Source organism: Marinobacter flavimaris, assembly GCF_002933295.1.
GTDB lineage: Bacteria > Pseudomonadota > Gammaproteobacteria > Pseudomonadales > Oleiphilaceae > Marinobacter > Marinobacter flavimaris.
Map to the genome: position 1 here is coordinate 1 of NZ_PSSW01000011.1, position 54,082 is coordinate 54,082.

General features: G+C 56.6%; 65 protein-coding genes (1 of these 65 cut by a window edge). 58 read left to right on the forward strand and 7 right to left on the reverse strand.

The features are described 5' to 3' along the window. The 29 genes from MDHKLMBL_RS17170 to rplQ form a co-directional block, all read left to right on the forward strand. Window positions 1-122: EF-Tu C-terminal domain-related protein (locus MDHKLMBL_RS17170; RefSeq protein WP_458367906.1), on the forward strand; the 122-nt coding region annotated here is incomplete at its 5' end. A 186-nt stretch (window positions 123-308) separates the two neighbouring features. Beyond that, on the forward strand, window positions 309-620 hold the full coding sequence (rpsJ, locus tag MDHKLMBL_RS17175) for a 30S ribosomal protein S10 (RefSeq protein WP_004580743.1): 312 nt from the start codon (window positions 309-311) through the stop codon (window positions 618-620). Window positions 621-696: 76 nt separating this feature from the next. Then, window positions 697-1,335, forward strand: a complete 639-nt coding sequence (gene rplC / locus MDHKLMBL_RS17180; protein WP_008174858.1) for a 50S ribosomal protein L3 — start codon at window positions 697-699, stop codon at window positions 1,333-1,335. A gap of 11 nt (window positions 1,336-1,346) precedes the next feature. Continuing rightward, a complete protein-coding gene (gene rplD / locus MDHKLMBL_RS17185) occupies window positions 1,347-1,952 on the forward strand; it encodes a 50S ribosomal protein L4 (protein WP_008174860.1) in 606 nt (201 codons plus the stop codon). Continuing rightward, window positions 1,949-2,242 (forward strand): 50S ribosomal protein L23, encoded by a 294-nt coding sequence (gene rplW, locus MDHKLMBL_RS17190; RefSeq protein WP_008174862.1) that lies wholly within the window; start codon window positions 1,949-1,951, stop codon window positions 2,240-2,242. Before rplD ends, rplW begins: the two co-directional genes overlap by 4 nt. A 17-nt stretch (window positions 2,243-2,259) precedes the next feature. Beyond that, a complete protein-coding gene (gene rplB / locus MDHKLMBL_RS17195; RefSeq protein WP_008174864.1) occupies window positions 2,260-3,087 on the forward strand; it encodes a 50S ribosomal protein L2 in 828 nt (275 codons plus the stop codon). 23 nt (window positions 3,088-3,110) lie between these two features. Next, entirely contained in the window at window positions 3,111-3,386 is a 276-nt protein-coding gene (gene rpsS / locus MDHKLMBL_RS17200; RefSeq protein ID WP_007154011.1) for a 30S ribosomal protein S19, read from the forward strand. A 16-nt stretch (window positions 3,387-3,402) separates the two neighbouring features. Further along, the gene (rplV, locus tag MDHKLMBL_RS17205; protein ID WP_008174870.1) at window positions 3,403-3,735 is read left to right on the forward strand and encodes a 50S ribosomal protein L22; all 333 of its coding nucleotides are present in this window, start codon (window positions 3,403-3,405) and stop codon (window positions 3,733-3,735) included. Between the two features lie 11 nt (window positions 3,736-3,746). Continuing rightward, entirely contained in the window at window positions 3,747-4,430 is a 684-nt protein-coding gene (gene rpsC, locus MDHKLMBL_RS17210; RefSeq protein WP_008174872.1) for a 30S ribosomal protein S3, read from the forward strand. Between the two features lie 12 nt (window positions 4,431-4,442). After that, on the forward strand, window positions 4,443-4,856 hold the full coding sequence (rplP, locus tag MDHKLMBL_RS17215; RefSeq protein WP_008174875.1) for a 50S ribosomal protein L16: 414 nt from the start codon (window positions 4,443-4,445) through the stop codon (window positions 4,854-4,856). After that, window positions 4,856-5,047: a 50S ribosomal protein L29 gene (rpmC, locus tag MDHKLMBL_RS17220; RefSeq protein WP_008174877.1), complete on the forward strand. Its 192-nt coding sequence runs from the start codon at window positions 4,856-4,858 to the stop codon at window positions 5,045-5,047. Before rplP ends, rpmC begins: the two co-directional genes overlap by 1 nt. Window position 5,048: 1 nt before the next feature. Beyond that, window positions 5,049-5,315 carry a 30S ribosomal protein S17 gene (rpsQ, locus tag MDHKLMBL_RS17225; protein WP_008174879.1) on the forward strand — a complete coding sequence of 89 codons (267 nt, stop codon included), beginning with the start codon at window positions 5,049-5,051 and terminating at the stop codon, window positions 5,313-5,315. A gap of 18 nt (window positions 5,316-5,333) precedes the next feature. Beyond that, window positions 5,334-5,702, forward strand: coding sequence for a 50S ribosomal protein L14 (rplN, locus tag MDHKLMBL_RS17230; RefSeq protein ID WP_007154005.1), 369 nt, complete (start codon window positions 5,334-5,336; stop codon window positions 5,700-5,702). Window positions 5,703-5,719: 17 nt separating this feature from the next. Further along, window positions 5,720-6,040 (forward strand): 50S ribosomal protein L24, encoded by a 321-nt coding sequence (gene rplX, locus MDHKLMBL_RS17235; RefSeq protein WP_008174881.1) that lies wholly within the window; start codon window positions 5,720-5,722, stop codon window positions 6,038-6,040. Window positions 6,041-6,055: 15 nt separating this feature from the next. Continuing rightward, a complete protein-coding gene (gene rplE, locus MDHKLMBL_RS17240; RefSeq protein ID WP_008174883.1) occupies window positions 6,056-6,595 on the forward strand; it encodes a 50S ribosomal protein L5 in 540 nt (179 codons plus the stop codon). Between the two features lie 12 nt (window positions 6,596-6,607). After that, complete coding sequence (gene rpsN, locus MDHKLMBL_RS17245) at window positions 6,608-6,913, forward strand: 30S ribosomal protein S14 (protein WP_008174884.1); 306 nt, start codon at window positions 6,608-6,610, stop codon at window positions 6,911-6,913. A gap of 88 nt (window positions 6,914-7,001) precedes the next feature. Then, window positions 7,002-7,394, forward strand: coding sequence for a 30S ribosomal protein S8 (gene rpsH / locus MDHKLMBL_RS17250; RefSeq protein ID WP_008174886.1), 393 nt, complete (start codon window positions 7,002-7,004; stop codon window positions 7,392-7,394). A gap of 9 nt (window positions 7,395-7,403) precedes the next feature. Beyond that, window positions 7,404-7,937 (forward strand): 50S ribosomal protein L6, encoded by a 534-nt coding sequence (gene rplF / locus MDHKLMBL_RS17255; RefSeq protein ID WP_008174888.1) that lies wholly within the window; start codon window positions 7,404-7,406, stop codon window positions 7,935-7,937. Window positions 7,938-7,946: 9 nt separating this feature from the next. Further along, window positions 7,947-8,294 (forward strand): 50S ribosomal protein L18, encoded by a 348-nt coding sequence (gene rplR / locus MDHKLMBL_RS17260; protein WP_041644927.1) that lies wholly within the window; start codon window positions 7,947-7,949, stop codon window positions 8,292-8,294. A gap of 12 nt (window positions 8,295-8,306) precedes the next feature. Beyond that, on the forward strand, window positions 8,307-8,807 hold the full coding sequence (gene rpsE, locus MDHKLMBL_RS17265; protein ID WP_008174892.1) for a 30S ribosomal protein S5: 501 nt from the start codon (window positions 8,307-8,309) through the stop codon (window positions 8,805-8,807). 4 nt (window positions 8,808-8,811) lie between these two features. Then, window positions 8,812-9,000 carry a 50S ribosomal protein L30 gene (rpmD, locus tag MDHKLMBL_RS17270; RefSeq protein ID WP_012139786.1) on the forward strand — a complete coding sequence of 63 codons (189 nt, stop codon included), beginning with the start codon at window positions 8,812-8,814 and terminating at the stop codon, window positions 8,998-9,000. 1 nt (window position 9,001) lies between these two features. Further along, window positions 9,002-9,436 (forward strand): 50S ribosomal protein L15, encoded by a 435-nt coding sequence (gene rplO, locus MDHKLMBL_RS17275; protein ID WP_014575962.1) that lies wholly within the window; start codon window positions 9,002-9,004, stop codon window positions 9,434-9,436. 17 nt (window positions 9,437-9,453) lie between these two features. After that, window positions 9,454-10,776 (forward strand): preprotein translocase subunit SecY, encoded by a 1,323-nt coding sequence (gene secY, locus MDHKLMBL_RS17280; protein ID WP_008174899.1) that lies wholly within the window; start codon window positions 9,454-9,456, stop codon window positions 10,774-10,776. Window positions 10,777-10,806: 30 nt separating this feature from the next. Continuing rightward, complete coding sequence (gene rpmJ, locus MDHKLMBL_RS17285) at window positions 10,807-10,920, forward strand: 50S ribosomal protein L36 (protein ID WP_008174902.1); 114 nt, start codon at window positions 10,807-10,809, stop codon at window positions 10,918-10,920. 140 nt (window positions 10,921-11,060) lie between these two features. Further along, a complete protein-coding gene (rpsM, locus tag MDHKLMBL_RS17290; RefSeq protein ID WP_014575963.1) occupies window positions 11,061-11,417 on the forward strand; it encodes a 30S ribosomal protein S13 in 357 nt (118 codons plus the stop codon). 13 nt (window positions 11,418-11,430) lie between these two features. Beyond that, entirely contained in the window at window positions 11,431-11,820 is a 390-nt protein-coding gene (rpsK, locus tag MDHKLMBL_RS17295; protein WP_007153992.1) for a 30S ribosomal protein S11, read from the forward strand. 18 nt (window positions 11,821-11,838) lie between these two features. Next, window positions 11,839-12,459, forward strand: a complete 621-nt coding sequence (gene rpsD / locus MDHKLMBL_RS17300) for a 30S ribosomal protein S4 (protein WP_053114301.1) — start codon at window positions 11,839-11,841, stop codon at window positions 12,457-12,459. A 35-nt stretch (window positions 12,460-12,494) separates the two neighbouring features. Then, window positions 12,495-13,499 carry a DNA-directed RNA polymerase subunit alpha gene (locus MDHKLMBL_RS17305; RefSeq protein ID WP_008174911.1) on the forward strand — a complete coding sequence of 335 codons (1,005 nt, stop codon included), beginning with the start codon at window positions 12,495-12,497 and terminating at the stop codon, window positions 13,497-13,499. A 33-nt stretch (window positions 13,500-13,532) separates the two neighbouring features. Continuing rightward, window positions 13,533-13,931 carry a 50S ribosomal protein L17 gene (gene rplQ, locus MDHKLMBL_RS17310; RefSeq protein WP_008174913.1) on the forward strand — a complete coding sequence of 133 codons (399 nt, stop codon included), beginning with the start codon at window positions 13,533-13,535 and terminating at the stop codon, window positions 13,929-13,931. Window positions 13,932-14,152: 221 nt separating this feature from the next. Here the strand turns inward: rplQ and uvrA are convergent, their stop codons facing one another. After that, window positions 14,153-16,975: an excinuclease ABC subunit UvrA gene (gene uvrA / locus MDHKLMBL_RS17315; protein WP_104271594.1), complete on the reverse strand. Its 2,823-nt coding sequence runs from the start codon at window positions 16,973-16,975 to the stop codon at window positions 14,153-14,155. 185 nt (window positions 16,976-17,160) lie between these two features. On the opposite strand from uvrA, the gene MDHKLMBL_RS17320 reads away from it, so the two are divergent. From MDHKLMBL_RS17320 to MDHKLMBL_RS17410, 19 genes are all read left to right on the forward strand, one after another. Next, window positions 17,161-18,531, forward strand: coding sequence for an MFS transporter (locus MDHKLMBL_RS17320; protein ID WP_104271596.1), 1,371 nt, complete (start codon window positions 17,161-17,163; stop codon window positions 18,529-18,531). Window positions 18,532-18,588: 57 nt separating this feature from the next. Continuing rightward, window positions 18,589-19,113, forward strand: coding sequence for a single-stranded DNA-binding protein (gene ssb, locus MDHKLMBL_RS17325; RefSeq protein ID WP_104271598.1), 525 nt, complete (start codon window positions 18,589-18,591; stop codon window positions 19,111-19,113). 234 nt (window positions 19,114-19,347) lie between these two features. After that, window positions 19,348-20,268, forward strand: a complete 921-nt coding sequence (locus MDHKLMBL_RS17330) for a type IV pilus biogenesis protein PilM (protein WP_241956264.1) — start codon at window positions 19,348-19,350, stop codon at window positions 20,266-20,268. Then, the gene (locus MDHKLMBL_RS17335) at window positions 20,265-20,870 is read left to right on the forward strand and encodes a PilN domain-containing protein (RefSeq protein WP_167450408.1); all 606 of its coding nucleotides are present in this window, start codon (window positions 20,265-20,267) and stop codon (window positions 20,868-20,870) included. Before MDHKLMBL_RS17330 ends, MDHKLMBL_RS17335 begins: the two co-directional genes overlap by 4 nt. Beyond that, entirely contained in the window at window positions 20,870-21,559 is a 690-nt protein-coding gene (locus tag MDHKLMBL_RS17340; protein WP_104271600.1) for a type II secretion system protein GspM, read from the forward strand. Before MDHKLMBL_RS17335 ends, MDHKLMBL_RS17340 begins: the two co-directional genes overlap by 1 nt. Before the next feature lies 1 nt (window position 21,560). Next, on the forward strand, window positions 21,561-21,908 hold the full coding sequence (locus tag MDHKLMBL_RS17345) for a hypothetical protein (RefSeq protein WP_104271602.1): 348 nt from the start codon (window positions 21,561-21,563) through the stop codon (window positions 21,906-21,908). 17 nt (window positions 21,909-21,925) lie between these two features. Then, window positions 21,926-23,638, forward strand: a complete 1,713-nt coding sequence (mshL, locus tag MDHKLMBL_RS17350) for a pilus (MSHA type) biogenesis protein MshL (RefSeq protein ID WP_104271788.1) — start codon at window positions 21,926-21,928, stop codon at window positions 23,636-23,638. A gap of 1 nt (window position 23,639) precedes the next feature. Continuing rightward, complete coding sequence (locus tag MDHKLMBL_RS17355) at window positions 23,640-24,479, forward strand: ExeA family protein (protein ID WP_104271604.1); 840 nt, start codon at window positions 23,640-23,642, stop codon at window positions 24,477-24,479. After that, complete coding sequence (locus MDHKLMBL_RS17360) at window positions 24,476-25,618, forward strand: tetratricopeptide repeat protein (RefSeq protein ID WP_104271606.1); 1,143 nt, start codon at window positions 24,476-24,478, stop codon at window positions 25,616-25,618. The genes MDHKLMBL_RS17355 and MDHKLMBL_RS17360 overlap by 4 nt, the downstream gene beginning before the upstream one ends. Beyond that, a complete protein-coding gene (locus MDHKLMBL_RS17365) occupies window positions 25,618-27,387 on the forward strand; it encodes a GspE/PulE family protein (protein ID WP_104271608.1) in 1,770 nt (589 codons plus the stop codon). The genes MDHKLMBL_RS17360 and MDHKLMBL_RS17365 overlap by 1 nt, the downstream gene beginning before the upstream one ends. Beyond that, on the forward strand, window positions 27,387-28,616 hold the full coding sequence (locus MDHKLMBL_RS17370) for a type II secretion system F family protein (protein ID WP_014575978.1): 1,230 nt from the start codon (window positions 27,387-27,389) through the stop codon (window positions 28,614-28,616). The genes MDHKLMBL_RS17365 and MDHKLMBL_RS17370 overlap by 1 nt, the downstream gene beginning before the upstream one ends. After that, entirely contained in the window at window positions 28,617-29,198 is a 582-nt protein-coding gene (locus tag MDHKLMBL_RS17375) for a hypothetical protein (RefSeq protein ID WP_104271610.1), read from the forward strand. A 36-nt stretch (window positions 29,199-29,234) separates the two neighbouring features. Beyond that, window positions 29,235-29,744, forward strand: coding sequence for a prepilin-type N-terminal cleavage/methylation domain-containing protein (locus MDHKLMBL_RS17380; protein ID WP_104271612.1), 510 nt, complete (start codon window positions 29,235-29,237; stop codon window positions 29,742-29,744). 41 nt (window positions 29,745-29,785) lie between these two features. Continuing rightward, a complete protein-coding gene (locus tag MDHKLMBL_RS21295) occupies window positions 29,786-30,286 on the forward strand; it encodes a type II secretion system protein (RefSeq protein WP_274540924.1) in 501 nt (166 codons plus the stop codon). An 86-nt stretch (window positions 30,287-30,372) separates the two neighbouring features. After that, entirely contained in the window at window positions 30,373-30,831 is a 459-nt protein-coding gene (locus MDHKLMBL_RS17390; RefSeq protein WP_104271614.1) for a type II secretion system protein, read from the forward strand. Further along, complete coding sequence (locus tag MDHKLMBL_RS17395; protein WP_104271616.1) at window positions 30,828-31,319, forward strand: type IV pilus modification PilV family protein; 492 nt, start codon at window positions 30,828-30,830, stop codon at window positions 31,317-31,319. The genes MDHKLMBL_RS17390 and MDHKLMBL_RS17395 overlap by 4 nt, the downstream gene beginning before the upstream one ends. Further along, a complete protein-coding gene (locus tag MDHKLMBL_RS17400) occupies window positions 31,319-32,104 on the forward strand; it encodes a type II secretion system protein (RefSeq protein WP_104271618.1) in 786 nt (261 codons plus the stop codon). The genes MDHKLMBL_RS17395 and MDHKLMBL_RS17400 overlap by 1 nt, the downstream gene beginning before the upstream one ends. Before the next feature lie 82 nt (window positions 32,105-32,186). Continuing rightward, a complete protein-coding gene (locus MDHKLMBL_RS17405) occupies window positions 32,187-32,507 on the forward strand; it encodes a hypothetical protein (RefSeq protein ID WP_241956265.1) in 321 nt (106 codons plus the stop codon). Window positions 32,508-32,821: 314 nt separating this feature from the next. Then, complete coding sequence (locus MDHKLMBL_RS17410; protein ID WP_158254291.1) at window positions 32,822-36,166, forward strand: LamG-like jellyroll fold domain-containing protein; 3,345 nt, start codon at window positions 32,822-32,824, stop codon at window positions 36,164-36,166. A gap of 61 nt (window positions 36,167-36,227) precedes the next feature. Here MDHKLMBL_RS17410 and ntrC read toward each other — a convergent pair whose 3' ends face one another. From ntrC to glnA, 4 genes are all read right to left on the reverse strand, one after another. Then, window positions 36,228-37,655, reverse strand: a complete 1,428-nt coding sequence (gene ntrC, locus MDHKLMBL_RS17415) for a nitrogen regulation protein NR(I) (RefSeq protein WP_014575986.1) — start codon at window positions 37,653-37,655, stop codon at window positions 36,228-36,230. Next, window positions 37,652-38,746, reverse strand: coding sequence for a nitrogen regulation protein NR(II) (gene glnL, locus MDHKLMBL_RS17420; protein WP_104271793.1), 1,095 nt, complete (start codon window positions 38,744-38,746; stop codon window positions 37,652-37,654). Before glnL ends, ntrC begins: the two co-directional genes overlap by 4 nt. A gap of 253 nt (window positions 38,747-38,999) precedes the next feature. Then, window positions 39,000-39,524: a DUF4124 domain-containing protein gene (locus MDHKLMBL_RS17425; protein WP_088558143.1), complete on the reverse strand. Its 525-nt coding sequence runs from the start codon at window positions 39,522-39,524 to the stop codon at window positions 39,000-39,002. Window positions 39,525-39,698: 174 nt separating this feature from the next. Then, window positions 39,699-41,102 carry a glutamate--ammonia ligase gene (gene glnA, locus MDHKLMBL_RS17430; RefSeq protein WP_104271624.1) on the reverse strand — a complete coding sequence of 468 codons (1,404 nt, stop codon included), beginning with the start codon at window positions 41,100-41,102 and terminating at the stop codon, window positions 39,699-39,701. A 560-nt stretch (window positions 41,103-41,662) separates the two neighbouring features. Between glnA and typA the strand changes: the two genes are divergently transcribed. The 6 genes from typA to MDHKLMBL_RS17455 all read left to right on the forward strand — a co-directional run bounded on the left by typA (window position 41,663) and on the right by MDHKLMBL_RS17455 (window position 46,961). After that, window positions 41,663-43,474 (forward strand): translational GTPase TypA, encoded by a 1,812-nt coding sequence (typA, locus tag MDHKLMBL_RS17435; protein WP_008170894.1) that lies wholly within the window; start codon window positions 41,663-41,665, stop codon window positions 43,472-43,474. Between the two features lie 112 nt (window positions 43,475-43,586). Continuing rightward, on the forward strand, window positions 43,587-44,549 hold the full coding sequence (gene pip / locus MDHKLMBL_RS17440) for a prolyl aminopeptidase (RefSeq protein WP_008170892.1): 963 nt from the start codon (window positions 43,587-43,589) through the stop codon (window positions 44,547-44,549). A gap of 92 nt (window positions 44,550-44,641) precedes the next feature. Next, window positions 44,642-45,088: a D-aminoacyl-tRNA deacylase gene (gene dtd / locus MDHKLMBL_RS17445; RefSeq protein WP_039881843.1), complete on the forward strand. Its 447-nt coding sequence runs from the start codon at window positions 44,642-44,644 to the stop codon at window positions 45,086-45,088. A 498-nt stretch (window positions 45,089-45,586) separates the two neighbouring features. Next, window positions 45,587-45,709 carry a hypothetical protein gene (locus MDHKLMBL_RS21300; protein WP_008170889.1) on the forward strand — a complete coding sequence of 41 codons (123 nt, stop codon included), beginning with the start codon at window positions 45,587-45,589 and terminating at the stop codon, window positions 45,707-45,709. Window positions 45,710-45,734: 25 nt separating this feature from the next. Continuing rightward, window positions 45,735-46,004: a hypothetical protein gene (locus MDHKLMBL_RS21205; RefSeq protein WP_008170887.1), complete on the forward strand. Its 270-nt coding sequence runs from the start codon at window positions 45,735-45,737 to the stop codon at window positions 46,002-46,004. Between the two features lie 93 nt (window positions 46,005-46,097). Beyond that, a complete protein-coding gene (locus MDHKLMBL_RS17455) occupies window positions 46,098-46,961 on the forward strand; it encodes a CYTH domain-containing protein (RefSeq protein ID WP_008170885.1) in 864 nt (287 codons plus the stop codon). Here the strand turns inward: MDHKLMBL_RS17455 and MDHKLMBL_RS17460 are convergent. Next, window positions 46,955-48,106: an ion channel gene (locus tag MDHKLMBL_RS17460; RefSeq protein WP_104271626.1), complete on the reverse strand. Its 1,152-nt coding sequence runs from the start codon at window positions 48,104-48,106 to the stop codon at window positions 46,955-46,957. The genes MDHKLMBL_RS17455 and MDHKLMBL_RS17460 overlap by 7 nt on opposite strands. Before the next feature lie 80 nt (window positions 48,107-48,186). On the opposite strand from MDHKLMBL_RS17460, the gene glnE reads away from it, so the two are divergent. The 3 genes from glnE (at window position 48,187) to MDHKLMBL_RS17475 (ending at window position 52,592) form a co-directional block, all read left to right on the forward strand. After that, window positions 48,187-51,093, forward strand: a complete 2,907-nt coding sequence (glnE, locus tag MDHKLMBL_RS17465) for a bifunctional [glutamate--ammonia ligase]-adenylyl-L-tyrosine phosphorylase/[glutamate--ammonia-ligase] adenylyltransferase (protein ID WP_104271628.1) — start codon at window positions 48,187-48,189, stop codon at window positions 51,091-51,093. A gap of 77 nt (window positions 51,094-51,170) precedes the next feature. Then, window positions 51,171-52,097, forward strand: a complete 927-nt coding sequence (locus tag MDHKLMBL_RS17470) for a branched-chain amino acid transaminase (RefSeq protein ID WP_104271630.1) — start codon at window positions 51,171-51,173, stop codon at window positions 52,095-52,097. 87 nt (window positions 52,098-52,184) lie between these two features. Next, window positions 52,185-52,592: a DUF6165 family protein gene (locus MDHKLMBL_RS17475; RefSeq protein WP_104271632.1), complete on the forward strand. Its 408-nt coding sequence runs from the start codon at window positions 52,185-52,187 to the stop codon at window positions 52,590-52,592. Between the two features lie 23 nt (window positions 52,593-52,615). On the opposite strand, the gene MDHKLMBL_RS17480 is transcribed toward MDHKLMBL_RS17475, so the two are convergent. Further along, on the reverse strand, window positions 52,616-53,674 hold the full coding sequence (locus MDHKLMBL_RS17480; protein WP_104271634.1) for a glycosyltransferase family 9 protein: 1,059 nt from the start codon (window positions 53,672-53,674) through the stop codon (window positions 52,616-52,618). Window positions 53,675-53,831: 157 nt separating this feature from the next. On the opposite strand from MDHKLMBL_RS17480, the gene MDHKLMBL_RS17485 reads away from it, so the two are divergent. Next, window positions 53,832-54,082, forward strand: the beginning of a protein-coding gene (locus tag MDHKLMBL_RS17485) for a 3-deoxy-D-manno-octulosonic acid kinase (RefSeq protein WP_104271636.1). 466 nt of this gene lie beyond the right edge of the window; only the first 251 of its 717 coding nucleotides appear in the window; it begins with the start codon at window positions 53,832-53,834; its stop codon lies off the right edge, out of view.

The window sequence follows — 54,082 nt, forward strand, 5'->3', positions numbered from 1 at the left end:
ACAACGTCAAGATGAGTGTTACCCTGATTGCTCCGATCGCCATGGAAGATGGCCTGCGCTTCGCGATTCGTGAAGGCGGCCGTACCGTTGGTGCCGGCGTAGTCTCCAAGATCATCGAGTAATCTGCTCGTTTGATCAGGAAAAAAGGGGCTGATTCTTCAGCCCCTTTTTCTGTTTCAGCCGCAAAGCCAGCCTGACCCGGTCAACCAGTATTGCTGTTGACAGGGTTGGGTATTATGCATACAATGCGGCTCCTTTTTTTGAAGGTCGGCTAACTAGTAGCTGCTACGAGTGGAGTTTGGTGCATCATGCAAAGCCAAAAAATTCGAATCCGGTTGAAGGCGTTTGATTATCGCCTGATCGACCAGTCCACGCAGGAGATCGTCGATACCGCCAAGCGGACCGGCGCTCAGGTGCGTGGCCCTATCCCTCTGCCGACGCGGAAGGAAAAGTACACCGTATTGATCTCTCCGCACGTCAACAAGGACGCGCGCGATCAGTATGAAATTCGTACGCATAAGCGTTTGCTCGACATCGTTGAGCCGACGGAAAAGACAGTAGATGCTCTGATGAAACTGGACCTGGCAGCAGGTGTAGACGTTCAGATCAGCCTCGGCTAATACCGCCCGGTATTAGTCTGTGTAACTGTCATAAGGCCATAGAGGGTGAGAGCCCCGTACACTTAAGAGGTGAAACATGGCAATTGGTGTTGTCGGTCGTAAGGCCGGTATGACCCGTATTTTTACGGAAGATGGGCAGGCGCTGCCCGTAACGGTAATTGAGGTTGAGCCCAACCGCATTACCCAACTGAAAACTCTTGAAAGCGATGGCTACCGCGCCGTTCAGGTGACTGTCGGTACTCGTCGTTCCTCTCGTGTTACCAAGAGCGAAGCGGGCCACTTTGCCAAGGCGGGTGTTGAAGCCGGTCGTGGTATGTGGGAATTCCGTCTTGCCGATGGCGAAGGTGAGGATCTGGCCGCCGGTGGCGAGATTACGGCTTCTGTATTCGAAGACGGTCAGGTGGTAGATGCCATCGGCCAGTCCAAGGGTAAGGGCTTCCAGGGCGGTGTTAAGCGCTGGAACTTCTCCATGCAGGATGCCACTCACGGTAACTCTCTGTCTCACCGTGCTCCGGGTTCCATTGGTCAGAACCAGACTCCGGGCAAGGTATTCAAGGGCAAAAAGATGGCGGGCCAGATGGGTAATGCTCAGGTAACTGTGCAGAACCTGAAAATTGTCCGTGTCGACGCCGAGCGCAACCTGCTGCTGGTAAGTGGTGCCGTTCCCGGCGCAACTGGCGGCGATGTTGTCATCAAGCCTGCAGTTAAAGCCTGAGGAGCGGTGCGATGGAATTGACTATTACAGGTAGCGGCAAGGGAATTTCTGTTTCCGACGCTGCATTCGCCAAAGATTTTAACGAGTCGCTGGTTCACCAGGTAGTGACTGCCTACATGGCAGGCGCCCGCCAGGGTACCAAGGCTCAGAAAACGCGTTCCGAAGTAAGCGGTGGCGGTAAGAAGCCATGGCGCCAGAAGGGCACCGGTCGTGCCCGTGCCGGTACTATCCGTAGTCCGATCTGGCGCTCCGGTGGCGTTACCTTTGCAGCCAAGCCTCGCGGCTTTGAGCAGAAGGTAAACCGCAAAATGTACCGCGCAGCGATGCGCTCCATTTTTTCCGAGCTGGTTCGCCAAGAGCGTCTGGTTGTTGTTGACGACATGAACGTTGACAGCCCGAAGACCAAGGCATTCAACGCCAAGCTGAAGGATATCGGTGTGACCAATGCGCTGATTCTGTCCGACAACGTCGAACAGAACCTGCATCTGGCCTCACGCAACATTCCGCACGTTGACGTGCGTGATATTGCCGGTCTGGATCCGGTTAGCCTGGTTGCCTTCGAGAAGGTCGTTGTGACCGTTCCCGCTCTGAAGAAGATCGAGGAGATGCTGGGATGAATCAGGAACGTATTTACAAGGTCCTGCTTGGGCCGCACGTATCGGAAAAAGCGTCTCTGGCAGCAGAGCGTGGTCAGGTAGTGTTTCGTGTAGCACCTGATGCCACCAAGCCCGAGATCAAAAAAGCCGTTGAGCAGCTGTTCAACGTCACCGTAGAAGGTGTTCAGGTTCTGAACCGTAAGGGTAAGCTCAAGCGCACTATCCGCGGGTTCGGCAAGCGTAATGACATTCGTAAGGCTTACGTAAAGCTGGCAGAAGGTCAGGACATCGATTTTCTGGATGTGGAATAAGGTAAAGGGGTCGTAATATGCCGATCGTCAAAACCAAACCAACATCTGCCGGACGCCGTCACGTTGTAAAGCTTTACAACCCGGATCTGCACACTGGGCGCCCCTACGAGCCGTTGGTAGAAAGAAAGAACAAGACGGGTGGTCGTAACAATGTAGGCCGCATCACAACCCGTCACACGGGTGGTGGCCACAAGAAGCACTACCGTGTCATCGATTTCAAGCGGACCAAAGATGGTATCCCGGCGACTATTGAGCGCCTGGAATATGATCCGAACCGCTCTGCGCACATTGCACTGTTGAAGTATGCCGATGGCGAGCGTCGTTACATCATCGCTCCCAAGGGTATGCAGATCGGTGATCCTGTGCGCTCCGGTATCGACGCGCCAATCAAGGTGGGTAGCACGCTGCCGCTCCGGAATATTCCGGTCGGTTCTGTGATCCACTGCGTCGAACTCAAGCCTGGCAAAGGTGCACAGCTGGCTCGCTCTGCGGGCGCATCCGTACAGCTGGTTGCCCGGGAAGGTGCTTATGCCACCATCCGCCTGCGCTCAGGTGAAATGCGTAAGGTGCTTGTTGACTGTCGCGCAACGTTGGGTGAAGTGTCCAACAGCGAACACAGCCTCAAGCAGCTTGGTAAAGCGGGTGCATCACGTTGGCGCGGCAAACGGCCAACAGTACGTGGTGTTGCTATGAACCCAGTTGACCACCCACATGGTGGTGGTGAAGGGCGTACCTCTGGCGGGCGTCACCCGGTTACTCCGTGGGGTGTTCCGACCAAAGGGCATAAGACTCGTAAGAACAAGCGTACTGACAAAATGATAGTACGTCGTCGTTCGGCCAAGTAAACGACTACATAGAGGTAATTGCTGTGCCACGTTCTTTGAAGAAAGGTCCTTTTATAGACCTGCATCTGTTGAAGAAGGTCGAGGCAGCTCTGGAAGCTAACGACAAGCGGCCGATCAAAACCTGGTCCCGCCGGTCGACAGTCTTTCCGGAGATGGTAGGCCTGACCATTGCAGTCCACAACGGCAAGCAGCACGTGCCGGTTTATGTCACCGAAGATATGGTTGGACATAAGCTGGGTGAGTTCGCGGCAACGCGTACTTATCGTGGTCATGCGGCCGACAAGAAAGCTAAACGCTGATTCTGAGGTAATCAAAATGGAAGTAGCAGCCAAGTATAAGGGCGCTAACCTCTCAGCTCAGAAAGCACGTCTTGTCGCTGACCAAGTACGTGGCAAGGCTGTTGAGGATGCCCTGAACATTCTGACTTTCAGCCCGAAGAAGGCGGCGGTCGTGATCAAGAAAGCTCTTGAGTCCGCCATCGCCAACGCTGAGCATAACGAAGGTCTGGACGTTGACGAACTGCGGGTTTCCACCGTGATGGTGGATGAGGGTCCGACGCTCAAGCGAATCAAAGCTCGAGCCAAGGGGCGCGCTGACCGTATTTTCAAGCGCACCTGCCATATCACCGTCAAGGTCGCCGACAAGTAGGAGATGCTCAGATGGGTCATAAAGTAAATCCAACCGGCATTCGCCTGGGTGTGATCAAAGAGCACAACTCAGTCTGGTATGCCGACAAAAAGGAATACTCCAAGAACCTGCTGAATGATATTCAGGTTCGCGAGTTCCTCGACAAGCGTCTGGTTAAGGCGTCTGTCAGCAAGATTGTGATCGAGCGCCCTGCTCAGAACGCCCGTATCACGATCCATACTGCCCGTCCCGGTATTGTTATCGGTAAGAAGGGTGAAGATGTTGATCGTCTGCGTCGCGAAGTCAGCGACATGATGGGTGTGCCTGTGCACATCAACATCGAAGAAGTCCGCAAGCCGGACCTCGATGCCCGCCTGGTAGCGCAAAACGTTGCCGGCCAGCTGGAGCGTCGTGTGATGTTCCGTCGCGCTATGAAGCGTGCGGTCCAGAACGCCATGCGCCAGGGTGCCAAGGGTATCAAGATCCAGGTTGGCGGTCGTCTCGGGGGTGCTGAAATCGCGCGTTCCGAGTGGTATCGCGAAGGTCGTGTTCCGCTGCACACACTGCGTGCAGATATTGATTACGCAACCTACGAAGCGCATACCACTTACGGCGTAATCGGCGTCAAGGTATGGATCTTCAAAGGTGAGATTCTTGGTGGTATGGAGCAGGTCCGTGCTGACAAGAAAGCCTCTGGGAAGAAAGGTTCTAAGTAAAGGGGCACTCTTATGCTGCAACCAAAACGCACCAAATTCCGCAAGGTAATGAAAGGCCGTAACACCGGTCTTGCTCACCGCGCCAACAAGGTGAGCTTCGGTGAATACGGATTGAAGGCTACGAGCCGTGGGCGTATAACTGCGCGCCAGATTGAGGCAGCGCGTCGTACCATGACTCGTCGCATCAAGCGGGGCGGTAAGATCTGGATTCGGGTATTCCCGGACAAGCCGATCACCGGTAAGCCGCTTGAAGTTCGAATGGGTAAAGGTAAGGGTTCTGTCGAGTATTGGGTGGCTGAAATCCAGCCTGGCCGTATGCTCTACGAGATGGAAGGTGTTTCCGAGGAAATCGCTCGTGACGCATTCACTCTTGCGGCGGCCAAACTGCCGGTACAGACCACCTTTGTAACGAGGACGGTGATGTGATGAAAGCAACAGAGCTGCGTGAAAAGTCAGTCGAGGAGCTGAACAAAGAGCTGATCGACCTCCTGAAGGAGCAGTTCAACCTGCGCATGCGTAAGGCGACAGGTCAGCTGAATCAGTCTCACCTTCTCGGCAAGGTGAAGCGCGACATCGCTCGCGTGAAAACAGTATTGAACGAAAAGGCAGGACAGTGACATGACCGAAGCTACCCAAACTGCCAGAACTCTGAGCGGCAAGGTCGTGAGCAACAAGATGGAGAAGTCCATCGTGGTGCTGGTCGAGCGTCAGGTGAAACACCCGCTGTACGGTAAGTACATGAAGCGTTCAACCAAGATCCACGCTCACGATGAGAGCAATCAGTGCAACATCGGTGACACTGTGACCATTCAGGAAACCCGTCCGGTCTCCAAGACCAAGAGCTGGGCCCTGGTGGAAGTCACTGAACGTGCATCCAAGGTGTAATTCGCCCGGAGAACAACCATGATTCAGACTCAAACAATGCTTGAAGTCGCGGATAACAGCGGTGCGCGTCAGGTGATGTGCATCAAGGTCCTGGGCGGTTCACATCGGCGTTATGCCAGCGTAGGGGATATCATCAAGGTGACCGTCAAGGAAGCCATCCCCCGCGGTAAAGTGAAGAAAGGCCAGGTCCTGAAAGCTGTCGTGGTACGCACCCGCAAGGGTGTTCGCCGTCCCGACGGTTCGCTGATCCGTTTCGACGGAAACGCGGCGGTACTTCTGAACAATCAGGACGCACCGATTGGTACCCGTATCTTCGGACCGGTTACCCGTGAACTGCGTAATGAAAAGTTCATGAAGATTATCTCACTGGCACCCGAAGTACTTTAAAGGACCAGAGGCCGGTTATGAAAAAGATCAAACGAGATGACGAAGTAATCGTCACCACGGGGAAAGATAAAGGCAAACGTGGTAAAGTCCTGAAGGTTCAGGACGATGGCCGCATGGTGGTTTCTGGGATCAATATGATCAAGAAGCACACCAAGCCGAACCCGATGCTGGGCTCCCCAGGTGGCATCGTCGAAAAAGAAGCACCTATCCAGGCTTCCAACGTGGCTATTTTTAATCCGCAGACCGGCAAAGCCGATCGTGTAGGCTTCCAGATCAAGGAAGACGGCGCGAAAGTGCGGATCTTCAAGTCCACGAATGAAGCTGTCGATAACCAGTAAGCGGTGGTGGTTACGATGCTTAACATGAAAGAGCAGTACAGTAAGGAAGTGGTACCCGCCCTGCAGAAAGAGTTCAGCTACAAGAACATCATGCAGGTGCCGCGTATCGAAAAGATCACCCTTAACATGGGTGTCGGCGAAGCGGTTGGTGACAAGAAGCTGATTGAGAATGCTGTGGCGGATCTCGAGCGCCTGGCAGGTCAGAAAGCGGTTGTTACCAAGGCTCGTAAATCCGTCGCGGGTTTCAAAATCCGTGAAGGTTGGCCTATCGGTTGTAAAGTTACCCTGCGCGGCGAGCGTATGTGGGACTTCTTTGATCGTCTGGTTCACATTGCGGTTCCCCGCATTCGTGACTTCCGCGGTCTGAATCCCAAATCGTTCGACGGTCGCGGTAACTACAGCATGGGTGTGCGTGAGCAGATCATTTTCCCCGAGATCGAGTACGACAAAGTCGACAAGATCCGTGGTCTGGATATCACCATTACCACCACTGCCGGTACCGACGATGAAGGTCGCGAACTGTTGAAAGCCTTTGGCTTTCCGTTCAAGAAATAAGGAACGAGTGTAATGGCTAAGGTTTCCATGAAAAACCGTGAGCTCAAGCGCGAAAAGACCGTTGCGAAGTTTGCAGCGAAGCGTGCCGAGCTCAAGGCGATTATCAAGAACCCGAATACCAGCGATGATGACCGTTGGGACGCACAGATGAAGCTTCAGCAGCTTCCTCGCGATGCTTCTCCTTCGCGTCTTCGTAATCGTTGCCAGGTGACTGGTCGTCCCCACGGCGTTCTGCGCAAGTTTGAGCTGTCACGGATCAAACTCCGTGAATACGGCATGCGCGGTGACGTTCCGGGCCTGACCAAGGCAAGCTGGTAAGATAGGCACCCTGACCTCGGTCGGGTGCCTGTTGGTAAGCGGTGCGGCAAGCCGCTGCACAACTAAAAAGATCAGGAGCCTCATACCAATGAGTATGCAAGACACGCTTGCGGATATGTTTACCCGTATCCGTAATGCACAGATGGCATCGAAAGCAGACGTTACGATGCCGTCTTCAAAAATGAAGATCTCCGTAGCCCAAGTCCTCAAGGACGAAGGTTACGTCGACGATTTCTCCGTTTCAGCCGACGCGAAGCCCGAGCTGACGATTACTCTGAAATACTTCGGTGGCAAGCCGGTTATTGAAGAGATCAAGCGGGTCAGCCGTCCGAGTCTGCGCCAGTACAACGGCGCTGGGGAACTGCCGAAAGTATCCGGTGGTCTGGGAGTCGCGATTGTCTCAACGTCCAAGGGCGTTATGACAGACCGCGCCGCACGAGCTGCTGGCGTGGGTGGCGAAGTCATCTGCACCGTATTCTAGGAGATACACATGTCCAGGGTTGCCAATAATCCTGTCGTGCTGCCTTCCGGTGTTGAGGTTAAGCTGAACGGACAGGAAATTAGTGTGAAGGGCTCCAAGGGAGCGCTTCAAATCACCATTCACCAGGCGGTTGAAGTAAAGCAGGAAGAAAATGTTCTGCGCTTTGCGGCCCGCGATGGTGCTACCAAGTCCCGCGCTCTTGCTGGTACTACTCGTGCACTGGTCAACAACATGGTGACCGGTGTTTCCACAGGCTGGGAACGTAAACTCCAGCTGACGGGCGTAGGTTACCGTGCCCAGGCGCAAGGTAAGAAGCTCAATCTGACACTGGGTTTTTCACACCCGGTTGAATATGAGCTGCCCGAGGGGATTACCGCAGAAACTCCGTCCAATACGGAAGTTGTAATTCGCGGTATCGACAAGCAACAGGTTGGCCAGGTCGCTGCGGAAGTCCGCGCGTTCCGTCCGCCCGAGCCTTATAAGGGCAAGGGTGTTCGTTATGCGGATGAGCAGGTCAGACGCAAAGAAGCCAAGAAGAAATAAGGCGGGACTATGAGCGCGAATACTGAAAGATTGCGTCGCGCACGCAAAGTGCGCATGAAGATCCGTGAACTGGGTACCAATCGTCTGTGCGTTCACCGCACACCGCGTCACATGTACGCCCAGGTCACAACTGCAGACGGCAGCAAGGTGCTGGCTTCTGCCTCCACGTTGGATAAGGAACTGCGCCAGGGTGCAACCGGTAACGTGGACGCTGCCAAAAAGGTCGGTCAGCTGATCGCTGAGCGTGCCAAGGCAGCAGGTGTAGAGCAGGTTGCTTTTGACCGCTCCGGTTACCGTTATCACGGCCGTATTCAGGCTCTGGCCGACGCAGCCCGTGAAGCTGGCTTGCAATTCTAAGAGGTGGAGAAGATGAGCGTTAACGAACAGAAGGCGCCTGAGCTCCAGGAAAAGCTGGTTCAGGTCAATCGTGTCGCCAAGGTTGTTAAAGGTGGCCGTATTTTCGCCTTCACCGCACTGACTGTAGTGGGTGATGGTAAAGGTCGCGTTGGTTTCGGTCGTGGCAAGGCGCGTGAAGTGCCGGTTGCCATCCAGAAGGCCATGGAAGCTGCACGCAAGAACATGGTAGAAGTTCCGCTTGACGGTACTACCCTGCAATACCCGGTCAAGGCTCAGCATGGCGGCTCCAAGGTCTACATGCAGCCTGCGTCCGAAGGTACTGGTATCATCGCCGGCGGTGCGATGCGCGCAGTACTGGAAGTGGCGGGTGTTCAGAACGTACTGTCCAAGTGTTACGGGTCTACCAACCCGGTGAACGTGGTACGTTCCACCATCAAGGGTCTCCAGGCAACTCAAGCGCCTGAAGATATTGCAGCCAAGCGCGGTAAGACCGTGGAAGAGATTCTGGGTTGAAGTCATGGCGAACGCAAAAACGATCAAAGTAACTCTGACCCGCAGCCCCATCGGCTGCCAGCCCAAGCACAAGTTGTGTGTGAAGGGCCTGGGTCTTCGTAAAATCGGTCACACCGTGGAAGTGGAAGATACCCCTTCCATCCGCGGCATGATCAACCGGGTTGATTACCTGGTTCGGGTTGAGGAGAACTAAGATGCGTCTGAACGAACTTAGTCCGGAACCCGGTTCACGCCAGGCCCCCAAGCGGGTCGGTCGTGGTATCGGTAGCGGTCTCGGTAAAACCGGCGGTCGTGGTCACAAGGGTCTGAAAGCCCGCTCCGGCGGCAGTGTAGCGCCCGGTTTCGAGGGTGGTCAGCAGCCGTTGGCCCGTCGTCTGCCGAAGTTTGGCTTCACCTCCCGTCAGCAGCGCTACGTTGCTGAAATTCGCCTGAACGAGTTGGCGAAGGTTGAAGGCGATGTGGTGGATCTGGAAGCCCTGAAAAAGGCAGACATTATTCGCGGAGAGATTCGCGAAGCCAAGGTTATCATGTCCGGCGAACTGAGCCGCGCGGTAACTGTGAAGGGACTTCGGGTAACCAAAGGCGCGCGCGAGGCAATTTCTGCCGCGGGTGGTAAAGTCGAAGACTAAGGCGAGTCGAGGACTAAATGGCCAAGAACGCATCATTGCCTGCGGGCGCGGGTAAAGGACTGGCAGAGCTGCGATCGCGGCTCTGGTTTGTCTTCCTGGCATTGCTGGTGTACCGGATTGGTGCCCACATTCCGGTGCCGGGTATCAACCCCGACCGTCTGGCGGCACTGTTTGAACAGAACCAGGGCACAATCCTGAGCATGTTCAACATGTTTTCCGGTGGTGCGCTTGAGCGCATGAGTATCTTCGCTCTCGGTATCATGCCGTACATTTCGGCCTCTATCATCATGCAGCTCATGACTGCGGTTAGTCCGCAGCTTGAGCAGCTGAAGAAAGAAGGTGAGGCTGGCCGTCGAAAGATCAGCCAGTACACACGGTATGGTACGGTTATCCTGGCCCTGGTTCAGGGTTTCGGTATTTCTGTCGGTCTGGCATCTCAGGGTGTCACTTTCAATGACAGCTTCAGCTTCCACTTTGTGGCGGTTGTGTCATTCGTGAGTGGTGCCGTGTTCATGATGTGGCTTGGCGAGCAGATCACCGAGCGGGGTGTTGGTAACGGCATCTCCCTGCTGATCTTCGCCGGTATCGTCGCCGGGCTTCCCGGTGCGATCGGTCAGACGCTCGAGCAGGCCCGAAATGGTGAGATGAGCCTGCTTGTCGTACTCGGTATTGGTGTTCTTGCGGTTGCTGTTATCGGCTTCGTGGTCTTCATGGAGCGCGGGCAGCGCAGGCTGACAATCAATTACGCCAAGCGGCAACAGGGTCGCCGGGTGTTCGCCCAGCAGTCCAGTCACCTTCCCCTGAAGGTAAATATGGCCGGTGTTATTCCGCCCATCTTTGCGTCTTCCATTCTGCTCTTCCCGGCTTCGCTGGGGCAGTGGTTTGGTCAGGGTGAGGGTATGGAATGGCTGAGCGATGTATCCCAGGCCCTGGCGCCGAGCCAGCCGTTGTACATTATCCTGTTTGCAGCAGCAGTGGTTTTCTTCTGCTTCTTCTATACAGCCCTGATGTACAACCCGAAGGAAGTTGCGGATAACCTCAAGCGCTCTGGAGCGTTTATTCCGGGCATTCGTCCTGGTGATCAGACTGCCAAGTATATCGATGGTGTTCTGACCCGTCTGACGCTGTTCGGTGCAATGTACATTGCAGCAGTTTCCCTGTTCCCTCAGTTCCTGATGGTGGCCGGGAATGTACCGTTCTATCTGGGTGGTACCTCTCTGCTGATTGTTGTAGTCGTGGTGATGGATTTCATGGCGCAGGTTCAGTCGCACCTGATGTCCCATCAGTATGAATCACTGATGAAGAAGTCCAATCTCAAGGGCTATGGTCGGAACGGTTAATCCCGTTCCCCTTGAAAACTGGAGTCGACAATGAAAGTACGCGCTTCGGTAAAGAAAATTTGCCGTAACTGCAAAGTAATTCGTCGCAATGGCTCGGTACGAGTCATTTGCTCGGAGCCTCGTCACAAGCAACGCCAGGGTTGATTCCGAGAGGAATCGTTCCTGACATTGTAGGGTTTCGGAATGATGGCGCTTGACTCCATGCGGGGTCAGGCGCTATTATTTCGCGCCCTTTTTGTGGCGGAAAATTCACACAGCAAAGCTTTGAACGCGGAGTAATTTGGATGGCACGTATAGCCGGTGTCAATATACCCGATCACAAACATGCTGTTGTCTCGCTGACCTACATCTTTGGTGTTGGCAAGACCACAGCCCAGAAGCTTTGCGATGCAACCGGCGTCAAGCCGGACGTCAAGGTCAAAGACCTTAGCGACGAGCAGCTTGAAGCACTTCGTACTGAAGTGGGCAAGGTGTCTGTCGAAGGCGATCTGCGTCGTGAAGTACAGATGAACATCAAGCGTTTGAAGGATCTCGGATGCCACCGTGGTCTGCGTCATCGTCATGGCCTTCCGGTCCGTGGCCAGCGCACCAAGACCAACGCACGCACCCGTAAAGGTCCACGCAAACCTATTCGTAAGTAACAGGTAGGCAAACATGGCAAAGCCAGGTACACGTACCCGTAAAAAGGTGAAAAAGACGGTTGTTGATGGCGTCGCGCACATTCACGCGTCCTTCAACAACACTATCGTGACCATTTCTGACCGGCAGGGCAACGTCCTGTCCTGGGCCACTTCTGGTGGTTCCGGTTTCCGTGGGTCACGCAAGAGTACACCTTTTGCTGCGCAGGTAGCAGCTGAAAGAGCCGGTAATGCGGCTGCTGAATACGGCCTTAAAAACCTGGACGTAGAGGTTAAGGGTCCTGGGCCCGGACGTGAATCTGCAGTTCGCGCGCTGAATGCGTGTGGCTACAAGATCACCAACATCACAGATGTGACGCCGATTCCCCACAACGGCTGTCGTCCGCCCAAGAAGCGCCGCGTCTAACACAGGAGACAGTGAATTATGGCTCGTTATATAGGCCCGAAGTGCAAGCTGTCTCGTCGTGAAGGGACAGATCTTTTTCTGAAGAGCGGTGTTCGCGCGCTCGATTCCAAGTGCAACATCGAGACTCCGCCGGGTATGCACGGCGCGCGTCGCGGTCGTCTGTCCGAGTACGGCGTACAGCTTCGTGAGAAACAGAAAGTTCGTCGTATCTACGGCGTTCTCGAGAAGCAGTTCCGCAACTATTACAAAGAGGCCGCCCGAGGCAAAGGTGCAACTGGTGAAAACCTGCTGCAACTGCTGGAAGGTCGTCTCGATAACGTTGTATACCGCATGGGCTTTGGTTCTACCCGTGCAGAAGCCCGTCAGCTCGTCTCTCACAAGGCGATCCTGGTCAACGACAAGACGGTTAATATTCCGTCCTACCAGGTCCGGCCGGGTGATGTTGTGAGCGTGCGTGAAAAGGCGAAGAACCAGCTGCGTGTGAAAGGCGCACTGGATCTGTCTGCAAGCCGTGCACCGGTGAGCTGGGTAGAGGTCGACGCCAACAAGATGTCCGGCGTTTACAAGTCAGTACCCGAGCGTACTGAACTGCCGGCCGACATCAACGAGAACCTCATCGTCGAGCTTTACTCCAAGTAAAGCCCAGTTAGCAACGATAGCAGATAGGGGCGTCTATGCAGCGTTCAGTACATGAGTTATTGACACCTCGTACCATTGACGTGAAGGAATCAAGCGCCACACGTGCCAAGGTTACGCTTGAGCCTCTGGAAAGGGGCTTTGGCCATACTCTGGGCAGTGCACTGCGCCGGATTCTCTTGTCTTCGATGCCGGGCTGCGCCGTGACTGAAGCGCAGATTGACGGTGTCCTGCACGAGTACAGCGCCATTGAGGGTGTCCAGGAAGACGTCATCGAGATTCTGCTGAATCTCAAAGGCGTTGCCGTAAAAATGAACGGTCGGGACGATGCCGAGCTCACGCTCAGCAAGAAAGGCCCGGGCGTTGTGACAGCCGGTGATATCAAGCTGGATCATGACGTCGAGATTGCCAACCCGGAGCACGTGATCTGTCACCTTAGCGAGAATGGTGAAGTGAACATGCGTCTCCGTGTTGCACGCGGTCGCGGCTATGAGCCGGCGGACCAGCGCGGTCTTGACGAGGACGAAACTCGCGCCATCGGACGCCTGCAGCTGGATGCAACATTCAGCCCGGTTCGTCGTGTGGCTTACGCCGTGGAAAGTGCACGGGTAGAGCAGCGGACCGATCTGGACAAGCTGGTTATCGACCTGGAGACCAATGGCACCATCGACCCGGAAGAAGCAATTCGCCGGGCGGCCACCATCCTCCAGCAGCAACTGGCGGTGTTTGTCGATTTCGATCATGAGAAAGAGCCCGAGCGCGTTGAGGAAGAGGAAGAAATTGATCCTATCCTGCTGCGTCCGGTTGATGATCTGGAATTGACAGTGCGTTCAGCTAACTGCTTGAAGGCTGAGAACATTTACTACATCGGCGATCTTATCCAGCGTACAGAAGTTGAGCTGTTGAAGACGCCTAACCTTGGTAAAAAGTCGCTGACCGAGATCAAGGACGTTCTGGCGTCCCGTGGTCTGTCACTGGGCATGCGTCTTGATAACTGGCCGCCGGCTAGCCTTCGTGGCGACGACCGGGTTCTGGGCGGTTAATCGCCGATTAGTTTAAGGTAAGGAATCAGAGCAATGCGTCATCGTAAGAGTGGTCGTAAGTTCAGCAGGACCAGTGCGCATCGCAAGGCCATGTTCCGTAACATGACTGCGTCACTGGTTGAACACGAGCTGATCAAAACAACGCTGCCGAAAGCCAAAGAGCTTCGTCGGGTAGCTGAGCCTTTGATCACGCTTTCCAAGAATGATTCGGTCGCGAATCGTCGTCTGGCGTTCTCACGCCTGCGTGACGATGCAGCGGTTGCCAAGCTGTTTGACGAGCTTGGTCCTCGCTACAACGAGCGTCCGGGTGGATACCTTCGTATCCTGAAGTGCGGCTTCCGTGCTGGCGACAATGCCCCTATGGCATTCGTTGAGCTGGTCGGTCGTCCGCTGGATATCGAAGCGGAAGAGGTGGACGAAGACGAGGATTAATTTCTTCGGCTTTGGCCAACCACAAAAAAACCGGGTTCCGTGAGGTTCCCGGTTTTTTTGTGCCTCGGTTGTAGATAACTCCTAGCCTGGAAGTATGGGGGCTGGCAAGGGGGTGGAGGTTTATTTTCTTTGGAAAAATAACTCGCTGCGCTCAGACATCTTTTTCCGGCAGAAAATAAACCTCCACCCCCTCGCCGACAGAGCTATTCCTTGCCCGCCAGTTACTTCGTCAACATTGGCTTCAGATAGCGGCCTGTGTGAGAAGCGGGGTTCTCGGCGACTTCCTCCGGCGTTCCCTCGGCAATGATCTGGCCGCCGCCAGAGCCGCCTTCGGGGCCCAGGTCGACAATCCAGTCGGCGGTCTTGATCACGTCCAGATTGTGTTCGATGACCACGATGGTGTTGCCATGGTCCCGCAGCCTCTCCAGAACGTTGAGCAGTTGCTGGATGTCGTAGAAGTGCAGGCCGGTGGTTGGCTCGTCAAGAATGTAGAGTGTCTTGCCTGTATCCCGCTTGGAGAGCTCTTTGGCCAGTTTAACCCGCTGGGCTTCGCCACCAGAGAGGGTGACCGCGCTCTGCCCCAGTCGGATGTATGAGAGGCCGACATCCATCAATGTCTGTAGTTTGCGGGCCAGGAAAGGCACGGCATCGAAGAACTCGCGCCCTTCCTCAACGGTCATTTCAAGTACTTCGTTGATATTCTTGCCCTTGTAGCGGACTTCCAGAGTTTCCCGGTTGTAGCGCTTGCCCTTGCAGACGTCGCAGGGCACGTAGACATCCGGCAGGAAATGCATCTCTACCTTGATCACGCCGTCGCCCTGGCATGCCTCGCATCGTCCACCTTTGACGTTGAAAGAGAATCGGCCAGGTTTGTAGCCCCGGGAACGTGCCTCCTGTGTTCCGGCAAAGAGTTCACGGATGGGAGTGAACAGGCCGGTGTAGGTGGCCGGGTTCGAGCGGGGGGTGCGGCCGATGGGGCTCTGGTCAATGTCGATGACCTTGTCCAGGTGGTCCAGTCCTTTGAGCGACTGGTAGGGGGCATGGTTGAGGCTGGTGGCCTTGTTGAGTTTGGCGGCAGCTACCGGATACAGGGTGCTGTTGATCAGCGTGGACTTGCCAGACCCGGATACACCAGTGACGCAGGTCATGATGCCCAGGGGCAAATCGAGCGTAACGTCTTTCAGGTTGTTGCCAGTAGCACCTGACAGGGTCAGTGCTTTTCCGCTGCCTTTGTTGCGCTGTTTCGGGATGGCGATTTCCCGGGTGCCGTTGAGGTATTGCCCGGTAAGTGAATCGGGGTTGTCGATGATCTGTTGCGGGGTGCCCTGGCCGATAATCTTGCCGCCATGAACGCCAGCACCCGGTCCGATATCAATGACATGATCTGCAGCGCGGATCGCATCCTCATCGTGTTCGACAACAATCACGGTATTGCCCAGATCCCGGAGATGGGTGAGGGTGGCCAAAAGCCGGTCATTGTCCCGTTGATGCAACCCGATGGAGGGTTCGTCAAGAATGTACATGACGCCTACCAGCCCGGCGCCGATCTGGCTTGCCAGGCGAATACGCTGCGCCTCACCCCCGGAGAGTGTATCGGCACTTCGTTCAAGCGTGAGGTATTCCAGCCCGACGTTCACCAAGAACTGAAGGCGCTGCCGCACTTCCTTCAGAATTTTTTCGGCTATCTCACCTTTTCGACCCGGTAGCGCGAGGGTTTCGAAGTAATCATGTGCGTCACCCACCGGGAGATGGGTGACATCGGAAATATTGTGCTCTTCGATAAAGACGCGGCGGGCGCTGCGGCGCAGTCGTGAGCCGCCGCATTCTTTGCACGGCTGGGTGCTCAGATTGCGGGCGAGCTCCTCACGCATGCTCTGTGAATCGGTCTCGCGGTAGCGCCGTTCAAGGTTTGGCAGAATGCCCTCGAATGGATGTGCCTTCTCCATGATATGGCCACGTGAATTCACATAACGGAATGGGATATCCTCATCGCCCGAGCCGAACAGCAGCACGTTGCGAAAATCCTCGGGGAGATCCGCCCAGGGCGTTTCCAGATCGATGCCGTAGTGATCTGCCACGCTGCCCAGCATCTGGAAGTAATAGACGGCCCGGCGATCCCAGCCCTTGATGGCGCCGGATGCCAAAGTGGCTTCCGGGTGCTGGACAATTTTTTCGGGATCAAAGAACTGTTTAACACCCAGTCCGTCGCAGGTAGGGCAGGCACCCGCCGGGTTGTTAAAGGAAAACAGTTTCGGCTCGAGCTCGCTCAGGGCATAGCCGCACTGGGTGCAGGCATAACGGGCGGAGAAGGTCTGTTCTTCTCCCTCACCACTCATGGGCGCCACAAGGGCAATCCCGTCCGCCAGGTCCAGGGCGGTTTCGAAACTCTCGGCAAGCCGCTGCTCCAGGCCTGGCTTGACCTTGAACCGATCGACGACCACATCAATCTGATGTTTGCGTTTTTTGTCCAGGGCCGGCACATCGTCGATGTCATAAACCGTGCCGTCCACGCGCAGGCGGATAAAGCCCTGGCTGCGCATGGTTTCGATAACCTGCAGATGTTCGCCTTTCCGATCCCGGATTACCGGTGCCAGGATCATGAGTTTGCTGTCCTCTGGCATGGCCACCACCTGGTCTACCATCTGGCTGATGGTCTGCGCTTCCAGAGGTTGGCCATGGTCAGGGCACCGGGGCTCCCCGGCGCGGGCGAAGAGCAGGCGCAGGTAATCGTAGATTTCCGTGATGGTGCCAACGGTGGAGCGAGGGTTGTGGGAAGTGGACTTCTGCTCTATGGATATCGCTGGCGACAGGCCTTCGATATGGTCCACATCCGGCTTCTCCATCATCGAGAGAAACTGGCGGGCGTAGGTAGACAGCGACTCCACATAACGTCGCTGCCCTTCAGCATAGAGCGTATCGAACGCAAGGGACGATTTACCGGAACCGGAGAGGCCGGTAATCACAATCAGTTTGTCCCTTGGCATATCCAGGTCGATGTTCTTCAGGTTGTGGGTTCGTGCCCCTTTGATCTGGATATGGTCCATAACACCTCGCTCGGATAAAAACGAAAATTATACCGCGTTGGGCCCGCTGCGGCGAAAATGATACCGGGGCCAGCATCACGCGGGTTGTCCCCCGTCAGCGCCCCTTCTGTTACAATGCGCCGCCTGCGATGGGTATCTGCCCTCAATCTGACCGCTTTCAACCCCGGCTGAGGTACGTAATTGCCATGAATGCGCTGGAAAAACGCTCCGTATTCGCCCTGGCGTCTGTTTACGCCATGCGCATGCTCGGACTGTTCATGGTGCTGCCGGTATTCATGTTGCTGGGCGAAGATCTCAAGGATGCAACGCCCGCACTGCTGGGTTTCGCTATAGGCGCCTATGGACTCAGTCAGGCCCTGTTGCAGATTCCCTTCGGCATGCTGTCTGATCGGGTTGGCCGAAAGCGCATGATCTATATCGGGCTGGTACTTTTTGCCGCAGGCAGTTTGCTGGCCGGAGCCACGGACTCCATATACGTTGTAATTGCCGGTCGGATTCTTCAGGGCGCCGGTGCGATCGCCAGTGTGCTGATGGCGCTGCTCAGTGACCTGACTCGCGAGGAAGAGCGGACCAAGGCCATGGCAACGGTGGGGATCACCATCGGCCTGTCGTTTTCGGTATCGCTGGTTCTTGGGCCCCTTCTCGGAGCCTGGTGGGGACTGTCCGGGATCTTCTACGCCACGGCAGCACTGGCGGTGGTGGCGCTGGTGATCGTCAACCGCGTGGTTCCGACGCCCCATCAGCACAAGACCAGCCCCGACACGCATCCTGCCCGGGAGATGCTGGGGCGCGTGCTTTCAGACGGTCGTCTCCTCCGCTTGGATTTCGGTATCTTCGCACTGCATCTGGTGCTGACCGCCCTGTTTCTGGTGTTTCCCTCCATGCTTCAGGAGCAGTTTGGCCTTGCCAGCAGTTCACACTGGTGGTTTTACCTGAGCGTGATGGTCACGTCTTTCTTCGCCATGGTGCCGTTCATCATCATTGGCGAGAAAAAGCGCAGGATGAAACCCGTGCTTTGTGGGGCAATTGCCTTGCTGACATTGGCTACTGCCGGGTTTACCGGTGTTTCCAGCAACCTGGTTGCGGCCTGGGCTGTGCTGTTTTTCTTCTTCATGGCCTTCAACCTGCTCGAAGCCAGCCTGCCGTCATTGATCAGTAAGGAGGCGCCGGCTGCAAGCAAAGGCACGGCAATGGGGGTGTACTCCACCTCCCAGTTCATGGGCGCGTTTCTGGGGGGCGCATTCGGCGGCTACCTCCTGGAGGTAGCCGGGCTGCAGGGCGTGCTCTGGTTCATGGTGGTAGTGCTGGGCCTCTGGCTGCTGATAGCGCTCACCATGCCCGCGCCCGGTCACACCACAAGTTTCGTGGTACAGTTGCAGCAGGTAATGAACGACCAGTACGACGACATCGATGACAATCTCCGCCGCCTTCCGGGCGTTCAGGATGTGGTGATTGTGGAAGACGCTGCCACCGCCTATCTTAAGGTGGATCGTCAGCAATTTGATGAAGCGTTACTTGCGGACTTTTCCTTTGTCCGGCAGGCTAACCATTCTTGAAATCCGGAGGCTCGCACGGAACGCGGGCGTCCCTGAAAACAGAGTCAGGAGCAGAACATGGCACGAGGCGTAAACAAGGTAATCCTAATCGGTAATCTGGGGCAGGACCCAGATACCCGCTACACCCCCAACGGCAATGCCGTAGTAAACCTGAACCTTGCAACAGACGAAAGCTACAAGGATCGTCAGACCGGTCAGCTGGTGCCGAAAACCGAATGGCACCGGGTTGTCATGTTCGGCAAGATCGCCGAAGTTGCGGGACAGTACCTGCGAAAGGGCTCGAAGGTTTATATTGAGGGCAAGCTTCAGACCCGCAAATGGCAGAACAAGGAAGGGCAGGATGTCTATACCACCGAGGTTGTGGTGGATATCAATGGCCAGATGCAGATGCTGGACAGCCGTGGCGGCGAAGGCGGAATGAGCCAGGGCGCGCCGGCAGGACGGCCTCAGCAGTCCGGCTACAACGCGCCGGCTGGACAGCAGAACAATCCGCCACCGCAATCCGGTGGCTACAGCAGCCAGCCTTCGCAGGGCAGCATGCCCGAACCGGTTGACGACTTTGATGATGACATTCCGTTCTGACTCTCCCCACGAGGCAAACGGGATTTGAGCATCCGAACTCTATAAAGCCTCCGCATTGCGGGGGCTTTATTGTTACTGACTTGCAAAAACGGTGTGAAATCAGCCAAAAAAACGTGGAGTTACGTTCGCTTTCTCATCTATTATGTAATCCATTGCGAAAAATGCCGGTTTTTTGGGCAATACAATAGTCACGCGAGGCTGGCGAGTGGCCTTCGGATCCTTTTTGCGGACCCCATGACAAAGACACCGATATTACGAAAATTGACCGGCCTATTCAGGCACTCCGGGGCACGTCTGCGGGTATGTCTTGAGATTCGTCCGGACGGCATTGCCTGGGCGGAATCAGCAGGACGATCAGGCTTCAGTGATTGTCTGCCTGCCAGGCGTCTGGAAACCCTCGCCGCATTGGTGGAAAGTGAAGGTTGGTCCGGCGCAGCGACGACGCTTGTGCTGCCTCTGGACCAGTATCAGGTGTTCCAGATGGATCGCCCTGAAGGCATCGAGGAATCGGAACTGGGCGATGCTCTCAAGTGGAAGTTGAAAGATTTTCTGGACTTCAGTCCGTCCGAAGCCGTTTCCGATGTGTTTCCCTTTCCCCGGGACGCATCCCGTGGGCGAGGTGAGCTGGTTAATGTAGTCGCGGCCAGGAAAGTTCTGGTCTCGGAACTGGTTCGGCTGGTTCAGAAGGCGGGCCTGGAGCCTGAGCGCATTGATATCGCCGAGCTGGCATTGCGAAACCTGGTGTGCCGGCTGGATGAGAATCGACGCGGGGCAGCACTGGTTCATCTGAAAGACAATTACGGCCAGATGGTGATCTGCAGAGACAATACCCTGTATCTGTCGCGCAAACTGGATGTGACCTCCGAAGACCTGCGTGATGCGGCCCGTCAGGAATCCGCCGTTCAGTCGTTGGCTCTGGAAATGCAGCGTTCCCTCGACTACTACGAAAGCCAGCTGGGCCAGGTGCCGCCGGCGATGATCCGTCTTGTCGCCCGCGACAGTGTCCTGCCACTTGCCTCCATGTTGTCCTCCTATGTAGCCGCTGGTATCGAAACCCTCGACTGGAACGCCCTGGGCCTCCAGGCCGATCTGGACAGTCGTTGCCTTCCTGCCTGGAGCGCATGCTTGCCAATGCCGGAGGACGGGCGCCCATGATCCAGCAGGTCAATCTGTACACAGACGAGCTTCGCCCGCACAAGGAGAGGCTCCAGGCGGGGACGGCGGTTGGTGTTCTGCTCGTGGGGTTGCTGCTGGTGGCGTTCGTGGCCGGTTTCCTGACTTACGAGAACTCCGTGATGGCCAACAAGGCCTCGCGTCTGGACCAGCAGAATCAACAACTTGAGCAGGCCGTGGCGGAGCTCTCAGCGGCGGTTCAAGCTCGCCAGCCGGATGCGGAAGTGGAGGAAGCCCTGAACCGCGTAACCCAGACTCTTGCTCGTCGCCAGCGTTTGCTGGAACGGGTGGAAAGTCTGGTGCTCTCGGAAGGCCGCAATTTTTCGCCGCAACTGTCAGCTCTGGCCCGGCAGATCCCGAAAGACGTCTGGCTAACCGACGTAATTCTCGAGTCGGGCCCGGACAAAGTCACCATTGAGGGACGTAGCCGTGATGGCGCTCTAGTGCCCCGATACCTTGAAAATCTGGGCGACGAAGCAGCTTTTGCCGGAAAAACTTTTGGTGCGTTCCGGTTGTCACGGTCGGACGAGGGCCGGTGGATCGATTTTCATGTGTCCAGTAAACGCGACGGGGAGGCCAACTGATGGCGGATGCGTCCAACACCTCCCTGGCACGAGCGGCGCAGTGGTATAACCTGCGCCCGATTCGCGAGCGGGCACTGATTCTGCTGACGGCGCTGGTGCTTGTCCTGGTTGTCGTCTGGGAGCTTGCGGTTACGCCGTTGCAGCAACGGCATCAGAACCTGGAGAATCGCCTCCAGATGCTGTCCAACAGTCGGGATGACCTGCTTGCGCAGCAACAGACGCTTAATGCACAGCTCGCGACCGATCCCTCCCGGGAGTTGCGCAATCAGCTAAACGCCCGGCAACAGAGATTGGAACGGCTCGATCAGCAGATCGCGGATACCACGGGGCAACTGATCGCGCCCACAGCGATGGTGGCACTGCTCAGGAATATTCTGGCGGCCCAGGAATCGCTGGAATTACAGGCACTCGAGTTACAGACTCCAACCCCGGTTTTCGCACCGGATGCACCGGAGCAGTCGTCTCAGGAGTCGCAGGCTGCGCCTGAGCCACTGCTGTATGCCCACGATGTCGAGCTCCGGATCAAAGGGAGCTACCTCGATGTACTGAATTACCTGCAGCGGCTGGAGGGAATGGATGAGCGCCTCGGCTGGATCAGGCTGGAATACAGCGCGGGAGACTGGCCTTCGGGAGAGGCGGTCATCAGGGTGCAAACACTGAGCCTGGATCAGGCCTGGCTGGGGGTATGAGATGAGCAGACGCCTGAATAAGACAGCAAGTTGGTGGTTTGGCATGGCGCTCGGCTCTATGTTTTTTTGTGCGGGCCCGGCCCATGCACTGCAGGATCCGACCCGCCCGCCCGGTCCGCAGGCCACAGTTGCCCAGCCGGCGCCAGAGCGGTCACTGGCTCTGGATTCCATTCTTTTCAGCAAGGACAGGCGAGTCGCCGTAATCGAAGGTGAGGCCCTCAGGGAAGGCCAGGGTTTTGACAACGTGCGGGTTATCCGGATCTACGCCAATCGGGTTCTGGTCACGGATAACGGGCGTGAACGGGTGTTGTACCTGGAGAGACTTCCGCAGGTTCGGGGAACTCAATGACAGACAATCGGATACTCATGACAACCATTAAAATCACAGGTGCACTGGCGTTGAGCCTGGTATTGGCGGCGTGCAGCAACAATCCGTTGATGCGGTCGGCAACGGCTACCTCAACCGATGCTGCGGACGCTATTGACCAAAGCCTTGAAGAGGCCACGCAACCAGAACCGGCGGCGCCAGCATCCACCGAGGCTTCAGCACCTTTACCTGCGGACGTAAGCGCAGCATTGCTGCCGTCACTGTCCGGCGGCGCGGATCTGGACGAACGTTTTGACGTCAATGCCCGGGGCGTGCCTGCCGCAAGCTTTTTTGAATCGCTGGTCGAGGGGACCCGCTACAACGTGGTGGTCCATCCCGATGTCACTATCAGCATCGATCTCCGGTTGGGTGATGTCACCGTACCAGAAGTTATGGATATAGCCGTTGACCTGTATGGCCTGGATATCCGCCGCAATGGCCGGCTGTTCCGTGTTCAGGCGGATCAGGTCCAGACGCGGATGTTCCCCATTGATTACCTGCATTTCAAACGCAAGGGCGGCTCTGAGACCCGCGTAAGTTCCGGGCAGGTGACGGGCGCGCGCAGTGGCAGTTCCGGTAACTCCAATAGCAATGGCGACAGCACTGGTTCCGGCGAGACCCGCAACCTGGTGGGAACCACCATTTCCACGGAAACGGCGTCGGATTTCTGGAAAGACATTCAAAGCGCCCTGAGCATGATTGTCGGTGGCGGTGATGGCAAACAGGTGATCGTCAATCCGGGTGCCGGTCTGGTAATGGTCCGGGCCGGTTCCGAGGATTTGCGCATGGTTGAGGAGTATCTGCGCCGCACTGAGTTGATTATGCAGCGTCAGGTGATCCTGGAAGCCAAGATTCTGGAGATCGCGCTTAACGAGGGCTACCAGCAGGGCATTAACTGGTCGGATATTCAGAGCGCGTCCAGCATTACCGCCTCGGATGGTTTACCGAAGGATTTCACCGCGCAGGCTTTGGCGGGCCAGGTCATTCAGACATCCGATATCGGGGGCCTGTTTTCTGCCAGCGTGCGCGCCGGCGATTTTACCGGCCTGATCGAGCTGCTCGGGAAGCAGGGCAATGTGCAGATTCTCTCCAGCCCACGGATTTCAACGGTGAATAATCAGAAGGCGGTCATCAAAGTCGGTACCGACGAGTTTTTTGTCACCGATATTGATTTTGATGACAACAACTCCGCCGTTACAGCCACAGATTCAACATCAACCTCCGTGGAGTTGACCCCGTTCTTCTCGGGCATTTCGCTGGATGTCACTCCCCAGATTTCTGAAAGCGGCGTGATCACCCTGCATGTACACCCCTCCGTGAGTGAGGTGACCGATCAGGAAAAGGTGATCACCATTGGCGAGCGGGACGTCACGCTGCCCCTGGCCAGCAGCACCGTTCGCGAAACCGACAGCGTGATCCGCGCCGAGAGTGGCCAGATCGTTGTGATCGGTGGTCTGATCCAGAACTCCAGTGAGGACAACAATTCCGCGGTTCCCTTCTTCAGCGAGATCCCGCTGGTGGGCGAATTGTTCAAGCAGCGGAGATTCCAGTCGCGCAAGAGTGAGCTGGTCATCCTTCTGCGACCGGTTGTGGCCGGAACGCCGGAGATGAACGCGGACGTGTCCGCCAGCCGGGAGCGCATGAATGTGCTGCGCGAGTTGCTGCAGTCATCTGAATCCGTCACACCGGAACCGGAGAAAGCCGTTCGATAGCATGTACGAAGCCCATTTCGGACTGCAGGAAGCACCGTTCGCATTGACGCCCAATACCCGCTATTTTCTGCGGGCGCCCAGCCATGGCGATGCGCTGGAACTGTTGTTGGTGGCTCTGAAAGAGCGTGAGGGCTTCATCAAGATCTCCGGAGAGGTCGGCACTGGCAAGACCCTGCTGTGTCGGCTGCTGCTTAACGAACTCGAGCCTATTGCCCTCACTGCGTATATCCCCAACCCGCAGCTTACCCCGGATACCCTTTACGAGGCGGTAGCCGAAGAACTGGGTGTGGATATGTCCGGATGCGCCAATGCCCACCAGGTCCTCAAGGCCATCAACGAAAAGTTGATCAGCCATGCCATGGAGCAGAAGCCGGTCGTGTTGGTGATTGACGAGGCCCAGGCCATGCCGGAGGAAACCATCGAGGCGTTGCGTCTGTTAACGAACCTGGAAACCGAGAGTGTCCGGCTGCTTCAGGTGGTTCTGTTTGGCCAGCCGGAACTTGATGTACTGCTCAAAAAGCAGAGCCTGCGCCAACTGAATCAACGCATCACCTTTCACTACCGCCTGACGCCTCTGGACCGGAATTCGGTTGCCCAGTATCTGCGGCATCGCCTGGCGCAGGCCGGCTATAACGGCGCTGATCTTTTTGCGCCGGGAGCGCTTCGTCTGATTACCCGGGCTTCCGGTGGTATTCCGAGGCTGGTTAATATTCTTGCCCACAAGTCCATGTTGGCGGCCTGGGGCCGAGGCGACCGTCTTATCGAGCGGGGCCATGCCATGCAGGCCATTCGCGACACCGAAAGCGTACGGGTGCCGGGCCTGATCGGGAGGTGGTTATGAGCCTCCTGAACGATGCCCTGCGTGCTGCAGAACAACGTCAGCACCGACCGGAGGTTGCCGCGGCCTATGCCGGGCAGTCGCAATCGCGGGGCCGCCCACGTTCCGGATTCTGGGCGGTCGTATTGCTCTTCGCCGCGGGTTTGGTTGGCGCGTCTGTCTTCTGGTTCATGACTCGGACCGGCAGTGAAGAGAGGCCTGTTGAGGTGAGCGCCTCGCCAGCGCCGAAAACCGTCATGGCACCGCCAATTGATCAGGATGCCGGAACCGAAAAGAGTTCAGCTGATTCTCAGTCTGTGGATGGTGGGCAAGATACCATCGAGCCAGCTTTGTCCGGGATCGAGAATGAGCCGGTCAGCCAGCTGCCACCAGCTCCTGAGCCCCCTGCCGTGGTACAGCCTGAACCCAAAGCCATGGAAGCAGCCGAGACGGTCGTGTCAGAGCCAACGCCCGAACCGGTTAGACGCCTGACTTCCGAGCCTGAAGATGCTGTCAGTGAGCCCGTGGTGGCAGAGAGCAAACCTGCCCAGGAGACAGAGGCACCAACGCCGTCGGTGAAGCAGGTCCGTGAGACGCCCGAAGCTATCGATCGCCGGGTTAGCCGCGAACTGGCGTCTTTACTCAGAAGCGGGGATACCCGGGAAGCCGAGCAAAAATTGCAGGAACTGGCCGCGACTCAGGCGGCGATTGCCAGCCGGGAAGTATTCGCGCGTCAGATGTTGGTTCAGGAAATGCCGGACAGGGCACTGGCATGGCTTCCGGAATCGGTGACGAACGGTGATGCCGGTCTGCGGCTTCTCAGGGCCCGGGCGCTTCACGCCAAGGGCAGGTTGCCTGACGCAATCACTGCCCTTGAGCTCAGTGTGCCCACTGTGCGCCAGAACGTGGAATATCGGGTAACCCTGGCAACCTTGCTGCAGCAGGCAGGCCGCAATACCGAGGCAGCCCGACACTGGTCGGCCCTGATTGCCGAGGACGACAGCCGCGCGGCCTGGTGGGTGGGCCTTGCGATTGCCCTCGAGACGGGCGGCGAGATCAATAGTGCGGTTCGGGCCTACAGCCAGGCCGCCCAGTTACCCGGGCTTTCGCCTTCCCTGGCGGATTATGTTCGTGAACGACTGAAATCTTTGCAGGCGGGATGATGACGACAGAGCCAAAAAAGAAAGTCCGGTTAGGCGACCTGCTGGTTCAGAATGACGTTATCACTGAGCAGCAGCTGATGACGGCCCTGCGCGAGCAGAAGAGTACCGGTCGCAAGCTTGGCAAGACGCTGACGGATCTTGGCTATGTGGACGAAGACAGCCTGCTCAATATCCTGTCCCGTCAGCTCGATGTACCTTTTGTGCAGCTGCGTCACTACCAGTTCAACAACGAGCTGGTGAAAAAACTCCCGGAAGCCATGGCCCGTCGGTTCCGCAGTATCGTGCTGGCGGAGCATAGTGGCGAACTGCTCGTGGGCATGGCCGATCCTCTGGACATCTTTGCCTACGATGAGCTGGTCCGCATTTTGAGGCAGCCCATCAAACAGGCCGTGGTTCGGGAAAGCGAGCTGCTGAACACTCTGGACCTGGTGTACCGGCGTACCGATGAGATTGCGTCGCTGGCGGAAGAGCTGGAAGACGAACTGGGCGACGATGCCTTCGACCTGGCGGATCTTTCCGCCGAATCCGAAAGCGCTGAAGCACCGGTGGTCAAATTGCTGCAAACGCTGTTCGAGGATGCTGTTCAAGCGCGCAGTTCGGACATCCACATCGAGCCCGACGAGACCGTGGTCCGTATCCGGCAGCGGGTGGACGGTGTGCTGCAGGAACAGGTGATGAAGGAAAAGCGGGTCAATGCCGCGCTGGTATTGCGCCTGAAGTTGATGGCAGGCCTGAACATCTCTGAGAAGCGGATGCCCCAGGACGGGCGCTTCAACGTTCGGGTGAAGGGCCGCAGTATCGATGTGCGGGTCTCCACCATGCCCGTTCAGTACGGCGAATCCGTGGTGATGCGTTTGCTGGACCAGAGTCAGGGCATGTTGAACCTCGACGGAACGGGGATGCCAGGTCAGTTGCTGGAACGGTTCCGCCGGATGATCAAAAAACCCCATGGCATGATCCTGGTGACCGGTCCCACCGGTAGCGGTAAAACGACGACGCTCTATGGTGCTTTGACCGAGCTCAACCGCCCGGAAGTGAAAATCATCACTGCCGAGGATCCGGTGGAATACCGTCTGCCCCGGATTACCCAGGTACAGGTGAACCCGAAGATCGGTCTGGAGTTCGCCAATGTACTTCGGGCCGCCCTGCGACAGGACCCGGACGTGATCCTGGTGGGCGAGATGCGGGATCGCGAGACCGTGGAAATCGGCCTGCGGGCGGCCATGACTGGCCACCTGGTGCTCTCCACCCTGCACACCAACGACTCCATCAGCAGTGCCATGCGGCTGATTGATATGGGCGCAGAGCCTTTCCTTGTGGCCAGCTCCCTGCTCGGTGTTGTCGCCCAGCGCTTGGTGCGGCGGGTCTGTGACAACTGTGCCGAGGCCTACAAGCCCACGGAACAGGAGCTGGTCTGGCTGCGCAGCTTTGATCTGGATCCCCTGGATATGGAAGCCGGATTCGTTCATGGCCGTGGTTGCTACCAGTGCAGCAACACCGGCTATAAGGGCCGGATCGGCGTTTACGAGATGCTGGAAATGAACGAGGCGATGCTGGATGCTCTTCGACGCCAGGATGTCTCGGAGTTCACCAAAGCGGCCCGCCTGAGCCCCCTGTACCGGCCGCTGGGGCAGTGCGCCATGGACTTTGCACTGCAGGGCACGACGACACTGGAAGAGGTGGCGCGGGTGGCCGCCACATCCGAGGGCGAGTTCTCGCCCGAGGATGATATTCCCCTGCCAGATGAGCCGATCGGGGGAGGCGCCTGATGCAGTTCAGCTACCGGGGCAAGGATGATCGTGGTGGTGTCCAGCAGGGTTTGCTGGGCGCTCCGAATGCCGATGCTGCTGCCACCGAACTGATGCGCCGGGGTATTACTCCGCTCGCTATCCGGGAGGTGCAGGAAACGGAATCGGTCATTGATCGATTGAATCGCCTGCCGATCTTCCGGAAGAAGGTCACCCTCGATGAGCTGATTGTGTTCTGCCGCCAGATGCATGCGCTGACCAAGGCTGGCATCCCCCTGATCCGAACCATGCGTGGCCTGGCAGAGACCACGCGCTCGCCGGTGTTAGCGGAAGTGCTTGAGGATGTGACCACACGTCTTGAAGGCGGCACCACCATGGCGACGGCCATGCAGGCGCATCCCAAAGTGTTCTCGGAGCTGTTCATTGCCATGATCCACGTAGGCGAGAACACCGGGATGCTGGACGACGCCTTCCGGCGCCTATCGGAAATTCTCGAGCTGGAGCGGGATACCAAGCGGCGCCTGAAGCAGGCGATGCGTTATCCGATGTTTGTCATCATTGCCCTGTTATCGGCTCTGATGATCGTGAACTTTCTGGTTATCCCCAAATTCGCATCGGTGTTCAACAAGCTGGGGGCAGACTTGCCGTTTCTGACCCAGGTGTTGGTTGGCACCTCCAATTTTCTCCTGGCCTACTGGTACGTGATGCTGTTTGCGGTTGCTGCTGGCGGACTGTTGCTGCGGCAGTGGAAACAAACGGAACAGGGACGGCTGACCTGGGATCGTTACAAACTCAAGTTACCGATTATCGGACCGCTGCTGGAACTGATCACACTCAGCCGATTTTCGAGGAACTTTGCCACCATGCTGTCCGCGGGTATGCCCGTGACAACCGCATTAACTGTGGTGGCAGACACAACCGATAACGCGTGGATCTCGAGCCACATCAAGGATATGCGGGCCGGCATCGAGCGAGGCGAAAGCCTGCTCCGAACCGCCCGGCACAGTGAAATGTTCACGCCGCTGATTCTTCAGATGATTGCCGTGGGTGAGGAAACCGGTTCTGTGGACGACATGCTCAACAACGTGGCGGATTTTTACGATGAGGATGTCGACTACGGCCTCAAGAGGCTGGCTGAGTCGATTGAGCCAATATTGATTGTGGCCATGGGCATTCTGGTTTTGATTCTGGCACTGGGTGTGTTTCTCCCGATCTGGGACCTGGGGGCCGCCGCCATGGGACGGGGCTGAGTGCCAGCGGCAAAACAGGCGGACGCCAGCGGGTACGCGCTTTCCCGCAAGTTTCGTCTGGCAGTCGTGGTCATCGTGTTGGGCGTTCTGTGGTGGTTTCTGCTCGGTGTGCTGGAACGGGAAGCACGAAACGCCGAGGAACGGGCCGCCAATATGGTGATCAGCCAGCTCGGATCGGCGCTGGTGATCAAGGGTGCAGAAGTGATGCTGAGCCGTGGCGGGCGGCTTGCGGAGCACCGGGGCATCAACCCGTTTGAGCTGGTGGAACACCAGTGGGGCAATTACAAAGGGCAGTGCCAGGCCGAACAACTGGCAACGGCCACCTGGTGCTTCCGGGTCAGAGAACAAAAAGAAACAGAAAACGGGCCCAAAGGCTGGTTAATTTATAAACCAGGGCAGCCAATAACCATAGATGGTCGGCACGCCAATGAAGAACAGCCTCTGGCCTGGGCAGTGACAACGGAATTTGCAGACCGCAACGGGAATGGTGCGCGGGAGCAGGAAGAACGGCTGACGGGGTTAAAACTGGCCCCGGTGTCGTTGACAGAAGAAGCAGCGCAAACGCAGGATGCGCAACGCTGACCAGACGGATGAAGTAACCGTAAAGAGGCCGATGCTATGAAGCGGGATACGAGAACGAAAAAACATCAGGGTTTCACCCTGATTGAGCTGGTGGTTGTCATTGCCATACTTGCAATTTTGGCAGCGTTTGCATTGCCACGATTTGCTCAGCTTTCCGAGCAGGCGCATCAGTCCAGCATTCGCGCGACTGCAGGAGCCCTGGCAGCGGGTGTGGCGCTGGCAAAAACCCAGTGGGTATCCAACGGATTCACTGCGGCGGAAACGAATGTGGTGGGCTTTGGCAACGACAATGTGGATGTCAGTGATGATGGCTGGCCGACCTCTGTTGCTTCAAATGATACCGGTACAACAATGGATGCCACCAAGTGCGAGGAAGTCTGGCTGGGTGTTCTGCAATCCAATGCACCCACCGTGAACGGCACCAATCCCGAATACGCAATATCGATCACCGGTGGTAACTGTGTATTCACCTATCAAGCAGACAACCAGGGCAGCACCATTGCGTACGATGCTGATACTGGCGAAATAACTACAACCATTAACTAATAAACCTCAAAGCCAACTGGCGATAAAAACGGAGTACGACCATGAAAGCGATGACAGCCATTGCGGCAAGAAAAGAGAAAGGTTTCACCCTGATTGAACTGGTCATGGTGATTGTAATTCTGGGCATTCTGGCGGCGTTTGCTTTGCCGCGGTTTGCGGACTTGGGTGGAGAAGCTCGCGCATCGACGGTCCAGGGCGCGTTCGGAGCGATCAAATCGGCTTCGGCAATTGCCCACTCGAAGGCACTGGCCGTTGGAAACAACCCCGCATCAGTCGAACTTGAAGGCTTAACTGTCAACATGGTGAATGGTTACCCTCAAGCTCTGGACGCTGGTGGCGATGGCATTCTAGATGCGGCTCAGATTTCGACTGGAGCAGATGGCGATTTCAATGTTGATGCCACCAACGCTGGCGCAGCGGCCGGAGACGCTATCATCATTCAGGCCAAGGGGGCAGCGACTGCCGCGAACTGTCAGGTCAGTTATACGGCAGCGGCGGCAGATGACGTGCCAACGATTACTATTGATGTGAGTGATTGCTAGGTCTGGTATCTGCGGCACTCGTGGTGCGGCATAGGATAGGATTGTGTGCAGCTACCACGGGCTATGTTTCGGAGAATTGGAGGGCCATGAGAACTACAAGCGTCCTGAGGTCATCGGGATTCACTTTCGTAGAGCTGGTCATGGTCATCATCCTGATCGGAGTCCTCTCCGCTCTGGGCATTGGCCTGTTCGCCAGCCGCTCGGCCTTCTCCCCCTTGCTGGCCACCCAGCAACTTGCCTCCGCCACGCTGCTTGCCCAGCAGGCAGCGTTGGCGGGAAATTCCGCCAGAACGGTGACTATCGAACAAACCTCCGATAACTTTCTGTTTACAGTTGGCGCGGGCACCGGCAATGCCCGTACCTTCAGTGTTGAGCGTGCTGGCACCAACCTTGGTGGTTTGGCCCTCCCGCTGACCCTCACGTTCACCGCGGAAGGAACCTTATCCAGCGGTAGCAACGTTGGCTTGACCTTCACAGGCGACAGCACCTATCAAACATGTATCAGCTCCCTCGGCGCTGTTTACCGTGGGGGTTGTCAGTCATGAACCGGCGCTATCAGGGTGCAACGCTGGTAGAGCTGGTAATCACCATCGTTATCATCAGTGTCGCGATTGCCGGGGTTATTGGCGCCTTCGCTTTGCTAAGTGGCCGAAGTGCCGACCCACTTAATCAAACGCGTGCAGTAGCGCTGGCACAGCTCTACATGGACGAAATCATTACCCAGAAATACGACGACCAAACACCTCAGGGTGGCGTCCCACGGTATTCCGGTAGTTGCTCGATCGGTTCTGACGGCTCGGAGACGCGATCAACGTTTGATGACGTAGACGACTACGATGGATTGAACGACGCCCCGCCTGCCAGCGCCGTGTCGGCCTTGCCCGGTTATTCAGGGTTTTCAGTATCCGTGACAGTGGTTTGTGCTGGGGATGAAGTGGGATTGCCGGTCTCTCAGGCCAAACGGATTGACCTGGTTATTGTTGCGCCGGGCGACGGCCAGTTTGTTTTCTCTGCGTACAGGGCGAACTTCTAATGAACGCTAGCCGGGGCTTTACGTTAGTCGAGCTGATAATGGTGATCGTTCTGCTCGCGATTGTGGCCACGATTTCGGTCCGTTTCGTTGCTTTGTCGACAACCGGAGCGATCGATCTGGGATCAAGGCAACTCCGCTCTTTTTCGGCCGTTGTCATCAGTGAGCAGATAAGCCGTGCCCTGCGGGAAGCCCTACCGGGTTCCGTTCGTGTTGACGGTAGTGGATCCTGTATTGAGTGGATGCCGGTTGTTGCGGTATCAAACTATCTTAACCTGCCTCTGGGAGCCAACCCTGATTCGTTCGAGGCGGTTCCTCTGGCTGGCGGTACCAGTGCCAGTGGGCGTGTCGTTGTGTATAGCTATGGCAACAACCTCTATTCGACCGGCAGTCCCGGGCCTGTATCACCTCCTGCAACAATGCCGAGCGGTCCCTCTCCGGTAACCGTGACGTTTGATAGTGGCGCTAACCACCGCTTCTCTACTCAATCCCCAGAGCGTAAATTCTTCATAATTGATGAGCCCAGGACCTTTTGTCAGCAAGGCAGGTTTCTGTTCCGTTACCGCGATTATGATATTCAACCCTCGGTGGCGACGGCCTTGCCCTCGGCGATGCCTCGCAGAGAAGTCCTTGCGGCGGGGCTGGTGGCTGGTTCTCTGCGTTTCGAGGTTGTTCCTCCCTCGTTACAGAGGAACGGTGTGGTGTCTTTCGGCTTCGAGCTGGTCAGCCCGGAAACAGGGGAAGTAACTAGCGTTAGTCAGGAGGTGCAGATTCGTAATGTGCCCTGACAATCTCTTGAACAGACAGGCTGGCGCTGGTCTGCCGGTAGCGCTATTTGTAATCACTGTTTTGGCTTTACTCGTCGTTGTCATGGCTCAGCTGCAGCAGAGCAGCGGCGAAGCGATCAGCCTGCAGGTTCAGTCCCAACGCGCCCTGTTTGCGGCAGAGAGTGGCGCCCAGGTCGCAGTGCGGGAGGCTCTTGAGGGAGGCGCGTGCAGCTCGGTAACGACGCCTAAAACCTTCTCGGTCAGCGGCCTCTCAGGTTGCCGCGCAGTTCTGGCCTGTGAGTCGGTTACCGCTGAGCTGAATGGTAGCGCTCCGCTGGAGGAGATCTTTACCCTGACCAGTGCCGGACAGTGTGGTACCGGCATTGATCGTGCGGAGCGAGTGGTGGAGGTTAAGGTTCGATGAGAACTAATTGTGGTGCCCCTCGAAGCGGATTAAAAAAACCAGCTTCGATCGTCTTCCTGTTGCTGATGGTGGCTGCGCCCCAATGGGCTTATGCGGCTTGTTCTGAGTTTGCGGGTCTGGCGACCATTAACGAAATATCGGAAAAAGATGGCTTTATAGAGATTAAGTTGCTCTCTTCCAGCGTCGAGCCATCTGAGTATTCCTCCTGGCAGCTTCAGTTTTGTTCAACGGACGGCAAAAACAATCCTACGATTTCCTGCAGCGGCGCGCGGTCTCTCTCATTGGCGGACCGCGGCGATTCACCGTGGTTGATCATGGGTGGTAGTGCGCTCGGAAACACAGACATAAATCTGGCGGGCATGGATGCGAGGCTTTCCGATGCAGCCGGTAACACCATTGATTACGTACAGGTTGGCAACTCCGTCTCTGGCTCACAGGATACCTCCTGTGCTTCCAGTCCTGACCACCTGCCTTTTGATACCTATTTGCCTCTTGTGGGAGGGGAAAGTGGCAAGTATGCCCGTAGGCTTCCTGATGGTACCGGGGCCTGGAGCCTGAGCTCCGGGGCTTCTGATGGAAAGGATACGGAAGGGGATACCAATGAGGGTGCCATCCCAGGGCCTGACATCAGCGTTGAAAGCGCGACTGTGTTTCAGGGGCAGACCGCCAGGTTTAAGGTTACCCTCGATGCCGTTGCCGGCCAGGATTTGTCGATTGGTTATCAGACGCGAGACAGCTCCGCGACCGCTGGCACTGACTACAGTGCACGCTCCGGAATCGTGGCAATTCCAGCTGGCCAGGATCAGGCCATTATCAATGTGCCAACATTGCAGTCCGGAAGTCTTGAAGAACGCCAATTCTTTCTGGAACTCACGTCGGCGCAGGACAGCTCTGGAGATCGCTATGGCGTGTTCAGATCCCAGATTGGGGTTGGCACCATTCTCCCCGCGTCGGTTGCCGATTGGCATCTGGACAATGGCCCCTGGAATGGATCCGCCGGTGAGGTTCTTGATGCTTCCGGAAATGGACTTCATGGACGAGCTTCAGGCCCGCCAAATTTTTCCACACAAAGTCCAGCGCGTCCTGGAAGCCCGGGAACCTGCGGATATGCGCGTTTTGACTCTACCAACAATGACTATATCGAGATCGGTGACCAGCCTGCATTGGATCTTTCAGGACCCCTGACCATCAGCGCCTGGATAAATCCAGCGAGCTTCCCGCGTTCTGGCATTCGAACCATCGTCTCCAAAGACGAGAACTTCGAGTTCCACATCGATTCCAGCCGCGAGATCTACTGGTGGTGGCGAACCGACAATGGTCGCACCTATTCGTTCACCACAAACGGCGCCAATCTGACAGACAACCGTTGGTACCATGTTGCTGTTGTCTACGAGGTTGGGCGTCAGGCCATATATATCGATGGTGTGGAGTCGGGATCAGCCAGTTGGTCGGGAAATCTGATGACCAACAATGACCCCTTCCATATCGGGCAGGATCAGTTTTTCGGAGGGCGTTACTTCGATGGACTGATTGATGAGGTTACGGTTTTCAGTGCTGCTTTTGACAACGAAGGAATCGAGCAGCTATACCGTCGGGTGCGGCCTTGTGGCTTCAATCAGCTGGATCGTTTTGAGGTGTCGGTGCCAGCAACGGGCAGTGTTTGTGAGGGGGCCGAAGTAATTGTCAGGGCTCTGGACCAGCGTGGCGATCTGATCACAGGGTATGAAGGTACTGTCTCTCTGAGTACTAGTTCTGGCCGTGGGAATTGGGGCGGCAGCTCTGCGCAACTGACAGATCCCCCCCTGGGGACCCTCTCGCCAAGTCCAGATACGGATAATGACGGCCGGGTAGCCTACAGTTTCTCCAGCGCAGATAACGGTACGGTGTCTTTGCTTCTGGAAAGCGCGTCAGCAGATGAACTGACGGTGCTGGCGGAAGATCTGGCAAGTGGTCGAGGTGGTCGTTCCGGGCCGGTACAGTTCCTCGAAAATGCCTTCGTCATTGAGACCAACGATACCAATAACCTCGATATCGTGGCCGAAAGGAATCATGACTTTTTGGTCCGGGCGGTTCGCAGGGACCAGACCACCGGCGAATGTGGACTGGTAACGGATTATGATGGTTTGATTGATCTTAAAGCATGGCTCTCACGAACAGGCGATGATCCCGGCGGGGCTGCACCAGAGATCCAAAGCAGCGCGGGTGCTGGGGTGCCTGGGGATTCCTGGCCCGCCACCGACAACGTTACGCTTGCTTTTAGTAGCGGTACCGCGGGCTTTTCACTTTTAACCAGCGATGTCGGCCAGTATCGACTGAACCTTTTGGACGACACGTCCGGGACTTTGGTCGATGCATCCGGAGACCCGCTGCCTGTGTCTGGAGTCGGGGGGCAGTGGACGGTCAGACCCGATCGATTCGCTCTTGTTGTCACGGGTAATCCTGCGGCTAACTCTGCTACGGGAGATGTTTTCAGGGCAGCAGGAGAAACATTTGAGCTGGGTATGTCCGCATTGGGAGCTGCTGGCAATGCCCTCGTCAGCTACGGGCAGGAAGGTTCGTCGCAGGGGGCTGAGCTGACTCACAATCTGCTCCAGCCTGTTGGTGGCGAGAGTGGAACCTTGTCAGGATCTCTGCAGGTGCCAGGTAACGTTTTCAGTGCCGGAACTGCAACGATCAGTGATCTGAGCTGGAACGAGGTCGGCATTCTGGAACTGGTGGCGATTAACCAGTCCTACCTCGGTGTGTCCCCGGGTTTCAACGGAGTTTCCGGGAACGTGGGACGTTTTGTGCCGGATCGGTTCGAGATTACCGTTTTGTCGGGAGAGCTGGATCCTTTCTGCGACTCAGGCACGCCTTTTCTTTATGCAGGTCAGCCTACCGGTTGGCTGATCCCGCCGGAATTATTGATCGAGGCCAAAGGTCCCGGAACCTACACTGCCCGGAACTACACCGAAAGCGGTTTCATGAAGCTGTCCCCGGGTTCCGTCCTTCGCAGCGGCCCCGTCAAAGACAACAGTGCCACAGATAGCACGGGTGCAGACTACCCGATCACGTCATCAATTGAGGCGGGCTTGGTTTCAGTCGCTGCACCCGGCGTGGTTTCGTATGCCTTTTCAACAGCAGATCAAATCCGGTACCAAAAAACCAACGCGTCGCGAATTGCTCCCTTTGCCCCGGATCTGACCGTGTTAGTGGATTCGGTACAGGATTCAGACAGTGTGTCAGCATCTTCAGTGCCCGTTTCGGTGAACCCGTCGGCGCCTATGGAGCTCAGATATGGCGCCTGGAGCATGGAAAACGTCTATGGCCCCGAGAATGTAGCGGCCCTCTCAATGCCTTTCAGCGCAGAATTCTGGAATGGAACTCGTATGGTGACAAACCAGGATGATAACTGCTCTGCCTGGTCGACGGCATCGATATCGGATCTTGAGGCGCACCATACGCTGGTCTCCGGGGCCGGCACCTTGTCCGGAGGTATCGGTGGTCCGCTCACCCTGCAACCGAACGGTACGCAAGGCACAGATACCCTTGTTTGGGACATTCCGCTCTGGCTTGAAGAGGACGAGGACGGTGATGGCGTGTTGGATAACCCCAGCGCCCTGGCAACCTTCGGCGTCTATCGGGGCCACGACAGAGTGATCTACTGGCAGGAACGATAAAAAAGGGCAGGACCTGAGTCCTGCCCCAAAGCATCAACGAACCCCGGCGGCTCGCCAATCGTCAGTCGTCTTCGTGTTCCGGATGATCCATCCCCAGTTCGTTGATCTTCCGGGTCAGCGTATTCCGTCCCCAGCCCAGCAGTATTGAGGCATCACGGCGTCTGCCGCCGGTGTGCTTCAGGGCAGTCTCGATCATGATTTTCTCGAACTCGGGCACGGCCGTATCGAGAATGCCTTTCTTGCCCCGCTTGAGTTCCTGTTCGGCCCAGTTTTTAAGGCCTTCCTGCCAGGTTGTCCCGGTGGTCGGTGTTTCTGCCTGGTGCAGCAATTCCGGGGGCAGGTCATCAATGTGGATCTCGCGACCGCTGGCCATGACGGTCAGCCAGCGGCAGGTGTTCTCCAGCTGGCGGACGTTGCCCGGCCAGGGCAGGGTGGTCAGGTATTCTTCCGCTTCTTCGCGCAGGATCTTCGGCTCAACGGCCAGCTCTTTTGCGGCCCGTTTCAGGAAGTGCTGCATCAGGCGGGGGATGTCTTCCCGGCGCTCGGCCAGCTTGGGCAGGTGCACGCGAATAACGTTCAGGCGGTGGAAGAGGTCTTCACGGAAGGTGCCCGCCTGGACCAGCTTTTCCAGATCCTGGTGCGTTGCCGCGATGATGCGCACATCCACCTTTATCGGGGTGGTGCCACCTACGCGGTAGAACTCGCCATCGGCCAGAACCCGCAATAGTCGGGTCTGGGTGTCCGCGGGCATGTCGCCGATTTCATCGAGGAACAGGGTGCCGCCGTTGGCCTGTTCAAAACGACCCTGTCGGGCGGCGCCGGCACCGGTAAAGGCGCCTTTTTCGTGGCCAAACAGTTCGGATTCAATCAGATCTTTGGGGATGGCGGCCATGTTCAGGGCAATGAACGGGTGGTTGGCCCTGGGGCTGTGGTTATGCAGTGCCTGAGCCACCAGCTCCTTGCCTGTACCGCTCTCGCCGTTGATCAGCACGGTAATATTGGAGTGGGACAGCCTGCCAATGGCGCGGAAAACTTCCTGCATGGCCGGTGCTTCACCAATAATTTCGGCGTTTCGCTGGGCCATCTCGGCCTGAGGCTCACCACTGGCCCGCTTCTCGTGGCTATGGGCCACAGCGCGTTTGACCAGCGCCACGGCGTCATCCACATCGAAGGGCTTGGGAAGGTATTCAAACGCGCCGGTCTGGTAGCTGGTCACCGCGCTCTCGAGGTCCGAGTGGGCGGTCATTATGATCACGGGCACGTCCGGGTGAACGTCGACAATCTGGGAAAGCAGGGTGATGCCGTCAACGCCGGGCATGCGGATATCGCTGACGATGGCATCCGGCTGTTCGTGCTCCAGCCGCATCATGATGCTTTCACCACTGTCAAAAACTCGGGGCTGCATACCGGCCTGGTTAAGGGCGCGCTCCAGCACCCAGCGAATACTGCGGTCGTCGTCTATGATCCAGACGTTCGCCGGTTGGCTCATGGGGTGTCCTCCAGAGGCAGGAAGATTATGAAGTCGGTTCGGCCTGGTTCGCTTTCGCATTCAACCAGTCCGCGGTGTTGACCGATGATGCTCTGGGTGATGGAAAGCCCCAGACCGGTGCCACTGGCACGGCCACTGATCATCGGATAGAAAATGTTCTGCACCAGCTCCGGCGGAATTCCGGGTCCGTTGTCGATCACGTCGACCCGACACACCAGTTTGTGGCGGCGGTTGCCAATGGTGAACTGACGCAGGGTGCGGGTGCGGAAGGTAATGGTCGGAGGTTCTTCAGAGCTGTGACCGCCCTGGTTTTCAAAAGCCGCCTCCATCGCGTTCCGGGCAATATTCAGGAACGCCTGAATGAGTTGTTCCTTGTCGCCCTTGAACTCGGGAATGCTGGGGTCGTAATCCCGTTCGAAATTCAGTCGCCCTTTGCTTTCCGCCTCGAGCAGGGTGCCCACTCTTTCCAGGATTTCATGGATGTTGGTCGGCGCCAGCTTCAGTGCCTTGTTGGGGCCCAGCATCCGGTCAACAAGGCTTCTGAGGCGGTCCGCCTCGTCAATGATGACCCGCGTGTACTCCCGCTGGTCTTCACTGCTGAGTTCCCGGTCAAGCAGCTGGGCTGCGCCCCGAATGCCGCCCAGCGGATTCTTGATCTCGTGGGCCATGCCCCGCACCAGAATACGGGTGGTCTCCTGCTGGGAGATGATGTCTTCCTCACGGCTGATCCGCATCAGCCTGTCCCTGGGCTGGATTTCGATCAGCAGTTCCGTCGGCTCCAGGCTGATAGGCGTTACGGAATAATCCACAGTAAGTCGTGAACCGCTCGTGAGCAGAAACTCAGCTTCTCTGCGAGTGTAGGATTGCCCGTTCCGAACGGCGGCGAAAAGGGTTTTCAGGGCGTCTTCGGATTCGACCAGAATATCCTGGAAAGGTTGGCCCTGGCTGCGGGTCATGCTGGTTTCGAACAGGCTTTCTGCGGCCGGGTTGAGGTACTGGATAGCCAGGCTATCCTCGAGCACCAGAACAGCCGTGGTAAGGCTGTCGAGAATGCTCTTGTATCCCGTTTGATGGGCCGAGGGCAGTGCCATGCGTGAATCCCGTTGGTTCGACATAAAGTGACTTCCGGAGTTTTGCAAAAAGCGAACCACTTTGAGCCAGGTTCACAAATGAGTGGGCAAAGTGCGGGCAGAGGGGCCTATTGGCGCTGAAAAGTGCCGTAAGCTGGTGCAAATCGGGAGCATGCCTCTGAGCAGCCCGGTATATTCGCCCCGTTGCTGATCAGAGTATGGCTTTTTTCTGGTGCGCGCGCACCACAATAGTGCGCGTAGCCGGTTGGCAGGGTCAGTTCAAAGCGGAAGGGCGGTGAACAGTAAATGTGATCGGAGAGCCGGTTTTCACCTGAACCCCGTTTTCATCCACGATGTGTGCGCGAGCTTCATGGGTTCCACGGAACACGTTGTTGACGGTAATTGAGCCGGAGGAGCTCTGACCGACAGGCTGGCCGTCGAGGGTCACCTCGTATTTGTGGCCTGGCTGCAGGCCAGGGGTGCTGCGAACTTCGAACTGAACATCGCCGCTGCCACTGTGGAACGCCTGGTTGTTATCCGGATAGACGAAAGAAACGCTTTCGTAGGCAGCGCCTTCCCGCTGAACTTCTTCCCGGAGCTTGTCGGTTTCCTGGACCACCTCTGGCTTGGGCAGGGTGATTGTGGTGACCGGCTTGACCTCTACCGTTTCAGAGCCTTCGCTGGGCTCGTCAGAGTAGGTCACGTTGCCGTAGGAATCGACATTGCGGTAAACCTCGGCAAAAACCGGAGTTACCAGAAAAAACAGAAGGCCGGCACACAATCCAGACTTTGGATTCATAAGCTCACCTGTTATTGGGTTTCCCCGATTATCGGCGGGGCCCGGGGTGTTTTCAACGCCTGTCGCCCGGATGTTGGTTACATATCGTTAAGGGCTGCAGGCACTGTGCTTTCGCTCACAAAAAAGCCCCGCACAGGGGCGGGGCTTGTCTGCTGGTCCTCTGGGAAGAGGTTATTAGCAGGAGTAGTACAGGTCGAACTCAACCGGGTGAGTGGTCATATTCAGTTTCTCGACTTCACCGCGCTTCAGATCTACATAGCCCGCGATCATGTCTTCGGTGAATACGCCGCCGCGAGTCAGGAACTCGTGATCTGCTTCCAGGCAGTCCAGAGCTTCGGACAGAGTCTCGGCAACCGTCGGGATGCTCAGCGCCTCTTCTTTCGGCAGGTCGTACAGATCCTTGTCCATGGCATCGCCAGGGTGGATCTTGTTCTGGATGCCGTCCAGGCCGGCCATCATAAGCGCTGCGAAGGCCAGGTACGGGTTGGCAGACGGGTCAGGGAAGCGAACTTCGATACGACGCGCCTTCGGGCTGTTCACGTACGGGATCCGGATAGAGGCTGAGCGGTTACGGGCAGAGTAGGCCAGCATAACCGGCGCTTCGAAGCCCGGAACCAGACGCTTGTATGAGTTGGTGGAGCTATTGGTGAAGGCGTTGATGGCCTTGGCGTGCTTGATAACACCACCAATGTAGTACAGAGCGGCTTCGCTCAGGCCAGCGTAGCTGTCACCGGCGAACAGGTTCTTGCCGTCTTTGCTCAGGGACATGTGAACATGCATGCCGGAACCGTTGTCGCCGACAACCGGCTTGGGCATGAAGGTGGCAGTCTTGCCATAGGCATGAGCAACGTTGTGCACGCAGTACTTGAGGATCTGAACTTCGTCAGCCTTTTTGGTCAGCGTGTTGGCGCCAACACCGATTTCACACTGGCCGGCGGTGCCGACTTCGTGGTGGTGTACTTCGATGTCCAGGCCCATGGATTCCATGGCGGCACACATGGCGCCACGCAGGTCGTGCAGGCTGTCCACCGGGGGAACCGGGAAGTAGCCGCCTTTTACGCCCGGGCGGTGACCGATGTTGTTGCGGTCGAAATCTTCGCCGGAAACCCAGGCAGCTTCTTCAGAGTGGATGTGGTACATCGCGCCCTGCATGTCTACGTTCCACTTTACGGAGTCAAACACGAAGAATTCCGGCTCCGGGCCGAACAGCGCGCCGTCGGCGATGCCGGTGGACTTGAGGTATTCTTCTGCACGACGGGCAACAGAGCGCGGATCACGCTCGTAACCCTGCATGGTAGAAGGCTCTACGATGTTGCAGGTGATGTTCACGGTGGTTTCTTCGGTGAACGGATCGAGTACAGAGGTCTCGTCGTCCGGCATCAGGATCATGTCGGATTCGTTGATGCCTTTCCAGCCCGCAATAGAGGAGCCGTCAAACATTTTGCCGTCTGCGAAAAAGTCTTCATCTACTTCGGTGGCAGGCAGTGTTACGTGCTGCTCTTTACCGCGGCTGTCAGTGAAGCGCAGGTCAACCCATTTGACTTCGTGTTCTTTGATCAAATCAACTGTCTTGGACATTGTGCATGCTCCGTAAGTTATACCGCACAGGCGGCTGTATTCATGTTCGTGGCGCCGGATCGCCCGGGCTAACGGGTTCCGATCTGTTTCTCAGGTTCGCGCAGCTTAGCAAATGCTGTTGCGTCTTACCTGTAAATTTCGGCTGATTTCGATAAAGCAAGGCGCTTGCCAATTTTTAGGGCATGCTCCAGAACAGCGCAACTGCAAGGGTTTGGGGCATATTGGAACGAGAATGCTCGCCCTGTGGCGAAAACCTGCACTCAAATGGTGCACCTTGTTGGTGCGTTTATTGGATTTTTGCCCTGATCAGGTGCATCCGTTCCGAATATAGAATAGGCGTTTTTCTTCATATTAACGACACCGACTTTTCGCTATACTGCGCGCCGCTTCATTTTTTACCCTGTCATTTCTTGATCGTGGATCGGAAAGCACCATGCAGGGTGCCGGGCAGCCAGCTCCGGTGAATGAGTTCATTTTACGGATTTGAGACGGCATGTGCTGGGATTCTCCCTGCGATAGACCTTCTCAGGTCATTGAGTGCATGCCGCAGGAATATTTTTGTGATTGAAAAACTTCGTAATATCGCCATCATCGCCCACGTTGACCATGGTAAGACTACCCTCGTAGACCAGCTCTTGCGCCAATCCGGCACCCTGGATCGGAAGGAGCTCGATAGCGAGCGGGTCATGGATTCCAACGATCAGGAAAAAGAACGGGGCATTACCATTCTGGCCAAGAACACGGCCCTGAAATGGAACGACTACGATATCAATATTGTGGACACCCCGGGCCACGCTGATTTCGGCGGTGAGGTTGAGCGAGTCATGAGCATGGTCGATTGCGTGCTGCTGGTGGTTGATTCCATTGACGGCCCCATGCCTCAGACCCGGTTTGTTACCCAGAAGGCATTTGCCGCGGGCCTGCGCCCGATCGTCGTGGTTAACAAGATTGACCGTCCCGGCGCTCGTCCAGACTGGGTCGTGGACCAGGTATTCGACCTGTTTGACAACCTGGGAGCCACTGATGAGCAGCTGGACTTCCCGATTGTGTTTGCCAGCGCTCTGAACGGCATTGCCGGGATGGATCACGAAAACCTGGATGACAACATGGATGCCGTGTTCCAGGCGATTGTTGACCACGTGCCGGCGCCGAACGTGGATCCGGATGGCCCGTTCCAGATGCAGATCTCCCAGCTGGACTACAACAGCTTCCTCGGTGTGATCGGTATTGGTCGTATCATGCGCGGTAAGGTCAAGACCAATTCGCCGGTAACCGCCATTGGCGCCAACGGCAAGAAGCGTAACGGCCGTATCCTCAAGATCATGGGACATTCCGGTCTTCAGCGTGTTGAAGTCGAAGAAGCTCAGGCTGGCGACATCGTCTGTGTCAGTGGCATGGACGAGCTGTTTATCTCTGACACTCTTTGTGATCAGGCCAACGTTGAAGCTCTGCCGGCACTGACGGTGGATGAGCCGACCGTGTCCATGACCTTCCAGGTCAACGATTCGCCTTTTGCCGGCAAGGAAGGCAAGTACGTCACCAGCCGGAACATCAAGGAGCGCCTTGAAAAGGAGCTGCTGCACAATGTGGCGCTGCGTGTTGAAGAGGGCGACTCCGCGGACAAGTTCAAGGTATCCGGTCGTGGCGAGTTGCATCTGTCTGTACTGATTGAAAACATGCGTCGCGAGAACTTTGAGCTGGCGGTTGGTCGTCCGGAAGTTGTTATCCGCGAAGTTGACGGCGTGAAGCAGGAGCCTTACGAGAACGTCATTGTTGATATCGAGGAGCAGCATCAGGGTGCCGTCATGGAGCAAATGGGGCTGCGTAAAGGCGACCTGACCAATATGGTTCCGGATGGCAAGGGCCGGATGCGTTTGGACTATACCATTCCAGCCCGGGGCCTGATTGGTTTCCGGAACACCTTCCTTACCATGACTTCAGGCACTGGCATTCTGACTTCGACTTTCAGCCACTACGGCCCGATCAAAGTTGGCGATGTAACCAGTCGCCAGAACGGTGTCATCGTTTCTATGGCTACGGGTACCGCTTTTACCTACTCTCTGGAAACCCTGCAGAGCCGTGGCAAGCTGTTCCTGGATCCGGGGCAGGAAATTTATGAAGGGCAGTTGTGTGGTATTCACAGCCGGGACAACGACCTGGTGGTCAACCCCACCAAGGCCAAAAAGCTCGACAACATGCGGGCCTCTGGCAAGGATGAAGTCATTGGTCTCGTGCCGCCGATCAAGTTCACCCTTGAGCAGGCGCTTGAGTTTATTGATGACGACGAGCTGGTTGAGGTAACGCCGAAGTCCATCCGGCTGCGCAAGAAACTTCTGACCGAAAACGAGCGCAAGCGCGCCAACAAGAAGTAACCGCCCGGCTCTTATCGAGCATGGGTAACAAGGGCTGGATGAATCTTTCATCTGGCCCTTTTTTTATGGTGTTAAGCTAAACTCCGGTTAAATCCTTCACGCGGAGCGTTTCATGCTCACCCTCTACCCGGAAATCAAGCCCAATGCCCAGCATCGCATAGCCGTTGATCCTCCCCATGAACTCTACGTTGAGGAAAGCGGGAACCCGGACGGGATACCTGTCCTGGTGGTCCACGGCGGCCCCGGTGGCGGCTGTGAAGACTACCATCGGCGCTTTTTCGACGCTGAGAGATTCCGGATCATTCTGATGGATCAGCGCGGCGCCGGGCGGTCCAGCCCCCTGGCAGAGCTCGAAGGCAACAGCACGGACAAGCTGGTTGAAGACATGGAAGTGGTACGTTCGTTTCTCGGTATCGACAAGTGGCTTCTATTTGGTGGCAGTTGGGGGGCGACTCTCAGCCTGGTATACGCCGAGGCCCATCCGGAAAGGGTGTCGGGACTGGTTCTTCGTGGGATTTTTCTCTGTCGGCCGCGGGATATTCACTGGTTTTATCAGGAGGGGGCGAGCCGGGTGTTCCCGGATTACTGGTCTGACTTCGAGGCGCAGATTCCGGAAGCCGACCGGGCTGACATGGTTTCGGCCTACTATCGCAAGCTGACCAGTTCCAACGAGCTGGAGCAGATCCAGGCGGCCAAGGCCTGGTCGGTCTGGGAGGGCAGGTGTGCGACGCTGCACCCGAACCCGAGGGTCGTTGAGCACTTTGGCCATCCTCATGTGGCCATCGCCCTGGCCCGCATTGAATGCCACTATTTCATGAATTCGGCCTTTCTCGAGCCGGACCAGATCATTCGCGATGCAGGCCGCCTGGCGGACATTCCCGGAATAATCGTCCACGGCAGATACGATATGGTCTGCCCTCTGGAGAATGCGCTGGCACTCAGCAAGGCCTGGCCGGAAGCGGAATTCCAGATCATTCGCGACGCCGGCCACTCGGCTTCCGAGCCGGCGATTGTTGATGCCCTCATTCGCGGTGTTGAGTCCGTTGTCGCGAAAACTGAAAAAAGTGCTGGCTGAATCCCGTTTTCAGGGTTGCGGCCCGTAATGGCCACGGATACACTCTTGCCCGATCTTAATGTTCGCCTGTTCAAACGTCCTCAAGGCAGTGAATGAAAGGATTGATCCAGCGAGTGTCGCAAGCCAGTGTTACCGTGGACGGTGAGCAGATAGCCTCGATCGACACAGGCCTTTTGCTGTTGCTGGGTGTGGAAAAGGGAGATAGCGAGCACGAGGCAAGGGAGCTTTGCCGAAAAATTCTCACTTATCGTGTGTTTCCCGATGAGACTGGCCGGATGAATCGTAGCCTGCTGGATATCGGTGGTTCCCTTCTTGTTGTTTCCCAGTTTACTTTGGCGGCGGATACGTCCTCCGGAACCAGGCCGGGCTTCTCTCTTGCAGCGGGGCCGGATGCCGCCAACACGCTGTATGAACGGTTTGTGGTAGAAGCACGTTCCGGTTTGGGGCCGGAAAAGGTGGGTGAGGGCAGATTTGGCGCAGATATGAAGGTCGGGTTGGTGAATGACGGGCCCGTCACGTTCATGCTCGAGACTCGATAACAGAGTGTATAAGTATTTGCGCTATTGTAGTGCGCGGGTGGTCATGCCGGCCTTTAATGGTGCGGAAATGTCCTCGGAGTCGTTGCGATCCAAGGGTTTTTTCAGTCTAAGTTTTGTTGATAAGGGGTTTGTTAAAATCTGGCCTCGGATTTGATATGCAACTGTAACGCAGCTCACGAGCACAAAATTGCATAAATGATTGCGTTTCTGGTGCCAAAAGAGCTAAAAACGCACTGCAGTTAATTTGCAAAATGAGAATGATTGTATTAAAGCATTTTCATCATCCAGAACTTTAAGAAAGTTCGATAAGTGATTGAGCTGTATAGATCTGGAATCTGCAAGATTTATTCGAAAAAGAAGAAAAGTTACTCCTTTGTCATAAAACTGACATAGGGTGATGCAGAATCGGCCTCATCCAGCCTGACTGGTGAAGCCTTACAAAATCGGGATAAGAACCCGTCGCTAAAACCTGAGTTAACTCAAAAAGGAAGGCGCAACATGAAAAAAACGCTCCTCGCATCTGCTATCGCAGTCGCAACGTTCTCTGGCTCCGCGCTGGCCCAGGAAACCATGTCTGCTTCCGAGCTGGCAGCCAAAATGGATTCCATGCCGACCGTGTAAGGTAACATCCAGTACGTTCTGTACCATGACAGCGTCAAAGGCGGAAGCTCTGAAGTTGAGCACGCTGACAACGGTTCCACCATCGGTGTTTAGCACGACCACGAATTCGCCCCTGGCTGACGACGCCAACGACACTGAAACTTCTACCGTAACCTTCCAGGCTCTGCACAACCTGTCTGACCACATGTATGTGTACTTCGAAGGCTACCTCGGTGGCGGTGACGACGGTGTATACGGCGTTGCTGACGAAAGCGAGCGTTCTATCGCTTCCGTTGGTGGTGTTTACTACTTCTGATCAGCCAATCGGCTAATCCTGTAGTATGAAAACCGGCGACCTCAGGGTCGCCGGTTTTTTGCGTTTATGAATCCCGAAAAATAAGGCATTGGCATGGCAACCGAACTGGAAATCAAGCTCAGTGTTTCTGAGGCCGCACAGGCACAGGCTTTAAAGTGGCTTTCCTCACTTCCTGAAGTCCGAGCTGGAAAAACCAAATCCCTGATCAATCACTATTTCGACACGCCCAATGCCGATCTGAATCGAGCCAAAGCTGCGCTGAGGGTTCGCAAAGCAGGTGATGACTATATCCAGACCCTGAAAACCCGGGGCGAATTCGTTGATGGCGCCCACCGACGCGAGGAGTGGGAGTGGCCTGTATCCAGTCCTGAACTGGCTTTGTCGTTACTGGAAGACACACCGCTGAATGCCGGGTTGGACCTCAGCCGGCTCCAGATTGTGTTTGAAACCAACTTTCAGCGCCAGGTGCTCTGGCTGGAAGAAGGGCAGACTTCCATTGAGATAGCAGTCGATTCCGGCACTGTGGCCGGCAATGATGCCAGGTGGCCGCTCCACGAGGTGGAGTTTGAGCTCAAGAGTGGGGACGACAGCAAGCTGGTGGCTTGGGCGCTCGAGCTGGCCAGGGAAGTGCCGGTTTTCCTGAATCTGGTCAGTAAGGCCGAGCAGGGCTATTTTCTGGCGGGCCTGTATCACCCGGAGCCGGCGCGTAAAAGCGAGGCGCTTTCCATTACCGAATTCCTTCAGGCCTTGAGTGTCTGTTGGTTGCTGGATCAGCCGTTTCCTGCACAGGAATACGACCTGTCGCGCGTCGCAAATGCGGCTGGCGCCGCAGGGTGCGGTGAACTCTGGGAGTGTGTGATGTCTGATCTGGCCACGGGCGCTGCAATTCGTGATCTCGCTGAAGGCTCCACGACGTTGGGTGTCCTCCAGTTACAGCTTGCCACTGCCGGTCAGTAATCGCCGGTTTCCTGATCCGCGGAATGGGCGCGCCACTGCTTCAGGAATGCCCGGTACCGCTCCAGTGCTTCCTGCACCACAGAGACCTCCGGTGTTTCAGAAGATTTAACCAGTACTATCAGCCCCTTGCCTTCGATTTCTTCGTTGGTTGGCGGATGACAGATAACCTCGTCATCTTCATCAATGTAGGCGAGAGCGGTGCCAATGCCATGGCGTACCAGAGCGCTTACGATGTCGGCCCAATTCAGGTCGTCCAGCTGCAAGTCATAACGATGAGGGTGGTCATGCTCGTAGTTGAACATATCTTCCAGCACTTTCTCGGAACCGGGTGCAACCACAGAACGAACCATAATCTCCGGGTATGTTCTCACTGGGCGGAGCACAATGCGCACTCCGAGGGATTTGAAGCGCCCACGGTTCTGGTCGTTTACACACTCGACAATGGTGCGATGGCCCAGATTGATTTCTGTGAGGCGGTGGGCAATATCGAACGTCAGGCTGTCTGAAAATGGGTCCGCTTCGTCTGCGGCCAGCACAATGATATGCCTCGCGCTGCCTGCATGGACGGCCTTCAGCGCCTCTGGATCAAAGCCTGCTCCGTGGTGATGCACCACCCCGATGTCCGAGAGCTCGGTGGGTAGCCCCATTGGAAACTTCCGGGTCAGAATCATGATTGGAATGGTTTCGTACCCTGGAATCTCCCGAATCTGGGAAGCAAATCTCATAAAATACTGGTCGCCGCCGTGCTGGGGCGTGTTAATGATGATGATGTGGTTATTCATTTTATAGATCCACCTTCCCGACAAAATACGTTCCCGGCGGTAGAACCGGTATTCGATATAGTCGCTGACGATCAGTGTCAGCAGCGTAATTGAGGCGATAAACATCAGCACAATGGTGCTGAACCGCCCGATCATCGTCTGGGGTGCGTAATCGCCATAGCCGACCGTTACCAGCGTGGTCATGGTCAGCCAGGCGGCTTCGAATAGTTCCAGGTCCTCGACCGCCCAGATGATCAGGACCTGCACCAATAGCAGTGTTCCCAGGATCGCAAAGAGGCGCTTCATCCGGCTCCGAATCATCCCGCCCATGGGCAGGTGAGTTTGCTGATGCTCCGGATTCAGTGGGCGGCGGTTTCGTTGCATCCGTGTCTGCGGCCTGTTCAGTTGCGGGTAAGTTCGTTATACAGTACCCGAAATATAACAGAGAGACAGGGGTTTGCATTATGTCCGAGCCATGGCACAGCCTTCCGAAACCGCTGGCGGATGATGTCGCCGGGTGCTGGGAATCAGTGTTCCCGGAAGGGGGTCCGGCCTGGTTGACCTCACCGGAGGGTATGGATGACACCTTAGTGGCTACGGCGATCTCCCGCAGTTTGTTCCTTCGCCAGACTCTGGAACGCCATGCCGATCAGGTAGAGGCATTGATGGCCTCTCGTTCGCTGATTGAGCCAACTACTCCGGACTATCTGGAAAGTCGATGGCAGGAGTACCTCTCTGAAGTTGACGGTGAGCCTGGCCTGCATTCGGCCCTCAGACAATTCCGCATGGAGACCCAGTTCCGGATTATATGGCGGGATCTGATGCGATGGGCGGACCTGGCTGAGACCATGGCGGCGACGAGTGTATTTGCCGATATCTGTATTGATGGAGCGCTCAGCTGGCTATACCAGGACGCCTGCGAGCAATACGGTACGCCTCGAGGGGCCGACCCGGTAACCGGCCAGGAAACCGACCAGAAAATGGTGGTGCTGGGTATGGGTAAGCTGGGTGGTCGGGAGCTGAACGTCTCCTCGGACATTGATCTTATCTTTGCCTTTCCGAGCAAGGGGGAAACCGTTGGCGGGCGGCGCTCACTGGATAATCAGCAGTTCTTCGTTCGCCTTGGCCAGCGGCTGATTCAGGCTCTGGACCAGATTACGGCAGACGGTTTTGTGTTCCGGGTGGACATGCGTCTCCGGCCTTATGGCCAGAGTGGCGCGCTGGCGCTGAGTTTTGCTGCTCTGGAAACCTACTATCAGGACCAGGGGCGGGATTGGGAGCGGTACGCCATGGTCAAGGCCCGGGTGGTGGCGGGCGATCAAAGGGCGGGTCAGGTGCTCATGGAGACGCTGCGCCCCTTCGTGTACCGCAAGTACATCGATTTCAGCGCGTTCGAGTCCCTGCGTAGCATGAAGGCCATGATTGGCCGGGAGGTGCGCAGAAAGGGGCTCGAAAACAATATCAAGCTGGGTAGCGGCGGTATCCGAGAGATCGAGTTTGTGGTTCAGGCATTCCAGCTCATTCGCGGTGGCCGGGACAGGGAGCTTCAGCAGCGGGAGCTGCTGGTCATCCTGAAAGAGCTGGAAGAGCTCGAGCTGTTGCCGTCGCCGGTGGTTGGTGAGCTTCGCGACGCCTATGTGTTTCTCAGAAACCTGGAGCATGCGCTCCAGGGTATGGAAGACAAGCAAACCCAGTTGCTGCCGGAAGATGAGCTGTCCCGGGCACGGGTCGCCACAATTATGGATTTCGAGAACTGGCAGGCGTGCGAACAGTGCCTCAGAGAACACCGGGAGCGGGTCGCCACGCATTTTTCCAACATTATTACCACGGAAGATGACGAAGATGAGGGGCAGGGGGCCCTCGAAGAAGGGTGGTTCGAGCTCTGGCTTTCCGAAATGGAAGAGGCGGCCGCCGCCGACTGGCTCAAATCACGGGGCTATGAAGACCCCGGTGCTACGTTGGCGGAGCTGGCTGAACTTCGTGAAAACAGGACTGTTCAGAATCTACAGACCCAGGGGCGCCGGCGACTCAATCAGTTCATGCCCATGCTGCTTGAGGCGCTCACCCAGGTTGATAACCCGTCCGAGACCCTGTCCAGGGTGTTGCAGCTGGTGGAAGCCATACTGCGTCGCACGGCCTACATGGTGTTGCTGCTGGAAAATCCGGGCGCCTGTACCCAACTGGTGCGGTTGTGCAGTGAGAGCCCCTGGATTGCCAGGCAGCTGGCGGAAACACCGCTCCTGCTTGATGAGCTGTTGAACGCCGAGAGCCTGTACAGCCCGCCCGCGAAAGAAGAATTGCAGGATGATTTGCGCCAGCAGATGCTTCGGATTCCGTTTGAGGATCTGGAAGAGCAGATGGAGTCACTGCGGCATTTCAAGAAAGCCCATATCCTGCGGGTTGCGGCGTCCGAACTGAAAGGCACATTACCGTTGATGAAGGTCAGTGACTACCTCACCTGGATCGCCGAGGTTGTTCTGGATCATGTGGTGGACGTAGCCTTCGCCAACCTGGTCAGCCGCCACGGCTATCCGCGCCGGGAAGATGGCTCCGCCTGTGAAACCGATTTTGCCATCATTGGCTATGGCAAGCTGGGCGGGATCGAACTGGGCTATACCTCCGATCTTGACCTGGTGTTTGTGCACAAAGCTGATCCGGAGCTGGCCACCGACGGTGAAAAGCCCATCGACAATGCGGTTTTTTACACGCGGCTTGGGCAAAGGATCGTCCACATCCTCAACACCCAGACGCCCTCGGGGCAGCTTTATGAGGTTGATATGCGCTTGAGGCCGTCCGGTAACTCCGGGCTGCTGGTCAGTACTCTGCAGGCCTTCGAAAAATATCAGCGCGAGGACGCCTGGACCTGGGAGCATCAGGCGCTTGCCCGGGCCCGGGGTGTTGCCGGATGCACGGAGACCCTTGAAGCTTTTGAATCCATACGCCACGAGATCCTTTGTCAGCCCCGTGACCGTGAGAAACTCCGGAACGAAGTGGTCGAAATGCGGGAGAAGATGCGGGCCAGTCTGGCCACGCCGGAAAGCCGGCAGGACGAGGTGTTTCATATCAAGCATGATACCGGCGGCATCGTTGATATCGAGTTTATCGTCCAGTACCTGATGCTGGCGTGGTCCGCTGAGCACCCGGAGCTGACCCAGTGGTCCGATAACATTCGCCAGATGGAGGAGCTGGGGCGCGCCGGGGTGATGGCTGTGGAAGATGCCGAAAAACTCAGGGAAACCTTCATCGCCCTTCGCTCCACCATCCACCGACGGGCGCTCCAGAACCTCAATAGTCAGGTGGAGGGTGATGCCTTCTCACAAGAGCGTGACTACATCCGCGCCATGTGGAAAAAAGTGATGATTGAGGCCTGAGGCAAATTCAATTCCGGCAGATTTTCCTGCTAGAATGCCGGTTCCCCCGAAAAACGCTTTTTTAGGAGCAATGAAGAATGTCGATGGCTGATCGCGATGGCGTTATCTGGATGGATGGTGAAATGGTTCCCTGGCGGGATGCCAAGACCCACGTCCTGACTCACACCCTGCATTACGGCCTGGGCTGTTTTGAAGGTGTGCGGGCCTACAATACCGCGAATGGCCCGGCCATTTTCCGCCTGAAAGAGCACACAGATCGTCTTTTCCGTTCCGCCCACATCCTGAACATGAAGATGCCGTTCAGCAAGGACGAGATCAACGAGGCCCAGCGTGCAGCGGTACGGGAAAACAATCTTGACGAAGCCTACCTGCGCCCAATGGCGTTTCTCGGTTCCGAGGGTATGGGGCTCAGGGCTGATAACTTAAAGGTGCACGTAATGGTTGCGGCCTGGAGCTGGCCTTCCTATATGTCACCGGAATCGAAGGAAATGGGGATCAAGGTGCGCACGTCCTCCTACACGCGCCACCACGTCAATATCACCATGTGCAAGGCCAAGGCGAACGGCAACTACATTAACTCGATGCTGGCCCTGAACGAGGCCATTTCCGGTGGTGCCGAGGAAGCCCTGCTGCTGGACAACGAAGGGTACGTTGCCGAAGGCTCCGGAGAAAACATTTTCATCATGCGTGATGGTGTGCTGCATACGCCTGAACTCACCTCCTGCCTGGAGGGTATTACCCGTGCCACGATCATGGATTTTGCGCGTGAGCTCAACATTCCGATCAAGGAGCGCCGGATTACCCGCGATGAGGTCTACATCGCCGACGAAGCCTTCTTCACAGGCACAGCGGCCGAGGTGCTGCCGATCCGCGAACTGGATGGCCGTGTGATCGGTGCCGGCAAGCGTGGCCCGGTGACCGAGAAGCTTCAGTCTATGTACTTTGATGCAGTCAAGGGCAAGCTGGCCGAGCACAGCGGTTGGCTGACCCACGTAAAAGGCTGATTCCAGAATAACCGCAGGCCGCCGTTTGCTGTTTCAGCCCGGCGGCTTTGTTGTTTAACACACCCTGTTTACTGGCGGGACGAGCAAATGGCAGACGTTATCAAGGTACCGGTATCTTTTGGCGAGGTGCTGGACAAAATCACCATTCTCGAAATCAAGTCCGAGCGCATCAAGGATGAAACGAAGGTCAAGAATGTCCGGCTTGAGCTTGATGAGCTGAGCGCTACCTGGGACCAGGCGGTAAAGGACAAGGCTGCTGAAATCGCCGATCTCCGCAAGCAGCTGAAAGCGGTCAACGAAGAGCTGTGGGTGATTGAAGACGATATTCGGGATCAGGAAGCCGCCCAGGACTTTGGCGCGAGATTTATTGAGCTGGCACGCGCTGTATACGTCACCAATGACAAGCGCGCTGCGATCAAAAAAGAGGTCAACCTGGCCCTGGGGTCTCGTTTCGTGGAAGAGAAGTCCTACCAGGACTACACCGCACGGAAGTGAAATTTTGGGTCAGATGAACGCTTTCATCTGACCCCGCTTTCAGCTTTGGCCACTGGGTTAACTTCAACCCAACGATCCAGCATATCCGTGGCATCTGCAACCGTGATCAGGTCCATCGCCCCCTCGAACTCTGCTTTCGCCCCCCACCGGGCCTGTTCCACCGTTTTGCCGGTAAACTTCTCCAGTGCTTCAGGATACAGGTTCACACACCAGTCCAGAGAATTATAGGGCCCGGAGCGGTAAGGATTGCTTGCGGCAAACAACCCAAGGACATCGGTGCCCACCGCACTGGCGATATGTGCCGGCCCAGTATCGGGCGCTACCACGAGGTCGGCATGGGTCATTAACGCTGTCAGTTGCTTCAGGGTGTCCTTGCCGCAGATGTTGTGCGCTTTTTCCTTCATTGCGGCTTCGATGGCGGCGCAGTACTCTGCCTCGAACGGGGCGGGGCTGCCCACCAGAATCACCTTCATGCCGTGCTTCTGAATTGCGTGATCGGCCAGCTGTGCGTAACGCTCAGCGGGCCAGTTACGCAGTGTGTGGCTGGCACACGGGCTTATTACAAGGTTTTTGCGGTCATTAGCCAGTTGCTCACGCGCAAACTCATGGTCTGAATCCTTCAACGGAATCTGCCAGCGCGGCGGCGCGGCCTTGAGGTCCAAAGGTTCGAGGAAGCTGGCAAGGCAGTCTCGCACGTGCTGCTTCGGTGCCGGTTTGATCCGGTGGTTGATAAACAGGCTGTGAAGATCCTTGCTGCGGGCCTTGTCATAGCCAATCCTGACTCTGGCCGGAATGCAGGCAGCGGCGAGGTTGGCTCGGAAAGCCACCTGCATGTGAAGCAGCGCGTCAAACTTGCGCCCCGTCATTTGTCTGCGAAGCTCAGCGTAGCCTTTGCGACCGGCCTTTTTGTCGAAAATAATGAATTCAACGCCGGGCAGATCGCCAACCAGCTTGGCTTCGATCTTGCCGATAACCCAGGTGATCTTCACGCCGGGAAGCTGCTCCTGGAGGCTCAGCACGACAGGTATTACGTGAGTCACGTCGCCGATGGCGGACAGGCGAAGAATGCAGATGGAGTTCATCAGATATTGATCCGGTTCAGGTTGTGGCCTGGTGCTGTGGAGCTTTGTCGGCATTCATTGGTAAACTGGCCGCCATTCTAACTTACTCGCGCGTTTCCGTCCCGGCGTGAGTGGGTAGTACGTGCCTTCTTTCAATTTCGGTGACCGGGGACCCAGCATGGTGGAGTCTGAAATCTGTATCCGGGAAAGGTCTTCGGCAATGCTGATTCACCCGGATTACGAGGGCAGGGTTACCGAGGACTGGTTCAATTCCGCCTCTTGGGGCAATCAAGCCCGCCCGGTAAGCAGCGGGGGCCGCGGCGGCGCCTGGTTTTTGCAGGCCGGAGAGGACAGACTGGTGCTTCGAGAATATCGCCGGGGCGGGTTGATGGCGAAATTTGCGCGATACGCCTATGCCTTCACCGGCGA

Bases quoted from the DNA above. Each gene is read 5' to 3' on its own strand.
- rpsC (WP_008174872.1), top strand. From the start codon at position 3,747: ATGGGTCATAAAGTAAATCCAACCGGCATTCGCCTGGGTGTGATCAAA.
- MDHKLMBL_RS17330 (WP_241956264.1), top strand. From the start codon at position 19,348: ATGACAAAGACACCGATATTACGAAAATTGACCGGCCTATTCAGGCAC.
- ntrC (WP_014575986.1), bottom strand. From the start codon at position 37,655: ATGAGCCAACCGGCGAACGTCTGGATCATAGACGACGACCGCAGTATT.
- MDHKLMBL_RS17400 (WP_104271618.1), top strand. From the start codon at position 31,319: ATGAACGCTAGCCGGGGCTTTACGTTAGTCGAGCTGATAATGGTGATC.
- rplB (WP_008174864.1), top strand. From the start codon at position 2,260: ATGCCGATCGTCAAAACCAAACCAACATCTGCCGGACGCCGTCACGTT.
- MDHKLMBL_RS17470 (WP_104271630.1), top strand. From the start codon at position 51,171: ATGTCGATGGCTGATCGCGATGGCGTTATCTGGATGGATGGTGAAATG.
- MDHKLMBL_RS17480 (WP_104271634.1), bottom strand. From the start codon at position 53,674: ATGAACTCCATCTGCATTCTTCGCCTGTCCGCCATCGGCGACGTGACT.
- rplX (WP_008174881.1), top strand. From the start codon at position 5,720: ATGAAAAAGATCAAACGAGATGACGAAGTAATCGTCACCACGGGGAAA.
- rpmC (WP_008174877.1), top strand. From the start codon at position 4,856: ATGAAAGCAACAGAGCTGCGTGAAAAGTCAGTCGAGGAGCTGAACAAA.
- rplF (WP_008174888.1), top strand. From the start codon at position 7,404: ATGTCCAGGGTTGCCAATAATCCTGTCGTGCTGCCTTCCGGTGTTGAG.
- MDHKLMBL_RS17345 (WP_104271602.1), top strand. From the start codon at position 21,561: ATGAGCAGACGCCTGAATAAGACAGCAAGTTGGTGGTTTGGCATGGCG.
- rplC (WP_008174858.1), top strand. From the start codon at position 697: ATGGCAATTGGTGTTGTCGGTCGTAAGGCCGGTATGACCCGTATTTTT.
- rpsJ (WP_004580743.1), top strand. From the start codon at position 309: ATGCAAAGCCAAAAAATTCGAATCCGGTTGAAGGCGTTTGATTATCGC.
- rplW (WP_008174862.1), top strand. From the start codon at position 1,949: ATGAATCAGGAACGTATTTACAAGGTCCTGCTTGGGCCGCACGTATCG.
- dtd (WP_039881843.1), top strand. From the start codon at position 44,642: ATGAAAGGATTGATCCAGCGAGTGTCGCAAGCCAGTGTTACCGTGGAC.
- MDHKLMBL_RS17425 (WP_088558143.1), bottom strand. From the start codon at position 39,524: ATGAATCCAAAGTCTGGATTGTGTGCCGGCCTTCTGTTTTTTCTGGTA.
- rplQ (WP_008174913.1), top strand. From the start codon at position 13,533: ATGCGTCATCGTAAGAGTGGTCGTAAGTTCAGCAGGACCAGTGCGCAT.
- rplR (WP_041644927.1), top strand. From the start codon at position 7,947: ATGAGCGCGAATACTGAAAGATTGCGTCGCGCACGCAAAGTGCGCATG.
- MDHKLMBL_RS17410 (WP_158254291.1), top strand. From the start codon at position 32,822: ATGGGTGGTAGTGCGCTCGGAAACACAGACATAAATCTGGCGGGCATG.
- rpsN (WP_008174884.1), top strand. From the start codon at position 6,608: ATGGCTAAGGTTTCCATGAAAAACCGTGAGCTCAAGCGCGAAAAGACC.
- MDHKLMBL_RS17305 (WP_008174911.1), top strand. From the start codon at position 12,495: ATGCAGCGTTCAGTACATGAGTTATTGACACCTCGTACCATTGACGTG.
- MDHKLMBL_RS17455 (WP_008170885.1), top strand. From the start codon at position 46,098: ATGGCAACCGAACTGGAAATCAAGCTCAGTGTTTCTGAGGCCGCACAG.
- rpsE (WP_008174892.1), top strand. From the start codon at position 8,307: ATGAGCGTTAACGAACAGAAGGCGCCTGAGCTCCAGGAAAAGCTGGTT.
- MDHKLMBL_RS17390 (WP_104271614.1), top strand. From the start codon at position 30,373: ATGAGAACTACAAGCGTCCTGAGGTCATCGGGATTCACTTTCGTAGAG.
- MDHKLMBL_RS21295 (WP_274540924.1), top strand. From the start codon at position 29,786: ATGAAAGCGATGACAGCCATTGCGGCAAGAAAAGAGAAAGGTTTCACC.
- MDHKLMBL_RS17405 (WP_241956265.1), top strand. From the start codon at position 32,187: ATGGCTCAGCTGCAGCAGAGCAGCGGCGAAGCGATCAGCCTGCAGGTT.
- MDHKLMBL_RS17380 (WP_104271612.1), top strand. From the start codon at position 29,235: ATGAAGCGGGATACGAGAACGAAAAAACATCAGGGTTTCACCCTGATT.
- MDHKLMBL_RS17360 (WP_104271606.1), top strand. From the start codon at position 24,476: ATGAGCCTCCTGAACGATGCCCTGCGTGCTGCAGAACAACGTCAGCAC.
- glnA (WP_104271624.1), bottom strand. From the start codon at position 41,102: ATGTCCAAGACAGTTGATTTGATCAAAGAACACGAAGTCAAATGGGTT.
- rpmD (WP_012139786.1), top strand. From the start codon at position 8,812: ATGGCGAACGCAAAAACGATCAAAGTAACTCTGACCCGCAGCCCCATC.
- MDHKLMBL_RS21300 (WP_008170889.1), top strand. From the start codon at position 45,587: ATGAAAAAAACGCTCCTCGCATCTGCTATCGCAGTCGCAACGTTCTCT.
- rpsQ (WP_008174879.1), top strand. From the start codon at position 5,049: ATGACCGAAGCTACCCAAACTGCCAGAACTCTGAGCGGCAAGGTCGTG.
- rplE (WP_008174883.1), top strand. From the start codon at position 6,056: ATGCTTAACATGAAAGAGCAGTACAGTAAGGAAGTGGTACCCGCCCTG.
- MDHKLMBL_RS17370 (WP_014575978.1), top strand. From the start codon at position 27,387: ATGCAGTTCAGCTACCGGGGCAAGGATGATCGTGGTGGTGTCCAGCAG.
- MDHKLMBL_RS17460 (WP_104271626.1), bottom strand. From the start codon at position 48,106: ATGCAACGAAACCGCCGCCCACTGAATCCGGAGCATCAGCAAACTCAC.
- MDHKLMBL_RS17355 (WP_104271604.1), top strand. From the start codon at position 23,640: ATGTACGAAGCCCATTTCGGACTGCAGGAAGCACCGTTCGCATTGACG.
- rpmJ (WP_008174902.1), top strand. From the start codon at position 10,807: ATGAAAGTACGCGCTTCGGTAAAGAAAATTTGCCGTAACTGCAAAGTA.
- rpsD (WP_053114301.1), top strand. From the start codon at position 11,839: ATGGCTCGTTATATAGGCCCGAAGTGCAAGCTGTCTCGTCGTGAAGGG.
- MDHKLMBL_RS17475 (WP_104271632.1), top strand. From the start codon at position 52,185: ATGGCAGACGTTATCAAGGTACCGGTATCTTTTGGCGAGGTGCTGGAC.
- rplN (WP_007154005.1), top strand. From the start codon at position 5,334: ATGATTCAGACTCAAACAATGCTTGAAGTCGCGGATAACAGCGGTGCG.
- rpsH (WP_008174886.1), top strand. From the start codon at position 7,002: ATGAGTATGCAAGACACGCTTGCGGATATGTTTACCCGTATCCGTAAT.
- rplD (WP_008174860.1), top strand. From the start codon at position 1,347: ATGGAATTGACTATTACAGGTAGCGGCAAGGGAATTTCTGTTTCCGAC.
- pip (WP_008170892.1), top strand. From the start codon at position 43,587: ATGCTCACCCTCTACCCGGAAATCAAGCCCAATGCCCAGCATCGCATA.
- secY (WP_008174899.1), top strand. From the start codon at position 9,454: ATGGCCAAGAACGCATCATTGCCTGCGGGCGCGGGTAAAGGACTGGCA.
- glnL (WP_104271793.1), bottom strand. From the start codon at position 38,746: ATGGCACTGCCCTCGGCCCATCAAACGGGATACAAGAGCATTCTCGAC.
- MDHKLMBL_RS17335 (WP_167450408.1), top strand. From the start codon at position 20,265: ATGATCCAGCAGGTCAATCTGTACACAGACGAGCTTCGCCCGCACAAG.
- MDHKLMBL_RS21205 (WP_008170887.1), top strand. From the start codon at position 45,735: ATGACAGCGTCAAAGGCGGAAGCTCTGAAGTTGAGCACGCTGACAACG.
- ssb (WP_104271598.1), top strand. From the start codon at position 18,589: ATGGCACGAGGCGTAAACAAGGTAATCCTAATCGGTAATCTGGGGCAG.
- MDHKLMBL_RS17340 (WP_104271600.1), top strand. From the start codon at position 20,870: ATGGCGGATGCGTCCAACACCTCCCTGGCACGAGCGGCGCAGTGGTAT.
- uvrA (WP_104271594.1), bottom strand. From the start codon at position 16,975: ATGGACCATATCCAGATCAAAGGGGCACGAACCCACAACCTGAAGAAC.
- rplV (WP_008174870.1), top strand. From the start codon at position 3,403: ATGGAAGTAGCAGCCAAGTATAAGGGCGCTAACCTCTCAGCTCAGAAA.
- MDHKLMBL_RS17365 (WP_104271608.1), top strand. From the start codon at position 25,618: ATGACGACAGAGCCAAAAAAGAAAGTCCGGTTAGGCGACCTGCTGGTT.
- MDHKLMBL_RS17395 (WP_104271616.1), top strand. From the start codon at position 30,828: ATGAACCGGCGCTATCAGGGTGCAACGCTGGTAGAGCTGGTAATCACC.
- mshL (WP_104271788.1), top strand. From the start codon at position 21,926: ATGACAACCATTAAAATCACAGGTGCACTGGCGTTGAGCCTGGTATTG.
- rplP (WP_008174875.1), top strand. From the start codon at position 4,443: ATGCTGCAACCAAAACGCACCAAATTCCGCAAGGTAATGAAAGGCCGT.
- glnE (WP_104271628.1), top strand. From the start codon at position 48,187: ATGTCCGAGCCATGGCACAGCCTTCCGAAACCGCTGGCGGATGATGTC.
- MDHKLMBL_RS17320 (WP_104271596.1), top strand. From the start codon at position 17,161: ATGAATGCGCTGGAAAAACGCTCCGTATTCGCCCTGGCGTCTGTTTAC.
- rpsK (WP_007153992.1), top strand. From the start codon at position 11,431: ATGGCAAAGCCAGGTACACGTACCCGTAAAAAGGTGAAAAAGACGGTT.
- rpsM (WP_014575963.1), top strand. From the start codon at position 11,061: ATGGCACGTATAGCCGGTGTCAATATACCCGATCACAAACATGCTGTT.
- rplO (WP_014575962.1), top strand. From the start codon at position 9,002: ATGCGTCTGAACGAACTTAGTCCGGAACCCGGTTCACGCCAGGCCCCC.